Source organism: Algoriphagus sp. AK58, from assembly GCF_014324365.1.
GTDB lineage: Bacteria > Bacteroidota > Bacteroidia > Cytophagales > Cyclobacteriaceae > Algoriphagus.
In genome coordinates this window covers 1-45,228 of sequence record NZ_QEIG01000009.1, presented here as the reverse complement: position 1 = coordinate 45,228, position 45,228 = coordinate 1, and the positions used below count along the sequence as shown (strand labels likewise).

The window sequence follows — 45,228 nt, the reverse complement described above, 5'->3', positions numbered from 1 at the left end:
CTTTTATTTTTAATTAGGAAAAGCTCTTTTGCTTTTGCTACTGAACTCGAACTCTGAACCCTCCCGATAAAATCGGGATGCTCTACCAGCTGAGCTACGGAATCGGCCTTATAAATAAAAAGCGGAACGAATTCCGCTCATTTTTTTGTGATCCGCTTAGGATTCGAACCTAAGACCTACTGCTTAGAAGGCAGTTGCTCTATCCAGCTGAGCTAGCGGACCTGGATAACTACTTCTAGTTATAATTAAGTCGGGGTGGCAGGATTCGAACCTACGACCTCCACATCCCAAATGTGGCGCGATACCGGGCTACGCTACACCCCGAAACTTTAATTTTTAACTCCTTACAAGTTAAACTTGTGATCCCGCTGGGATTCGAACCCAGGACCCATACATTAAAAGTGTATTGCTCTACCAGCTGAGCTACGGAATCTTAAATCTTCCAAATTGACTCCCTGAGCTTGCTTTTTGCCAGATCATTGCCGTAATTGGACTGCAAATTTATGACTCTGAATTCTAAATGCAAAGCCTCAAATCAATCTTTCTTGCAAAACTTTCTATATTTTTTATCCTCTTTTTACAAAGTATTCATTGTCAGGCAAATGTACCCCAGCTTTTGGTAGCAGATTCTTTATTTAATCAAAGAAGCTATAAAGAAGCTATGGAAATCTATCAAGTCAACTTCCAATTAGGCGTTTATTCCCCATCCATGCTGCTGAAAATGGCCTTCATCTCTGAAGGAATTGGAGATAGTGAAAAAGCCACCTTATACCTGAGTAAGTATTACGACCTGAGTCCAAACCCTCAGACTATTTCCAAAATCAAAACCCTTACTGGACAATCTGAACTGGTAGGTTATGAAGTCAGCGACGGAATGAGATTTGTCCTTTTCTTGGTAGAATACCGAGAAATCATTGTGGGTTCACTCACTTTGTTTTTGATCATGTCATTGATCTTTTTATGGTCCAAAGGGAACAAGCTTACCGAAGCAAGATTTTATTGGCCTTCTGTAATTCTAATTTCGGTGATTTTCATGACCAATAATTTTTTGAAAGGCCCCAATACAGCGTTGGTTACTTCCAGCCCTACCTTGATTATGACTAAGCCTACAGCCGGGGGAGTGCCGGTTGATTTGGTCGAACCTGGTCATCGTGTAAAAATCCGATCTTCAAAGGATGTCTGGTATGAAATAGAATGGAAAGACCAAATAGCCTATATCAAAAAAGAGAATGTGACCAGGTTATAAAAAAAGAGGCTTCGGATATTCGAAGCCTCTTTCATGTTATAGTTTTTTAATCATCAGGTTTCGGTAATGTACCACATCTCCGTGATCCTGAAGGGCTATTTTACCTTTCTTATACTTACCAAAGCCCGGCATATCTTTAAACTTGCTTTTTGCAATCAGCGCTTCCCATTCAGGGGTGAAAAGCTGGGTGGAAACGATATTTACCCCATTGAGGTAAAAATCAAGTTTACCTTGGTTGACGATAATTTCAGCTTGGTTCCACTCTCCAGCAGGCTTCACCGTCTCTTCACTGCTGACGATTAGATCATATAAATCTCCTGCCCGGTGACTTACGATTTTGGCATCAGGATGTCCTGCATTGTCCAATACCTGCATCTCTGGACCGGTCTGCCAAGGGTATTGAAATTCAGGAGACTCGTGCACCAAAAAAATCACACCGCTGTTACCATTTGGCGCAATTTTCCACTCGTATTTAAAATGGAAATTTTCAAATTCCTCATTGGTCACAATATCTCCACCGTCACCGGTTTGCCAACCTGCTTTGTTTGCCGCATCAAGATAAAGTTCGCCATTTTCAATTTTCCAAGCTTTGCCAACTTCTCCACCACCATATTTTGACCATCCATTAAAAGTCTGGCCGTCAAAAAGTGAAATCCACTCTTCAACAGGGGCGACTACGGCTGTCGAATCTGCACTTGCGGTTTCTTCAGTTTTGGGCGCGGAGCAGGCTACTAATAAGCCTGCCACTGCCCAAATCGTAATTTTTTGTCTATTCATCGATTTTTACTTTTTCAAAAGCAATACATAGCGAACCATGTCTTTTGCATCTTCTTCACTCAGACCTGGATGGGCAGGCATAGGCACTTCACCCCAAACTCCAACGCCACCGGCAATCACTTTTTGCGCAAGCATGGTGATATTTTCCTCTGTGCTTTCGTACTTAGCCGCCACCTCTGCATAAGACGGTCCTACAATCTTGCGATCTACCATGTGGCAAGAAGTACAATCTGACCCTTTTACTTTCTCAAGACCTTTAATGTAAATAGGATCGTCTTTGTACTTGTCCTCAAGACTGACTTCCTGGGCCGGTGCTGCTGCAGGAGCTGAAGTTTCAGCTGTCGTTTCTGCTGCTTTTTCTCCACCTCCACAGGCGAAAGTAAGTCCTGCCACTGCCAGCAGGGCTAGGTTTAATGGTTTTGTAATTTTCATTGTTTATTTAGTTTGGGTATTCAAATTCCTAATACTTTTCTGTTGAACGCTTCATCTGCACCAGTACCTGCAAAATCATCAAAAGCCTTCTCTGTCACTCGTATAATGTGTGAGGCGATGAAAGGAGCACCTTCGGCTGCACCCTGCTCAGGATGTTTAATGGCGCATTCCCATTCCAACACAGCCCAACCACTGTAATTGTACTGCGAAAGTTTGCTAAATATTCCTGCAAAATCAACCTGACCATCACCCAAAGATCTGAATCTTCCGGCTCTTTCTACCCAGCCCTGGAATCCACCATAGACACCTTGCTTCCCTGTCGGATTGAATTCTGCATCCTTCACATGGAACATTTTGATGCGCTCATGGTAGAAATCGATAAACTGGAGATAATCCAGACACTGAAGTACGAAATGGCTTGGATCATAAAGAATGTTTGCTCTCTTATGCCCACCCACTTTGTCCAAAAACATTTCGAAGGTAATGCCATCATGCAGATCTTCTCCCGGATGAAGCTCATAGCACACATCCACACCTACTTCGTCGAACGCATCGAGGATAGGCTTCCATCTTTTCCCCAACTCGGTAAAACCTGTCTCCACCAAACCTGCAGGACGCTGAGGCCAAGGATACACGGTATGCCACATCAGGGCTCCTGAAAACGTAGCATGCGCGTTAAGACCTAAGTTGGCAGAAGCTTTGGCAGCATACTTCAATTGCTTGGTAGCCCATTCGGATTTCCCTTTGAGATCCCCCTTCAAATTGGCAGGGGCAAAGCCATCGAATAGTTCATTGTATGCAGGATGCACGGCCACCAATTGTCCCTGTAGGTGAGTGGAAAGCTCAGAAATCTCCATTCCTGCGTCCGCCACGATTCCTTTGATTTCGTCTGCGTAGGTTTTGCTTTCGGCAGCCTTTTGCAAATCAATCATCCGAGAATCCCAAGAAGGAATCTGAACAGCCTTGTATCCCAAATCAGCCATATAATGACTGATATTTTTAAGATTGTTGAAAGGCGCTTTATCATCCGCAAACTGCGCAAGGAAAATAGCAGGTCCTTTAATGGTTTTCATATGGTTTATGGGTTTAAATAGTTTGAGTAAAAGTTATTTTTCTACAATAAAAGGAGTCCATTTCAGATCCGACTTGGTACTGCGAAGCACATGGTCAATAAAAGCCATGCCCCGGATTCCGTCCTCTATGCCAGGATAATCCTCCCATTCCCACTTCGGCTTTTGGCCTGCACGGTCTGCATAAATGCATCGGGCAAAATTTCGGTACAAATTAGCAAATGCTTCGATGTAGCCTTCAGGATGTCCTGCTGGCGTTCGTGTATTTTCTTGCGCCAAAGAACCCAGATAACCGGTACCTGCCCTATAAACTTGCGCCGGGCCAGTTGGTTCTCTGAAAATGAGTGTATTGTTTAATTCCTGCTCCCACTCCAAGCCTCCTTTTTCTCCATAAACCCGAATCTTTAGGTTGTTTTCACATCCTGTGTCGGTTTGTGAAGCCATCAAGACCCCTGAGGCACCATTCTCAAATCGAAGCAACACCACTCCATCGTCATCGATTGGGCGTCCTTCGATTTTGATATAAAGGTCAGCACAGATATGGGAAACCTTTAACCCAGTCACGTACTCCACCATATTAAAGGCGTGAGTTCCGATATCTCCCATACAGCCAGCCAATCCATTTCTGTTGGGATCGGTTCTCCATTCTGCCTGCTTATTGTTTTCTGTTTCGAGAAGTTTGTAAAGCCAACCTTGAGGATATTCCACATATACTTTGCGGACATTTCCCAATTTACCGTCCATGACCATTTGCTTAGCCTGCTTGATCATGGGATAACCGGTGTAGGTGTGAGTCAGTAAAAATCTTCGGTCGGAATTCTTGACGATATGATAAAGCTCTTTTGCTTCTTGGTAATTCAAAGTCAAGGGTTTGTCCAAGGCCACATGAAACCCATGCTTTAGCGCTTTTACAGTGGGATCGAAATGGACGTTGTTTGGTGTAACGATCGCCACCACATCCATACGTTCCGATTCCGGCAGTTGGGACTCTTTCTCATACATTTCATCGTAACTGCCATAGACTCTGGCAGGATCGAGCATGAGTTCTTCCCCCTTTTGCATGGATTTAGCCGGATTGGAGCTAAAAGCTCCACACACCAATTCAAACATTCCGTCCATCAGAGCACCATTGAGGTGGATGGCTCCGATGAAGGACCCCGGTCCGCCGCCCACGAGGCCGAGTTTCAGTTTTTTAGCTGCTGACATAGGTCAAATGATTAGTTTATAGGTTAATTGAGTTTTCAAATTTTCAGTTTTGGTCGAAATTTCGGGGATTCATCCGCAAAGGAAGAGGGTTTATGATCAGTTGCATCATTGGGTTATGAGTGGCTTTGCCAAAACTTTTTCGCCCCTTTCTTAGGATTCTCAAATGAGATGCTTAAAATAGAGTAAAAACCCCAAATTCTAAATCTCAAGTGCTAAAATCACATTTTTCTAACCCAAAATCACCTATGCCATTCCCGATCAAGTTTCGCCTTTCTCTCATGATGTTTTTGGAATTTTTTGTTTGGGGCTCTTGGTACGTCACCATGGGGACTTTTCTTGGAACTAATCTCAAGGCTCAGGATCAGGATATTTCTTTGGCATTTTCAACTCAATCTTTTGGGGCGATTATCGCTCCTTTTATAGTGGGATTGATTGCCGATCGATATTTCCATGCACAAAAGATACTCGGAGTCATTCACCTAGTGGGAGCAGGATTGATGTATCTTCTTTACAACTCAGTGGATTTTGCGGGATTCTTTCCATTGATTTTGGCCTATATGATCCTTTTTATGCCCACGCTTGCACTGGTCAATTCCATCTCCTTTAATCAAATGACTAATCCTGAAAAGGAATTTTCCGTGATTCGGGTTTGGGGCACGATCGGATGGGTGGCAGCAGGAATGTTGATTTCCTATTTGGCATGGGATAGTCAGGCAGGAATGGCCGAAGGATTACTTAGAAACACCTGGCTTATGGCTGCTTTTGTTTCCATAGCATTGGGCATTTATAGCTTCACATTGCCTTCTACTCCTCCACGTGCCACAAGATCAGACACTTTCAAGCTTTCCGAAGTGCTTGGGCTGGATGCGTTGGCCATGCTGAAACATAAAAACTATGCGATTTTTTTCCTGTCATCCATCCTCATTTGCATCCCTTTGGCATTTTATTACCAGAATGCCAGTCCTTTTTTGACCGAAATCGGAGTAGAAAACTCCACGGGAAAAATGGCTTTAGGGCAGGTTTCCGAGGTATTATTTATGCTGGCTTTACCCGTTTTCTTTTCCCGATTTGGGTTGAAGAAAACCCTGATAGTAGCCATGTTGGCCTGGGCAGTGCGATATGGTCTATTTGCCATGGGTGATGCAGGCTCTGGAGTATGGATGCTCCTCTTGGGAATTGTCCTTCACGGAATCTGCTATGACTTCTTTTTTGTAAGCGGTCAGATCTACACCGATTACCACGCAGGGGAAAAATTCAAGTCTTCAGCACAGGGACTCATCACTCTCGCTACCTATGGAGTAGGTATGTTGATAGGCTTTTGGGCGGCTGGACTCATCTCTAACCATTACCTTGATCTGGCAGGAAATCACGACTGGAAGTCAATTTGGTTAATTCCTGCTGGGATTTCCATTTTGGTTTTGCTATTTTTCATCTCATTTTTCAAAACCGAGAAAATCAACCCTCAAACCTAAACCCAACCTAACCATGACATTCGATTCGGGCAGACGTGCTTCCTTCAAAAAAGTGATCCTCGGCAGTGCTGCTGTGGGATCCCTTACCTCCTTAGACTTCAAAGAAATGCAGCCTCTAAAGCTCAAAGGCAACATCAATCACGGCGTTTGTGCTTGGACCATGCCTTCTCTGAATTTGGATGAACTGTGTGTTGCCGTCAAGAAAATCGGATTCAATGCCATCGACCTAGTCGGACCTCAAGGTTGGGACACCTTAAAAAAACACGGTGTGGAATGTTCCATGTGTAATGGGGCCGAGCTGGGAATTCCAAAAGGATGGAACGATCCTCAATACCATGAACAACTGATCAAAAACTACACGGAACTGATTCCGCAGGTAGCTAAATACGGGTACAAAAACCTGATCTGTTTCTCAGGAAACCGTAATGGGATGGACGATGAAACCGGCATGAAAAACTGTGCAGAGGGATTGAAAAAAATCATGAGCGTGGCTGAAAAGCATGGAGTCATCATCCAGATGGAACTGTTGAATAGCAAAGTGAATCACAAAGACTATATGTGTGACCTCTCACCTTGGGGAGTAGAGCTTTGCAAAATGGTCGGAAGTGAAAATTTCAAGCTGCTTTTTGACATTTACCACATGCAAATCGATGAGGGAGATATCATTCGTAGTATCCAAACCAATCATCAGTATTTCGGCCACTACCACACCGCGGGTAATCCTGGCAGAAATGAACTGGACGAAAATCAGGAAATCAACTACCCCGCAGTCATGAGAGCCATCGTGGCAACTGGCTATAAAGGTTATGTTTCCCATGAATTCATTCCAAAATCTGAGGACAAACTGGCTGCATTGGCTCAGGCTGTTCAAGTATGTGATGTGTAACTAATTAAACCAAATACCATAACCTATGGCAAATGAAGCGTTTGACGCAATCGTAGTTGGGTCAGGGATTAGCGGCGGATGGGCCGCTAAAGAGCTGACGGAGAAGGGGCTGAAAGTATTGCTCCTGGAGAGAGGCCCAATGGTCGAGCACGTGAAAGACTACAAATCGGCTACTCTGGCACCTTGGGAAGTTCCTCACAGAGGAAGAAGAACCCAAGAACACCTTAACAACCACCCCAATCTGAAAAGAGACTATGTTCTCAATGAGCTCAACTTGGACTGGTGGGCACATGAAAGTGACTCTCCTTATGTAGAAGAGAAACCTTTCACTTGGTTTAGAGGATATCAAGTGGGTGGTCGCTCCTTACTTTGGGGCCGTCAGTCCTACAGATGGTCTGAGATTGATTTTGAAGCTAATGCCAAAGAAGGTATTGCAGTGGACTGGCCTATTCGTTACAAAGACTTAGCACCTTGGTATTCCTATGTGGAGAAATTTATCGGGGTTTCCGGTTCCAAGGATGGATTAGAGATCCTGCCTGACGGAGAATTCCAACCGCCTATGCCAATGAATTGTGTGGAAGAAGCAGGTGCTGCCAAGATCAAAGAACATTACAAAGGCGCAAGAACCTGGACGATCGGACGTCCTGCCAATATCACACAGCCTCTTCCCGGTCGCCCAGGCTGTCAGTACAGAAATAAGTGCTCCTTGGGTTGTCCTTTCGGTGGGTACTTCAGCACACAGGCTTCTACTTTACCGGCAGCACAAGCCACCGGCAATTTAACCTTGAGACCTTGGTCCATTGTTCGTAGATTGATCTATGACAAAGACACCCAAAAGGCGACTGGCGTAGAAGTACTTGATGCAGAAACCAATCAGACCATAGAGTACGATGCCAAGATCATCTTCCTATGTGCCTCTGCTTTCAATTCTACTGCGATCCTGATGAGAACTGCCACCGACATTTGGCCAGGAGGATTGGGATCAAGTTCAGGTGAATTGGGTCATAATGTGATGGATCACCATTTCCGATTGGGAGCTAATGGTACCTATGAGGGTTTTGAAGACAAATATTACTTCGGAAGAAGACCAACAGGACTATATATCCCAAGATTCAGAAATATCAATGGTGACAAGCGGGATTATCTCAGAGGGTTTGGCTATCAGGGGGGTGCAAGCCGAAGCGGCTGGAGCCGTGATGTAGCCGAGTTAGGCTTTGGTGCTCCTATGAAGGATGCGTTGACCGAGCCAGGACCATGGTCTATGGGCATCACCGCATTTGGCGAGATCCTTCCTTACCACGAAAACACCATCAAACTTTCGGATACAGTCAAAGACAAGTGGGGTATGGAAGCATTGGTGATGAACGCTGAAATCAAGCAAAATGAAATTAACATGCGTAAGGACATGATGGCTGATGCGGCAGAAATGCTGGAAGTGGCTGGATTCAAAAATGTGAAAACATTTGACGCAGGTTACACTTTCGGTCAAGGTATCCACGAAATGGGAACTGCCCGTATGGGACGCGACCCAAAAACCTCAGTCCTGAATGGTAACAATCAGGTTTGGGATGCGAAAAACGTATTTGTAACCGATGGCGCTTGCATGACTTCGGCAGCAGCTCAAAACCCATCGTTGACTTACATGGCGCTGACCGCAAGAGCAGCAGCTTTTGCAGTGGAAGAATTGAAAAAGAAAAACCTCTAATCTGACTAGGACATGACAGTAATGAACAGAAGAGATGCTTTGAAAAGCGTCGTACTCATGATGGGAGGTACTATGATCGGTGCCACCGCTATTTTGACCGGCTGCGCACCGGACACTCAGATCAAAGACCTGAATTTCACTCCGGATGATTTGGCGTTTTTGGATGAAATCGGAGAAACCATCATCCCGACTACTGATACTCCCGGAGCCAAGGCTACCAAAATCGGAGAATTTATGCAGATGATGGTGAAAGATTGCTACGATGCAGATCAGCAAAAAGCCTTTATCGACGGACTGAATACCCTTCGAAAAGATTTCAAGACCGAAAAAGGAACTGACTTCATGGAGGCTGCTGCAGAAGACCGACTGGCTTTCCTCAACGCTATGCAGGAAAAATTCAAAGCTAGTGGAGAAGAAAGACAGCCAATCGTAATCAATATGCTGAGAGATCTGACAGTACTTGGCTATTTCACTTCTGAAATCGGCGCTACCCAAGCACTTCGCTATGTGGAGACTCCGGGCAGATTTGACCCTTGTGTCGACTACAAAAAAGGAGATCGAGCGTATACTGGCTGATCAACAAGCAAAATAAACTCTTGCCTGCCCCTCACTTGGGCAGGCATTTTCATTCAATCCACCTATGAAAAACCAACGAAGAAAATTTATTCAGATGAGCACTATGCTTGGTATGGGCGCAGCGTTTATGCCACTTCAATTTTGCGCAGCACCCAAAAAGGAAGAGTCACTGGTAGAAACACCAAAATCCAAACTGGACAGATTTGGAATTCAGCTCTATTCTGTAAAAGAAGATATGGCCATAGATCCTGTTGCCACCATGCGTTCTCTGGCGGGATATGGATATAAGCAATTTGAGGGATTTGACGGAGGGAAAGGTATCCTTTGGGGAATGCAACCTGCAGAATTCAAAGCCTTGATGAGCGAAATCGGAGTAGAAATGGTCGCTTCTCATTGCAATGTATTTGAAAACCTGGAAGCACAGGCCCAGCAGGCTGCCGAAGTAGGCATCAAATACCTCATTTGCCCTTGGATAGGTCCTCAAAAATCACTGGAAGATTACCGTAAAATGGCCACTCAGTTCAACCAAATCGGTGAAAAACTGAAGCCATTCGGGATAAAGTTTGCCTACCACAATCACGACTACACGTTCGTAGAGCAGGAAGGCCAAATCCCACAAGATGTCTTGATGAATGAAACGGATCCCGCTTTGGTGGATTTTGAGCTGGATATCTATTGGTCCCATGTCGCCAATGTAAATACCAGCGAATATTTGGCTAAATACCCCGGCAGATTCAGACTTTGCCATGTAAAAGATGCCGAGGCTGGTACGGGAGATCCTCATCAGCGTGGGGTTTTGCTTGGCAAAGGTGAAATCCCTTATGCAGACCTAATCAAACAATCCAAAGAATTAGGTATGGAATATTTCATCATTGAACAGGAAAGATTCCCAACAGGTACACCCATGGAGGCCGCCCAAGCCAATGCTCAATACTTGGCTGCTTTGGAATTTTAGATCATTTCCTGATCACTGGCTTCCGACTTTCTAAAAAGAAGGAGAAACATCACTACCACCATAATGATCAGCAGAGCCACTTCAAATTGAGCCCAAATCTGGGAGCGATTGATTAGAACCTTGGCTTTGCTGATCAATTTTTCACCCTCTTCCAATTGGATTTTGCTAAGATTGTCCAAATCTTGCTGTGCCCGAGTAATTTTTTGATCATAGACCTTAACCTGATCGGTATTGACACCCGAAGAGTCTGTGTAGAGGAGATTATAGTTTTTGATATTAAGATCATTTTGGATGATCCTTTTGAAATCAGACAGGTAAGTCGCTTCCTGATCTGTCAGGTTGGTAGCTTCAAATTCGGCCACAATAGCCAAGATCTCTTTTTCGTGATTTGAGATCTCCTCAATCACTCTAGAGTAATCATAAGTTAAATCACAATGATCGACGAGCTTCTGAATCTTAAAAAGCTTTTCTGAAATCTTGAAAATATGCCCTTCTACCACCAGCCTGTCATTGTAGACCTCGGTAAAAGTACTGCTGATGCTTCTGAAAGATTGCCTTTCCAAGAGATTTTTCCCGTACAGCATGAGCAACAGGATTCCGATAATAATAAAAGCTCTTACTTTTCTTCTTTTCAGCACGGGATTTCTCATTAAGGTGAGTATTTCTAACTAAGGCGTTTTTTCTAAGTAAAAGACTATCTGACTAATTCCCAAAAAACCCATAGCATTTCAGGAAAATAAGCCTCACTTTTTATCAATCCGCTATATTGTCATAGACTCTGACGTAGTCTATTTCCATCCTTTGAGGCCAAATTTTCTCGTCCACCCCTTTTTGGCCACCCCAATTACCCCCGACAGCGATATTCAGAATTAAATGAAAGGACTGATCAAAAGGCCACTCTTGGTACTCTCCCCCCGTATTTTCAAAGGTGAAATATTTTTCTCCATCTATAAAAAAATCGATTTTATCGGCCTTCCAATCAATTGCATAGACATGAAATTCATCATGAAATGTCTCCACTTTTTTCTGAGCTCCTTTCTGGGTTCCTTTCACATGATTGAAAGCCTCGGTATGCACGGTACCATGGACTACTCCCGGATCAAAGCCCACATGCTCCATGATGTCAATCTCTCCATTTTTAGGCCAACCCCCAAAGCGATTTTCCTCAGGCAGCATCCAGATAGCCGGCCATGTGCCCACTCCCTCTGGTAATTTTGCCCTCACTTCAATATACCCATACTGCCAAGCTGCTTTTCCTTTGGATACTAGCCGGGCTGAGCTATAGCCTTTTGGCAAAGAGGAATCTGCATGAGCTTCAATAATCAAAACTCCATCTTCGATTCTGGCATTCTTTAAGGTTTCTTTGGAATAATACTGAAGCTCTTCATTTCCCCATCCATGGTCTCCGACATCATAGCTCCACCATTTTGGATTGGGAAGTCCATCTTGATCAAATTCATCTGCCCAAATTAGATTGGCCTTACCAAGACGCTGTGAATACGCGGGAATAGACAAATACAGGCATAGAAGGATAATAGAAAGCGTTTTCATAATTTTTGGGTTGAAGAAAAATACAAAACTTTCCTTGAAGGAGAAGGGTTGAATTCACAAAAGGTGACCGTATCGACTTTTCCTCCATGGATAAATTGTAATTTAGCAGCCAATATAAACCCAAAAGCATGGCCTATTACGTAAGAATGGGGCAAATTCCCCCCAAACGCCACATCCAATTCCGACAGCCTGATGGCAGCCTATACAAAGAAGAACTGGTAAGCTCGAAAGGATTTTCCGGGATTTACTCCAACCTCTACCATATTTATAATCCCAACGAAGTCAAATCCATCGGCACTCCCAAACCTTACCAATGGGAACCTGCCAAAGAACACGGCCTCAATCAAACTCATCTCAAAACTTCCGGAGTAGAAACGACCGGGGAAGATTACCTCAGCGCAAGGCGCATGCTCATGATGAACAATGATGTGATGATGGGTATTTGCGCTCCAAAGCAGCGTAAAATGGATTATTTCTTTAAAAACGCGGATGGAGACGAGCTGATTTACATCCACGATGGGGAAGGAGTGCTTTATTCTCAATTTGGCAAACTTGAAGTAAGAAAGGGAGACTATATCGTAATCCCGCGAACAACCATTTACCGGTTTGAATTTGCAGAACAGGGTCCGTTGAGGCTGTTGGTCATTGAGTCACACGGCCCCATCGAAACGGTGAAAAGATACCGCAATGAAGTGGGACAGCTGTTGGAACATTCGCCTTACTGTGAGCGGGACATCCGCCCTCCACATGAATTGCACATCGAAAGAGAAAAAGGAGATTACCTGGTTCAGATCAAAAAACAGGGGTTCTTGCATCAATATCGCTACGCACACAGTCCATTGGACATTGTAGGCTGGGATGGCTACCTCTATCCGTATGCGCTATCTATCCATGATTTTGAGCCAATCACTGGACGAATTCATCAGCCACCACCGGTTCATCAGACTTTCCAAGCTTGGGGATTTGTGATCTGTTCATTTGTTCCGCGCCTGTTTGATTACCATCCTTTAGCTATTCCTGCTCCATATAATCACAGCAATATCGACTCAGATGAAGTGCTTTACTATGCTGAGGGCGAATTCATGAGCAGAAGAGGGATCGACCGGGGATCCTTCACTATCCATATGGGAGGATTGCCACATGGTCCACATCCAGGAACAGTCGAAAAATCCATCGGAGCGAAAGAAACCCACGAATATGCCGTCATGCTGGATACACACCGCCCACTGTTCATTACCACAGATGCCTTGGAGTTTGTAGACAAAAACTACCCAATGAGCTGGACAGATTAAATCAAAAAAAGCCTGAATTAGAAAAAATTCAGGCTTTTTTATAATCCGAGAAATTTCAATTCATCTACCAGGGAAATTTCCTTATGCTTGAATTCCTGCCGGTCGATTAAGCTTTTTTCTGCCGAAAGCCTGTTGATGCTGACTGAGTGCACATGATAGTCCGGATCCCATGTTAAAAAATCTCCCAAATCCAATTCACGAAGTCTCTTGCCTATGTTTTGCTGAACTTGAAAAGTAAGCTGGTCTACTGAAATATTACTGGGAACCTTGGTCAAAAGATGAATGTGATCCGGAAGAATGCTGTGATACACCTGATGGGGAGTAAACTTTAGAGACAATTCATCCAAAACCGCATGAATAACCGGGATTAGTTGACCGGTAATAGCCCTTTCATGACCTGCGGTCCAAAATACCAAGTGAGTCCAGACATTTGAGGATGAATGAGGCATAATGAGAAATGAAAGGATCTAATTTAGGTATAAAAAAATCAAAGATCCTTTTGTTAGCCAAATAAAAAATTGACCTCAAAGTACTTATTGACATAATCCAGCAAATGCCTGAGATTGAAGTCAGTTAAGTACCCTGAGGTCTTCTAATTCAATTGGTTAAATCAATTGCCAATAACTTCCCGAATCGGCTGCCCGGTGGTTCCATTTGGCATTCGGATCTGAAGCAAGACAGCCAAAGTAGGAGCAATGTCCGTCACTGTGGTGTAGGCCGCACTCTTTCCGGGTTTGATTCCCCAGCCATAAAAGGCAATAGGGACGTGGGTGTCGTAGTTATAGCCTGAACCGTGTGTGGTGCCCCGCTGTCCTCCAACCAACCAGCCTGGCTCCAAAATGAGTAACACATCACCGGAAGCTTTATGGTTATACCCCATTTGAAGAAGTTTGGGCCGATTTTGAGAGAATTCTTGCCTTTTTAAATCGCTGGCGGTATATGCTTCTTTTACACCTTTGAACCTCAGGACAAACTCAGCAAAGTCTCTCTGCATTTGCTCAAGATTCATTTTCTTGGATCGAATCAGTTCATGGTTTAAGAAAATCTGCTCATTCGAAAGATTTGCTACCCATTCACCCTCTCCATACATGGCCATTGCAAAACCTTTTAATTGTCCCAAAACCATTCCTGTATTGAAATTACCTGCCGGAACTTTTTCACTGACCAAGTAGCTAGGCACTTCCGCTACGGCATGGTCTGCTGAAATGAATACCAGATAGTTGCCCTTTCCAAGGGTTTTATCCAAGTAGGAGAAGAATTTTTCCAGTTCTCTATCCAATCTAAGATAGGTATCCTCGACCTCTATCGAAGAAGGCCCAAACCGATGTCCGATGTAATCCGGGCTTGAGAAACTGACAGCAAGAAAATCGGTAACATCTCTTTGCCCCAATTTTTCACCCTCTATGGCCGCATACGCCATGTCCAATGTCAATGTATTCCCAAAAGGTGTAGAGGCTAAAAGTTCGTACCCTCCGTTATTTGCTTTCAGCGAATCAAGAATGTAGGGAAAGGTTGGAGTCTCCTTACCAATAAAAGGACCTTCAAAATTGTTGTTATCAGCCAGGCTGTTTACATAGCTTTCAATAGGGAATAATGGATTCCATGTTTCCTTGAGGTATTGATCGGGTAGTTTTTTAGCATTGAATGCTGCCACCCATTGAGGCAAAGAATCATAGTAAAAAGTGGACGTCATCCAGTCACCGTTATTCCCATCGTACCAATAAGCATCACCTGTATGACCGGCAGGCAAACTGGCTCCTCTGTCTTTTATTGCTATTCCGACTGCTTTGGCCCGCTTGCCTGTGGCAAATCTTAATTCATCTGTTATACTGGTTGTTAACATATTTCTTGGGCTGATGGCACCATTTTCAGGTGTTCCCCCGACATTGGTAACTGTTGAGTCCTCCGCACAGTAAATCATACGGTTTAGGGATCTTACATACCAATTGTTAGCAATGATACCATGAGTAGCCGGCGTAGTGCCCGTGTAAACGGAGGCATGTCCTGGTCCAGTGAAAGTGGGGATGTAGTTGTAATGACCGTTAGTCATCATAAATCCCTGATCCGTAAACCGTTTGAATCCACCCTCCACAAACCGATCAGAAAACCTATAGAGGTATTCCTGTCGCATCTGATCCACAATGATTCCCACCACCAGCTTTGGCTTTTGGGATTTCTCCTGGGCATTTACTCCTATGTGAAAACAAAGCACACCAAGGAGAACAATGAGAAAGTGTCTCATGAGTTAAATATTTTTTTCAAAGATAGGGATAATGCTTTTTTTGACAGTTAATTAGATGGTAAATAGGCTTCAAAGAGGACAATAAATGCCTTTTTGATTGCGAAATGAGAAGATTGTCCTAGCGATTTAAGTATTTTTACAACTATCTCGTGGTAGCCCACAACTTTCCATTCACAGGAAAAGGGAATTCCTCTCAATTATTGCACGCAGGATTTTCTTTTTTAGATTTAGGTAATGCAAAAAAAACTGTCCTTCCGACTTTTCTGCCCATTGGGCATATTGATTCTCTTGTCTGTGCATTCTCTGACTTTTGCCCAAGGTGCTTATATCCCTTACGACAGGGATTACTACCACAAGATCGAACGCTATGAAATTCTCCAAGGGAAAACCAATCCCTTTTTCAATACAGGCTACAAACCCTTTCGAAGAGACATAGTAGCCCAATACCTAGACAGTTTGGCTGAAAATCCGGAAGTGATACAGTCCAAAGCCGATCAGTTTAACCTTAACTACCTGAGTCAGGACTCTTGGGAGTTTTCCAAAAGGGAAATTCCCGGTTCAAAAAAGCCCTTCCTGAAATCGCTTTATCGAAGACAAGGTGATTTTGCCCATTATGAAGGTGAAGAATTCGGAATCCATCTCGCCCCTGTGATCTACCTGAGCGGAGGGACAGAGACCGACAATGAGCGTAATCCGGCCCGGTTGGCAAGAGGGCTTGCGCTTCGGGGTTCGGTAGATAAAAAAGTGGGGTTCTACACCTATCTGACCACTTCAGAGGTTTTTTTCCCTTCCTGGGTAAAAGACTATGCCGAGTATAATGGTGCAGTGCCGGGAGAGGGATTCTGGAAAGAATATGAATCTGACGGATACAGCTATTTTTCTGCACTGGGTCATGTGTCTTTTCAGATCACCAAACATATCGAAATACAAGTCGGACATGACCGAAACTTTGCTGGGGAGGGGTATCGGTCCTTTCAGATTTCAGATTTTTCCAATCCCTACATGTTTGTCAAGTTCAACACCAAAGTGTGGAAATTTCAGCTGACCAACCTGTGGACCCAAATGACAGCAGATGTTTTCTATAATAGAGGAAGGCCGACTGATGGACGCTATCCGCAAAAATATTTTGCTTATAACCGACTGGGCTTTAATGTGGGGAAGAATATGAATCTTGGATTTTTCTCCTCCATCATGACCGACAAGATCAATTTCAATTACTTTAATCCGTTCATTTTTCTTCGATGGGTAGAACAGCAGCAAGGCACACCGGACAAGGTCATGTTGGGAATAGACGGAAAGTGGATTTTTACTCCCGGTATGGAACTTTACGGACAGTTTGCACTGGATGAATTTGTTTTTAATGAGTTTTTTGAAATTGACGGAGAAGGCTCCAAGCGAAACAAATACGGGGCCCAATTGGGCTACAAGTATATCAATGTCTTAGGCCTGAAAAATCTGGATTTCCAATTGGAATGGAACCAAGCCCGGCCCTATACCTTTCAGGAAAAAGTGGACTACCAGTCTTATTCCAACTGGAGAACTCCCCTCACCCATCCACGAGGTGCAAATTTCAGAGAATTTGTGGGAATCCTTCGGTACCAGCCTTTGCCAAGATTGGATCTGAATCTCACCGGAATGTATCAATATTTTGGGGCAGACGAGAATGCTAATGTCAACTGGGGAGGAGATGTGTTGAAAAACCGCCTGGAAAACAGCCCCACAGGATTATTCGGAAATTATATCGGCCAAGGGATCGAAAACCGGGTGATTCAGTCCAATTTCACCGCATCTTATATGCTCAAGCACAACTTGTTCATCGATGGTTCTCACTATTACCGACGAAGAACAGCCCAAGATCTCAACAGCCCGGTAAGCAGCCATTACTTGCAGCTGGCAATCCGTTGGAATTTTGTCAGGCCTGATTTCAATTTCTAGCACCCCCCCACCAAGGTAATTTTACGTAACTTGCGGGCTGATTTATCCTTGTTGAATTAATGAAAACCTACCTTCGGATCCTTTCCTATGCCCGCCCTTTTGGAAAGTTTGTTCCGATCTATATTCTTTATGCCTTTTTGGCAATTGTATTTGGCTTGCTCAATTTCACTTTGCTCAAGCCGCTTTTTGATGTGATTTTTGAACAGGTAGAGCCTGAGAAAATGGAAAGGTTTCGGGCAATGCCCTCCTTTAGCTTCTCGGTGGACTACTTTACTTCTCTTTTCAATCACCGGTTTTTACTGGTCAGCGAAGCGTACGGGAAGTTTGGCACCTTGATTTTCGTATGCCTCATTATTGTAGGGTCTGTTTTCCTTTCCAACCTTTTCACCTATCTGTCGGGAGTGGTGTTGGCCAAGGTTCGCGCGGTGGTGATCAAAGGAATGCGCATGGATATTTTCGAAAAAGTCAGTGCATTGCACATCGGCTACTTTTCCAATGAGCGCAAGGGCGATCTGATGTCCAAGATGACAAACGATGTGCAGGAGGTAGAAAACACCATTGTTCAGTCACTCAGAGTGGTTTTCAGAGAACCGGCCACGATTCTGCTCTATTTTGCTGTACTATTTTTCATGTCTGTGAAGCTCACGCTTTTCACTATTTTGATCATACCTATCTCTGGAGCGATCATTGGAGGAATCACCAAAAGACTGAAAAAGAAAGCCATACAAAGCCAACAGTCTCTAGGCAGGATTGTCAATATTCTGGACGAAACACTAGGAGGCATGCGAGTTATCAAGGCTTTTAATGCTGAGCGGTTTGTCAGTACAAAGTTTGATCAGGAGACCGAGTACTATTCTCAGGTAAATGTCAGTATGGCCAAGAAAAATGAGTTGGCCTCTCCCATTTCCCAGTTTTTGGGTGTAACGGTTGTCGCAGGGATCTTAGTCTATGGGGGCAGTCTGGTGTTGAGTGGAGAGTCTGATTTGAGCGCTTCTGATTTCATTACCTACATCATCATTTTCACTCAGGTACTCAATCCAGCCAAAGAAATATCTCGGGCTGTCTCCAGCATTCAGCGTGGAATAGCTTCCGCTGAACGGATTTTCGAAGTCATAGACACCCCTAGCCAAATCCAATCTCCGCCTAAACCAAAGCCACTTTCAGGATTCCATGAATCCATCAATTTCAAAAAAGTAAGCTTTGCATACGAAGATCATTTGGTACTTAAAAATATTGACTTTTCCCTTAAAAAAGGCAAAACCATTGCTTTGGTTGGACCTTCAGGGGGAGGAAAATCTACCTTGGCGGATTTGGTTCCGAGATTTTATGACCCGACAGATGGACAGATTCTTCTGGATGGAACAGACCTCAGGGAGTTTTCCACCCATGAGTTAAGAAGTCTGATGGGAATTGTGACTCAGGAATCAATTCTTTTCAACGATTCCGTTTTCAACAACATTGCCTTTGGGATACACGGAGCCACAGAAGCCCAAGTCATCGAAGCTGCCAAAATTGCCAATGCCCATGGCTTCATTTCCCAACTGGAAAATGGCTACCAAACCAATATCGGTGACCGGGGATCAAAGCTTTCCGGAGGACAACGTCAACGTCTGAGTATAGCACGGGCGGTATTAAAAAATCCTCCGATATTGATTTTGGACGAGGCTACCTCTGCACTCGATTCCGAATCAGAGTTGCTTGTACAAGAGGCCTTGACCAAGCTGATGAGCAACCGAACCACCTTGGTCATTGCGCACCGGCTGAGTACCATCCAGCATGCGGATGAGATTCTGGTGATAGAGCGTGGAAAAATAGTCCAGCGCGGGACTCATACCGAACTGATGGCTACAGAAGGACTCTACCAAAAGCTTTCCAGTATCCAGTCTGTTTAATATCTTAGTGATCACCAAAGTTGATCTAGCAGTCATGAAAACAGTAGCCCATTATCTCCAACTCGCACTCCTGGCCTTTTTTCTGGTTTTTCTGATCTTTTTCATCTTCTTCGATACCCTGGGATCGGCATTTGGAATGGATCCGATTACTTCGGCTTCGATGGTCAAAGTGTTTCTCACGGGTTCCATTTTATTTTTGGCAGCCTGGGGGACAAAAGCGATTTATACCAAAGGACTGTTAGACCAAATCAAAAAAATGGAAATCGAGATGAACTCGGTCAAAGCCAAATTGTATGACTTGGAGCACCCCAAATCCACTCAAACTTCCAAGCCTATTCCTCAAAAAAATCAGGAAGAACCGATTGGCACGATTCGTCCCCGTCAAAATTTCACGGATCAATAAAGATTTAATTTTCACAATCGAGTATATTGAGGAGACCAAACCGTCTCCTTTTTTAATTCAATATGGTCGCAAAAACTTTTGGAAGTGCCGTATCCGGCGTGGATGCCAATCTCATCACCATCGAGGTGAATGTAGGCCAAGGCACCAGTTTCTTTATGGTAGGGCTGCCTGACTCCGCCGTCAAGGAATCCCAGCAGCGGGTAGAATCCGCCCTGAAATACTTCAACTACCGGATGCCCCGGCAAAAAGTAGTGATCAATCTGGCTCCGGCAGACATAAGGAAAGAAGGCTCAGCCTATGACTTGCCGATTGCTATGGGGATTCTCCAAGCATCCGAGCAGGTCAATTTTCCCGAACTCGAACGCTATGTGATCATGGGCGAACTATCCTTGGATGGAAATCTCCGCCCAATCAAAGGCGTTTTACCAATCGCCATCGAAGCCCGAAAACGGGGTTTCAAAGGGTTTATTCTACCCCTTGAAAATGCCAAAGAGGCTTCCATCGTCAACAACCTGGACATCATCGGAGTGGAGACACTCGATCAGGCAGTAGATTTTCTTCAGGGCAATCTTCAAATTGAGCCGCTTGTGACCGATACCCGGGAGATTTTTTACCACTCTTTGGATGACAATGAGTTCGACTTTGCCGATGTACAGGGACAAGAAAACATCAAGCGGGCCATGGAAATTGCCGCAGCAGGAGGCCACAATGTGATCATGATTGGTCCTCCCGGTGCGGGTAAAACCATGCTCGCCAAGCGTCTGCCTTCGATCCTTCCCCCGCTTTCCCTTCAGGAAGCCTTGGAGACGACCAAGATCCATTCCGTAGCAGGAAAACTAGGTAAAAATGCTTCTCTGCTTGCACAGCGGCCTTTTCGAAGTCCTCATCATACGATCTCTGACGTGGCCTTGGTCGGCGGAGGAGGCAATCCGCAGCCGGGGGAGATTTCCCTGGCGCATAATGGCGTGTTGTTTTTGGATGAACTTCCGGAGTTCAAGCGGACCGTACTAGAGGTCATGCGTCAACCCCTGGAAGAGCGAAAAGTCACCATCTCCCGAGCAAAAGTGTCCGTAGATTACCCGGCCAACTTTATGCTCATCGCCAGTATGAACCCCTGCCCTTGTGGCTACTACAACCACCCCGAAAAAGAATGCGTCTGCGGTCCCGGTATCGTGCAGCGCTACCTCAACAAAGTCAGTGGCCCCTTGCTTGACCGGATCGATCTGCATGTGGAAGTGACTCCGGTGAAGTTTGACGAGATGACCTCCACCCGCAAAAGTGAATCCAGCAAAGCGATCCGGGAGCGGGTGATCAAAGGAAGGGAAAGACAAAAGCTGCGCTTCGAAAACAATCCCGAGGTATTCTGCAATGCCATGATGCCTTCACACATGGTCAAGGAAGTCTGCCAGATCAATGAAGCCGGCAAAGCCCTTCTGAAAACAGCCATGGAGCGTCTCGGGCTCTCTGCACGAGCCTATGACCGAATCCTGAAAGTAGCCCGTACCATTGCCGACATTGCCGAAAGCGACAGCATCAAAGTCGAGCACTTGGCCGAGGCGATCCAGTACCGAAGCTTGGATCGAGAAGGCTGGGCGGGGTGAAAGGGGAGATTGGGAGATTTAGAAAATTAGAGATTGAGAATTCTCTAATCCCTACTACAATTTCCCCACACACCATTCACCAAAAAGCCATAGGATACCACCTGAGAGAGGGAAGCCATGACCTGATCGGGTATGATTGGGACAAAATCATGGATTTTGCATTATTGCAGTTCAAATGATCCATTTGGAACCCTAATTTCCTTACCCCGGTGAGGCTATTTTTTAGACTGGAAATTCTTTAATTTCAGTGACTTGTATCCCAACTCCCGCTATGAAGACCCGCATCATGCCATCCGGAATTCCCTTATTCCTTCTCCTAATTATTCTTGCGTCTTCCTGTCAATCCCCTTCTACCCCAGCATACCTAACCTTTGAAGATACCTCAGTAGCGGTCTATGGCCCTTATCGGGTCATCAAGCTCCCTATTGACAAAGGGGTGACCATCGTCAATCCGGTTCAAATTTCCCTTGGACCGGGCGGGTTGCTTTTTGCCGCCAACCAAAGCGGTGAGATCTACACCCTAAGAGATACGAATCATGACGGAATAGAAGACGAGGCCTTGCTTTTCGCGGATTTGAAAGAAATAGGGCTGCACTCTCCTGTTGGATTTACCCACAAAGGAGATACTGTATTTATAGGTACACGAAGTGAAATCAGGGCATTTAAAGATTTCGATCAGGACGGTAAAGCAGACACTTCTTGGACCTTTTTTGACAAAATGCCCGTCAGTGACCATCCCTACGAGTGGACCTCGGCACTTAGCGTGGGACCTGATGGCTGGATTTACTTTGTACTTACCACTGACTCCTTTAATCCTGGAGCTTCCCCTGACCCTCAAGGTTTGAGGGGATCGATTCTGAAAATATCACCGGATGGCAGTCAGTGGGAACAGGTAGCCACAGGCATCCGGTCGATCCATGGCATGGCTTTCAATCCTTCGGGAGACTTATTCTTCGCCGATAACAAGGGCGGAGGAAATGCCACCGAAGAACTTAACCTCCTACAAGTCGGAAAATTCTACGGGCATAATCCCAAGAAATACGAAGGCAAGTTTGATACGATCATTCCTCCGGTTTTTTCTTTGGAAAATGAAATTGCACCTTGAGGAATTGAGTTCAATGCACCAACCAATGACTTTGGAGGCACAGGAGGCAATCTTTTTGTCGCTTTCTATGGACCCGGAGAGCGATGGACAAGAGGCGGAGTGGGAAGAGTCGTGGTCGAACCATCTTCCAGTGGTTATTCTTTTCAGGAATTTCCCGTGGTGGATATTCCCAAGCTTTCTGATTTAGCTTTTGGGACTGACGGCTCCTTGTATGTGGCCCACCATGGGATCTCCGATTATTGGTACAATGCCGTAGAGAAAAAGACGGGGGGATTTTACAAAATTGTGTATGATCCTTCTTTGGAAGAAAAGAACCCTTCCCATAGAGAAATCCGAGAGCAAACCCTTTCCGAAGCCTCTCTTGAAAACGGAAAACAGCTTTTTGCCATACGGGCTTGCTCCGCTTGCCATGCAGTAGACGGGACCACCGAACTCTTGGGGCCCAACCTAAAAGGAATCGGGAAAGAATTTTCTCAGGAAGAGCTTTTAGAGGAAATCAACAAGCCCTCTGAGCGGATCAAGCCCAGCATGATCGCAGCAAGAATCACCAAAAAAGACGGGAAAGTATTACTGGGGAGGGTTGTCTACACGGACGAAAATACGGTCTCCATAATGCTGGTTGGAAATCACGTGGTCCAGGTTCCTAAATCAGAAATCAAGTCCAGCGAAGAGGATCTCAAATCCCTGATGTACGAAAATCTGCTTGCGGGTCTTTCGGAGGAAGAAATCAAAAATCTACTAAATTACCTTTCGAGTCTATAAAATAAGAGACGTAACCCCTAGAGTTCATACACATTGCCTTCGGCACACATCTCTATTTCAAATCCAAAATTTCCCTCTCTTACGGCGTCCCTGTACATGGATTCGATTTGTTCATCTGTTCGGGTAGGTTCATGGTGAAAAATGGACAGTTTTTTCACCTTACACATATTCGCAAAAAGTAGGGCATCCCTAATGGACGAATGCCCCCAGCCCATTTTACCAACATATTCTTTGGAGGAATAAGCCCCATCGTGAAAAAGCAAATCTGCCCCATTAGCAATTTCAAATCCACTGGTCCATTCCGGATCATGGGGAAAATCGGAAGAACCCAACATGACCTCATGATCGGGAATATAGGCCAATGTCTTTTGATTGGCAGTCAACCGATACCCTAGGGTAGGTCCTGGATGGCATAAAAACTGGGAAAGGATCTTGATTCCTCCTATTGAAAATTCCTCATCCCCCAATTCATGAACTTCGGGATGCATAGGCAGCTCACTAAGCTTCACAGGAAATAAAGGAGGAGAAAAATATCTCCTCAACCGGTGAAGCAGAGGTTCTTGGCCAGTAGATGGGCCCCAAAGGTGGACTTTGACATTGGGATTGTAGAGTGGCTGAAAAAAACCCAATCCCATGGTGTGGTCTATATGCAAATGGGTGAGCAAAATATGAACCTCTTTGACCGTGGGCCCTAAAAACCGGCCTAACCTCATAATTCCGGAGCCCGCATCAAGTATGATACATGTATCTCCTTCGGTGACTTGTATACAGGAAGTATTGCCTCCATACCTATAATTTTCCGGACCAGGTGCGGGCAATGATCCCCTACAACCCCAAATTCTGACTTTCATACTTCGTGAGATTTCAAAAAAATCGCCATGGCTCCCAAAAATCTCTTAGTCCTACCCACAATAGGAAAAGTACTGACAGAGATATAGCTGCGTATTCCGGTCAGACTATCCACATAAAATTCTCCATTTGCAGGAATTTTCGTGGAGAGGGTTTTCACTAAGGGCAAAGACTCGGGAGTAAGTGGATTACCGTCTTGGTCTGTAGGTTTGAAAATGGTAGCCCATTCTTCCAATCTCATTCCACCTGTTTCATTAAACTTCAACCCAAAAATCTCTTCGGCAGGTTCATTGTAGAATAGGAGATTCCCTTCAGGATCTACCAGAAACATGGGGAGATTCAAACTATCTCCAAACTGTCTGGCCAAAATCAACTCTAGTGGCTGTGCAGGCATTGAACAAAAAGTTTTGGGTTTAAAGTACGTATTAAGTTACAGAAACTAATTTCAAAATTTTTCTTATCGACAGAAAAAAATCTCCCGATTGGACAACATACCTCTTTATTATTCTACGCCTTTGGAAAAGATGTTTTTTTGGAAGATTTCATACAAATGGAAAAGGGCAAAAAAGCAATAGTAAATTCTACCAAAATAGATTTTCATCTTAGTTTTTTTTGATTCCGGTGTCTTAAAAAAGAGAATCATCTTGGTACAACAAATCCAAACCGCTATGAAAACTTTACTCCTCTTACTTCTATTTGCCTGGATCGGACCTATACAGTCCTTAGTAGCCCAGCAGGACTCCAACAAATTCCTGATTGAAGAATATCTACAACAAAGTGAAAAACAGAAAAAGGCGGGATGGACATTTATCGGAGTCGGTGCCGCAGCAACAGGGTTAGGGTCTCTTCTGGCGTTAACTTCAGATGATTGGGATAGTGCGGGGTTTGGGACAGGGTTGGTTCTCTTTGTCGGAGGTGGAGCAATGATGGTGATAGGAATACCCATATTGATAAGCTCCTCTGCAAAAGCAAGGAAAGCTGGAAAATTAAGTTTGGGAGTCGAAACAGTAAGGACAATACAGCCCAACATGAATTTTTCTGGAAAAACAGTTCCTACAGTCACCCTTTCTTTTCCATTAAACCAGTAGAAAAATGAAAAAACTATTGATAACAGTCCTGATCATTGGAGTTCCATTTTTGGTAACCGCCCAAACTCCCAATCCACTTATCACTTCTGCCGATCTAATGAAGAAAAGTGATTCTCAATTCACCGGTGGAATAATCTTTGTAAGCACAGGAAGCGCACTTATCCTTGCGGATGCTTTTCACCAAAGCACGGGGCCGGGTGATGGCACAATGTCTCTCATAGGGGCGGCATTGGTCATAATTGGAGTTCCTTTGGTGGTAGCATCGGGGAATAATGCCCGATTGGCAGCCAAACTTTCCCTAAAAAACCAATCCATACACCAACCTTCGATCATCCCGGGACAGCCCAGAAATATCCCTTCCCTTAGCCTGAAAATCCCCCTTTGAGGATTCTCAGGCCATTTTTTCTGATTATTTTTTCAACTTTTCAAATAGCCAGTTATCTGACTTGGCTCCTTGCTCCGGATAGGTCCAATGCCCGGTCTCAGGCACTACAAACACTTCCTTAGGAGCCTTGATTTGATTGTAGGCCGAATAATAGGAAGTAGGCGGGCAGGTATCGTCATTATATCCCCAGGAATAAAACCCTGGAGTCTTTAAAATTCTGGCAAAATTTACCACATCATAATATCCGATCGTCTCTACGGCTTTTGGAAAATTGTAATACTTCCGGTTGCTTTCGGCAAACATATGAGGCCATCCTCCTGCCCTTCCATGCAAATAGCCAGTCATATCGCTCATTGCTGGATAAAAGGCAGACAAATACTTTACCCTGGAATCTAAAGCTGCCGTTACGATGGATAAAGCTCCTCCCTGACTTCCTCCCTGAACGGCCAAATTTTGACCGTCAAACTGAGACATTGAAACCAAGAAATCCACCGCCCTGATGCAACCCAAATAGACTCTCTTGTAATAGTAAATATCCTTGTCCTGAATATTAATATTCCAGTATCCATTGAGCGCTCCACTGGATAGATTGGAATATACTTCGGGAGCCAAGTCTATGGGAATCCCGTGAATTCCGATTTGTAGGACAATGGCTCCTTTTGCCGCTTTTGCCAAATCCCCGGCATAAGGCCGTATACCTGCCCCCGGCACCTGAAGGATCGCAGGATATTTTCCTGATTGCTTGGGCATCGTCAATACTCCATACACGCGACTATTGCCAATATTTCGAAAATTGACATGATACACATCCACAGCATCAGTACTTCGCTCCGGGATATGAACCATTTTGGGTTCCAAAGGAATTTTCTCCAACTCAGCTTTGGCCTCGCTCCAAAATGCTTCAAAATCTTCCGGCATCTTTACGGTAGGTTGGATTTTTTCAGGTTCAAAAGCGGCTGTTCCTAAGCCTCGATATTCTTTTCCATCGATAGTTGCAAATACCTCACAGCGCAAAAATCCGGGATTTTTCATCCCCTGAGCGGAAATGATAGCCTTGCCCTCTTTCAGTTCAAGACTTCCTTCCTGAATGGGATTCATCTTCTCTTCCTTCACGAAAAACCGGACATTTTCAACAGGTACCGGCCGGCCTGACTGGGTCACCGAAACGATGAATTCGACCTTTTCGCCCAACGAATAAACCCAACTTGGCCTATCAGGTGAAACGGTAATATCCAGAAACTGCCTTGGGATTTGGGCGAATGAAAGCTGGATGAATCCTAAGAAGAATAGACTTAAGAGAAAAACCCTCTTTTCAGTGATTTTGGCAATTGAACAATTCATGATTAAAACTGGGAAGGTAAAACGATATTAATCTCCGAAGGTAATTCCAAGGCCGCGTGCGGCTTTGACTAGAGTTCCCTGGGGATCTACAAAGTTGTAAGCACTGATGGCTTCTTTGATCGGCACAGAGGTATAATCGTTATTTTTCAAGATCACTAAACGGCCAAATCTTCCCTCCAACACTAATTCCATCGCTTTTACTCCAAAGACGGATGCGATCACCCTGTCAAATGCAATCGGTGTACCGCCACGCTGAGTATGTCCCAAGACCGTTTCACGAATATCTGCCTCTATCCCCGCATCTTTCAGCTGTTGACTCAATGTAAAACAGACGCCTCCCAATCGGACGGCATGTCTTCCAAGCTCCCCCTTGGTAGCTGTGACAGTTCCCTCTTTGACAAAGGCTCCTTCCGCAATCACGATATTGACAAACCCTCTTCCTTCATTGTATCTTTTTTTGATTCGATCTACCAAAACATTCAAGTCATATGGAATCTCGGGTATAAGGCATATTTCAGCACCTCCGGATATAGCAGTATACAAGGCAATCCACCCGGCATTTCTTCCCATCACTTCCATGATCATGACCCTGTGATGGCTGGCAGCAGTAGTCACCAAGCGATCAAATGAATCGGTTGCTGTCTGAACAGCGGTTTGAAAACCAAACGTAAAATCAGTAGAAGACAGGTCATTATCGATGGTTTTAGGGACTCCAATTACCGGCATCCCTGCCTCAAACATGGCCTGAGAAATGGCCTGAGAACCATCCCCACCAATGTTGATCACCGCATCAAACCCTTTAGACTTTAACCGGTCAACAAGCCATGGAATCCGATTGACCGTTTTCACGGTTCCATCGGATTGAACCTCGGGAAAATTCATGGGGTTTCCTTTATTGGTGGTACCAAGGATAGTCCCTCCTTGAACATGAATCCCGGCAACTGTTTTTTCATCCAGCTTAATCAGGCGGGTAGGTTCTTCCATCAATCCATTTAAGGCTTCAAAACTCCCCCAAACTTCCCAATCCTTCTCTTGGGCGGCTCTTTTCACAATTCCTCGGATCACTGCATTCAAGCCCGGGCAATCTCCGCCTCCGGTAGCAACAAGTAGTTTTTTCATAGTCAGTAACTTGATGAATAAAAGTAGATAAAGCTAAGCTTTTATTCATTTTGATCCAGCCGTATAAAAATTCAACCGTGATTTTACTTAACTTATTTATCCAAAAGAGGCGAAATCAAAAGTCTCCTCCCACTACAGCCCAGTCCAAACCTCCACCAGCAAATAAACTACGTCATGTTGAAAAATGAAGAAGAAACCCTGTCCGAGCTCAAAACTTTAAGTAAAAAAGAGCTGATCAAGAGAGCAAAAAAGTTTGCCAAACGCTACTGTGTGGGGGATGGAAAAAAATTCAAATTGAAGGATTATCCCACCGAGCCAAAAATGAATCTGGGACCGGAAGACAAGCCCTTGGTCAAGGAAGCCCTCGAAATCGGTGTGGAAGCTTTGGCCGCCTTGCAAGACATTCTCTATGCTCAGGACAGGTGGTCTTTATTGGTCATATTCCAAGCGATGGACGCTGCAGGAAAAGACGGGGCCATCAAGCACGTGATGTCCGGAGTCAATCCTCAAGGTTGTCAGGTTTCCTCCTTTAAAGGACCAAGCGCCGAAGAACTGGATCATGATTACCTCTGGAGGTGTAAGAAGAATCTACCGGAACGCGGAAGAATCGGGATTTTCAACCGCTCTTATTACGAGGAGGTCCTTGTGGTAAGAGTTCATGAGCAAATCCTTAAAAGCCAAAAACTCCCTGAAAAACTGATCACGAAAGATATTTGGGAAGAGAGATTTAAAGACATTAAGAATTTTGAAAAGTATCTCAACCGAAATGGTACTGTAGTGATCAAAATATTCCTTAACGTCTCTAAGGATGAACAAAAGAAACGATTTATCGAGCGAGTGGATGATCCCTCAAAAAACTGGAAGTTCAGCGCTGCCGATGCCCGGGAACGCAACTATTGGGACCAATACATGGAAGCTTATGAAGATATGATTAAAAATACCTCCACAGAGGAATCTCCATGGTATGTCATTCCAGCAGACAATAAGTCCTACGCAAGAATAGCCGTAGCCTCAGCGATCATCAGCGCACTTGATCAAATGGATCTGGAATACCCCAAAGTCAGCAAAGAAAAACTGGCAGAGCTCCAGGAGGTAAAAAGAGCACTTTTGGAAGAAAAATAACACGTATTGCCAGAATATGAGCAATCTCTCGGGACAGTCCTCTAGTCGCTTTTCCTTCCTAAATTAATTTAATGAAAATCAGCTAGCTACATAATTTCATTAAGCAAAAACATTTCTCAAGTAAGATTTATCTATGCTGAAAACAACTCCAAGGTTCATGAAAACACGAATCCTATTCATAATCATGAGTTTTATTCTGGTTAGTCCCGTTATGAGCCAAGAAAAAGCCCTAAGCAACCAAAATGAGAACTTGCTGGAGCTCAGCAAAAAACAAAAGAGAACCGGCTTTATTTTATTAGGCGCTGGAATCGGAGGTGCAGTCGTGGGTGGCGCCTTGTTTGCAAGTAATTTCTGCCTGTTTGGCGGTTGCAGTTCCCAACAAAACGCATTGGCTGGAACCGGTGGAATTTTACTAATTCTCGGCGTAGGCTCTGCCATTGCCAGTGTTCCCGTTCTTATCAATGCGGGTAAAACCTCCAAACGGGCTATGGTAGTGAGTGCGAATTCCACCCCCATCTATCTCCTTCCTGACTCTCATAATGGTCCAAAGGCCTATCCAGGTATTCAGCTTTCTATTCCGATAACTGTAAGAAAATAATACAGAGCTACAACTGGAGAAGCTTGCCCAATAGGATAAAAATCGTCTAGGTATTGACTTTTAAAAAATCTGTGAAAACTTTTAAATTTTCAAAAAAAGCCCTTCTGATTTTGATCAGAAGGGCTTTTGCTTAGATGTCAAACTTGATTCCTTGTGCCAAAGGTAAGGCAGTAGAGTAATTGATCGTATTGGTCTGTCTTCGCATATAGGCTTTCCAGGCATCGGAACCTGATTCACGACCTCCTCCTGTCTCTTTTTCCCCTCCAAAAGCCCCTCCGATTTCTGCACCGGAGGTTCCGATATTCACATTGGCGATGCCACAATCCGAGCCGGCGGCCGACAGGAACGCTTCAGCTTCACGCATGTTGGTGGTCATAATAGCTGAAGAAAGGCCCTGAGGCACGCCATTCTGTAAGGCAATAGCCTCTGCCAAAGTCTTATACCTGATCAAGTAAAGTATAGGTGCAAAAGTCTCGTGCTGAACGATTTCAAAGTGATTTTCCGCCTCATAAATCGCCGGCTTCACATAGCATCCCGATTCAAAATCCTGTCCAGAAAGAACGCCTCCTTCGACTACCGGTTTTCCGCCCTCAGCTTTTACCCTTTCGATTGCGGAGAGGTAATTTTTAACAGCATCTTGATCAATGAGCGGACCTACGTGATTCTTTTCATCCAATGGATTTCCTATGACGAGCTTAGAATAGGCGGCAGCCAGTCTGCTTTTCACTTCCTCGTAGACTTTGTCCTGAATAATCAGTCGTCGGGTAGTGGTACAACGTTGACCAGCTGTGCCCACCGCACCAAAAAGGGCACCACGAATAGCCATATCCAAGTCGGCATTTTCGGTAATGATAATGGCATTGTTACCTCCAAGCTCCAAAAGAGACCTTCCCAACCTCTCCCCAACTGCCTTTCCTACCAATTTTCCCATGCGGGTAGAACCTGTAGCCGAAACCAACGGCACACGGGAATCATGCGAAATCAATTCACCGATTTTGTAATCACCTATGATCAGATTGGAAATTCCCTCAGGCAATCCGTGCTTGGCAAAAATTTTTCCGACAATCTGCTGACAAGCAATGGCCGAAAGAGGTGCCTTTTCGGAAGGTTTCCAAATACACACATCGCCACAAACCCAAGCCAAGGCTGCATTCCAAGACCAAACAGCCACCGGAAAATTGAATGCGGAAATAATTCCGACGATCCCAAGCGGATGCCATTGCTCGTACATCCGATGACCTGGACGCTCGGAATGCATCGTCAACCCATACAATTGACGGGATAGCCCAACTGCAAAATCACAGATATCAATCATTTCCTGGACTTCCCCAAGTCCTTCCTGATAGGATTTACCCATTTCATAAGAAACTAGCTTGCCCAGATCTGCCTTCACTTCACGGAGTGCATTTCCGATTTCCCGCACAATTTCCCCTCGCTGAGGCGCAGGGACTAGCCTCCATTTTTCGAATGCCACATACGCTTGGGAAATGATGGCCTCATAAGTTTCAGAACTTGCCAATTGGACTTTTGCAATGAGTTTCCCATCAACGGGAGAAAAAGAGGAAAGATAGGATTCACCGGAATCCAACCAATTAAGCCCGGTTGAGGAGCCAAGATTTTCGGATTTCACACCAATTTTTTGCAAGGATTCAAGGATGCCAAATGCGTCTGTCATGAGATTAGATGGGTTTCTGATGATCAAAGCTAAAAATAAAAAACAGACAGAGCCTATCCCTTTATCTTTTCCAATAGTCTGACCACATTGAATCTGGAGTAGGTATCTGCAAATTTCTTGGAAGGCGTAATTTTATAGACCACGTTGATTCTGTAATTTCCCGTATTGGCAGAAGGGGAAACATCCTGTTGATTGGCCAGGTTGAGTTGCTTGTATACGTAGCTGCCATTGATAGAAAACCTTTTTCCATTGTATCCGGCAAACCCTCTCAGAAAATACCCTGTCATTAAATTCACATTTAGGGTTTCTTTGTCCCGATCGGCTTTAGAAAAACCAAGTCCTAGATTTCCGGATGCTGCCCCGGTAAGAAAAAATCCCTTACCTATCACCAAAGTTCCTGCAATTCCAGCATTGGGTCCTACCTGATAGTAATCTGCCCGGGTATAATTTCCCGGGATGGGACCATTTTCCTGAGGTAAAATCAACTCATTCCCGCTGATCCTGACACGGTACGCCTCAAATCCCAACATGGGCGAAAACGCTGATTTCTTCTGAATGGCAGTTTGGTGAAAGGCAGCCTCAAAAGACATTTTCTCCCCGTTAAACAAATAGCTGGCACTTACTCCCAATTTGACAGTACGGATATCTCTGCGAAAGTAGTCTTCACCTGTTGCATAATAATCTTTGATGATATATCCGGTATAGAACTGCCCAAACAAATCAATAATCCAATTATTGGGATAGATGTGTGATTGAAGATCCAAAAACCTCGGCCAATCTTTCTGTCGTTCAGGATTCAAAAAAGAAAAAGGAACGGCAATGTTAAGAGTGAATTTTTGAAAGGTGAAACCTACCCCCATATTCAATCCACTGTTTGGTTCATATACCCCCAGTTGGTCACTGAAATTGAGCTCAGTGTACTTCCTGGAGAAATAATACCTTAAAATCATTTTATCAGGTACGTCCTCGATATAAGTGGAATCAATCCCCCGACTTTGAGCAAGCAGCAAAAAAGAAAATGAAATGAAAATTAAAAATGTAAGCAGTAAAGTCTTGAAGGCCATAGAGCAAATTTATCACTGAATATAAACAAAAAGGGCCTTGGCTCTCACCAAGACCCTTTCAAACTATCAAGTTCGAAAATTGGATTCACGAGAATCACATTTTTTGAAAAAGGCTACAGTAGAAAAGTTGTTAATCACCTTCATAAAATTACGACATGAGTTTAATTAATCAAATTTTTAATTGAATTTTTCCATCCCACTTTTTTAATATTTGTTTTTTGAAAGGAATCGCTGCGAGAAGAAGTAAAATTGCGCTTTTTCTTTTCCAGACAGTAAACTACCTCGACCACATTTTTTTTGGAAGAACCTAAAAACATCCTTTTGTTGACTTGGAATGATTTACTTTTGAAGATTAAAAAGTTGTGATAACCTCTCTAAGCCATCGCTTTTTCTACTATGAGCCACCGGTCCAATTCCCTGATATCACTGAAAAGAGTCCTTCAAAGCCGTTGGAAATCGGTTCGTTTTAACCTCAGCGCCAACAACAACCCCCTTTTCATCGGATTTTACCGACACTTTTACAAGCCAAAGGCAGGGTCTCTGAGTGAATTTTTGAGTGAGTATTCCCTGTCCAAAAAAGGAAATTTCACCGTCATCCAAATTGGTGCAAATGACGGAATCACCCATGATCCCATCCACAAATTCATCAAGAGAGACGACTGGAATGGGGTGCTTTTGGAACCTCAACCGGATGTTTTCCATCAGTATTTGAAAAAAATCTACGCGAAAAACAAGGGAATTCACCCCGTTTGCGCAGCTATTGGAGAAAAAGACGGAACACTTCCGATTTACAAAATCGGCTTTTCGACCATGAGATGGGCAACAGGTCTTGCTTCTTTTTCCAAGGAAAAAATCGAGAAAGCTTTTGAAGATGGTATTGTAGCCTCAAACTGCAAGCGGTTTGGAATAGAAATCCCAAAGGATAGAAACCAGTGGATCTCCGAAGAACAGGTCAAAGTCATATCTCCTGCTACTTTGATGTCTTCCTACCACATCCAAAAAATAGATCTGCTTCAAATCGATGCCGAAGGATATGACTTGGAGGTAATTCGGATTTTCGACATTGCCAAAACCCAACCCCAAGCCATTGTTTTTGAGAATGTGGGCTTGAATGCTGCCGACTACCAATCCTGCCTTTCCCTATTGGAAACCCAAGGATACAAGACCAGAAAATTCGGTCCCAATACCTTAGCGCTAAAGACTCCACTCGGGAAGTTTGATTCCTTTTTCCAAGCATGATCCGTCCACTCATCTCTGTCGTCATCCCTTGCTACAATCAGGGAAAATACCTCGAAGAGACGGTCAACTCTGTTTTATCCTCCACCTACCGACCCTTGGAGATCGTCTTGGTCAATGACGGCTCTACGGACAACTCACTGGAGATCGCAAAAAAGCTGGAAGCCCATCACCGGGAAATCCAAGTCATCGACCAAGCCAATGGAGGCGTAGCCAATGCCAGAAATAATGGGATCGCACATGCAAAAGGAAAATACATCTTGCCCCTCGACGGAGATGACCTCATCTCGGACAACTACATCCAGGAGGCAATTAAAATACTGGAAATCCAACCTGAAGTCAAGGTAGTCTATTGCCAAGCAGTCAAATTCAACGAGCAAACCCAAAAACAGTGGAAACTGAAGCCCTTCAGTCGGCATCAGTTGGCCAAAGACAACATGATCTTTGTGGCAGCGCTTTTCCGAAAATCCGATTGGGAAAAAGTGGAAGGATTCTCAGAGGACATGAAAATGGGGAGAGAAGATTGGGAGTTTTGGATCAAAATGCTCAAAAATGGGGGTGAGGTGATTCAGCTGCCCTTTGTCGGTTTCTTCTATCGACTCACTCCCACAAGCAAGCGAAAAAATACAGGCACCAACCAGAAAAAACGGGAGCGGATTGCCTATCTCAATGCCAAGCACCTAGATTTTTTCGAAAGAGAGTTGAATGGGCCACTTCGGTTTCAACGGACCTGGTCGAAGCCTTACAATACCTTGTTAAAAATGCTTGGGAAACTCTGATTAGATTTTATCCCAACCCTTCCAAAATTTCAGGAAGTAATATTTCAGGGGATTGGTGTATTTGAGCTGCTTCCATGGCCGACTCGCATGCGGACGATGCCAAACGGGGGCATTCATCAACACGGTGTTTTGGAATCCCAATTCAATGGCTTTTTTGGAGATAAAGGTATCGTACCAGTCCTTGGCCTCATCCAGTCCGGTAAAATCATAGCTTTTCAAAAAATCAGGCGAAAACAGCGTACAGCAAAAGCTTAGGCTTCGGTTGGTGTCGATCATCGGCTCTTTTACTCCCTTAAACTTGAGGTAGGGAAAATTGACTACCCCCTTTTCATCTACCGTCACAGAGCCGATCAAACCTGGTTTGGATTGCTTTTTAAGCGTTTCTAGCAGCTTTTCGATGGTATCCGGCTTCACTACCACATCAGACTCGATAACCAATAGAGGCAGATTTTCCTGAATCGCCCGCTTTTGTGAAAGCTGAAGCACCAATTTGTAATTAGGAGAAGGATGATCCGTAAGATCCTCAATATGAATCAATTCGTAGCCGATTTCTGCTTTTTTCTCCTCCAAAATCGCTTTGGTCTCCTCCGAACTGAAGTCATTGAATATGACATGATGAGCCTTGACCGTAGAAGATGCAATTGCCTTGGCCGTGTCGAGGGTAGTTTCGATGGAGTTTTTTACAGGAGTGATGACGAGTACTTCGGCCATGAGAAAAGATTTGATCAAAATTAGGGCTTTCTTCCAAGGCAAAAAAATTGCCCCGATTTTCACCGGGGCAATTTGAATAGGATTTTCAACCGTATTAAGCCAGATCGCCTAGCGCTTTTTTGATTCGCTTCATAGCTTCAATCAATTCAGCTTCGGAAGCCGCATAAGAAATACGCACGCAATTTGGTGCTCCAAATGCAGAACCAGTCACCAAAGACACGTTTGCCACGGCCAAGAGGTAAAGACAAAGATCATCGGCATTGGCCACGCTGTGTCCATGGGCAGATTTTCCGAAGAATGCCGTCACATCAGGGAAGAAATAGAAGGCACCCTCAGGCACGTGAGTTTTGATGCCAGGAATATCTCTCAAAAGTCCCAAAACCAAGTCTCTACGCTTCAAATATTCTGTAGCCATATCTTTGGAAGGGGTCTGATCGCCCGCTATACCAGCCAGCGCTGCACGCTGTGCAATGCCGGTCAATCCGGAAGTAAACTGCCCCTGCATTTTTTCTACGGCTTTGGCGATTTCCAAAGGAGCACAGATATAGCCCACTCTCCAGCCGGTCATGGCATAACCTTTTGAGAAACCATTGACGGTTACGGTGCGCTCAAACATTCCGGGAAGAGAAGCAATGCTGAAGTTTTTCCCGGTAAAATTGATTAACTCATAGATTTCATCGGCAATCACCACCATGTTGGGATGCTTCATCACCACGCCAGCGATCGCTTCTAGTTCCTGCTGAGAGAAGACAGAACCGGTAGGATTACAAGGGGAAGAATAAATCACCGCCTTAGTTTTTGGGGTAATTGCCGCTTCCAACTGAGCTGCAGTCGCTTTGAAGTTGTTTTCCAGGGTACCCTCGATCAAGACAGGCACACCTCCGCACAACTTGATAATCTCGGCATAGCTCACCCAATATGGAGAAAAAATCACCACTTCATCCCCTTCGTTGATGATACACATAAAGGTATTGGCGATGGAATGCTTGGCACCAACGGACACCACGATGTGCTCAGCCTTAGCCTGAGCGATATTATTCTCTTCTCTCAGTTTTTTGGCAATCGCCTCGCGAAGGTCCTGATAGCCCGCCACCGGTGGGTAAGCAAAATATTTTCCTTCATCGATCGCATCTTTAGCAGCCTGCTGGATGTGCTTCGGAGTCTTGAAATCCGGCTCTCCCAAACTAAGACTGATGATGTCAATACCCTGAGCCTTGAGCTCTCTCGCTTTTTTTGCCATTGCGAGGGTAGCCGACTCTTCCATATTCAGGATGCGATCTGATAGAATAGAATTCATTTTTTGATTGATTTTTTTACAAATTCCTCAAAAATAGCCAGAAGATTATAAATTCTAAACAATCCCGTGGAATTGATGGCGAAATGTTATTTTTGAATAAAATAGTTGGCGATTTTAGCCGTTCCTTCATCGATCATGAAGCACCTTTCTGTTTTTCTCCTTCTTTTGTTTTCGTGGGGTAAAGTCGCTGTTGCCCAAAAAACTTCCCCTGAGAAAAAAACTGACGCAGATTCATCAGGCGTGGTCAATTCTGTTCTCCTCCCTACCGTGGCCCCACTTTTACTTTTTGATGAGGAGAAAGAAAAAGAGGCCAAAAAAGAAAAAAAGAAAAAGGCACGAAAAAACATTTGGTTTGGAATCAAAACCCAAAAAGGATATACCAGGAGAGAAATACGGGGCCAATCCTACTATGAATACTTTAACTATACCGATGCAGAAAGGAATCCGGACCCCTATATTCGAGATGTATATTGGTTTGATCCCAAAGAACGAAGCATTAAAACAGAAGGGTTTGCCAAAGAAAATGGATATCTCTTACACGGCCCATATGAGAGAGTGATCAACGAAACTGTGGTAGAAAGCGGGATGTTCTACTACGGCACAAAGCATAAAACATGGATGCTTTTTGATGACAAAAGCGTACTCCAAGACAAAAATCACTTTAACCAAGGCTGGCCTAAAGAATCCAAAATCAGCTATTTCAACGAAACCTCGAAGTCAATAGAAAAGATCATACCTATCCAATACGGGCTGGAAGAAGGGAATTACTTTCATTTTTATGAAAACCAGCAGATCGCTGTCACAGGGGAATACAAATATGGGGAAAAGGTAGGCCTATGGACCGAATATTGGGACACCAAAAACACCAAGGCTATCCGAAAAAGGGAAATTCAATACCAAGAAGATCCCTATACAAAAAATTTCCGCCCGTATATTCGGGCGGAATGGGATAAGGACGGAAATCTTATCTACAGAAAAGATAATTGATTATTTAGCTCTGTATTTGAATTGCTGACCACCAACAGAGGCTTCATACATTAATCCTCCTTTGGTTCTGGTAAACACCGCCACACCATCCACGTATTTTGCATTGGCAGAAGCCCCTGCCGCTGCTGCAACAGCAGATACTTGTGCGGACATTTCCACCTTATTGGCAATTAGGCGAGCAAACGCATCTTGGTTTTCAAAGAAAACAACCTCACTGTAAGCTTGTCCTCCTGCCTGAAAACCAATAGTGACTTGGGTCATTTTGGCAAAGCCTACCAGCTGGCCATTCTGGTAAACGGCTCCATTACCAGAGGCTCCGCCCACACCAAGACCACCCTTGCCTACATTAGGCAAAATCACATAACCATGGGAAGATTCGAAAAACTTACTCATGCTGGGATCATCTTTTAAAAATGCAGCCTTAGCTGATTCCGAATCTTTGATGATTTTTTCATCTTTCTCTTCCTTCTGAGCAAAAACTACCAACGCCAGCAAGGAAAACGCTAAACTCAACAATAGTTTCTTCATAATATTTGAGGGTTAATAAAACGCATCTTCAAATTGTCGGAATCTGATCGTCCCAGCCCGATCTTTATATACTCCCACGATGTCAAAACGAATATCCTTTTTCCAGTCGCTTTCATAAATATACTGATCTGCAGCCTTTACTAATAATTTTTTCTTGACCGAATCGACAAATTCTTCTGCATAACCAAACCCAGTTCCTGACCGGAATTTGACCTCCACAAAAATCAGAAGTCCTCTATACTTCATAATCAAATCAATCTCGGCATAGCCATGCCGGTAGTTGGTTTCCACCAATTCATAGCCTTTGCTCACCAGCCAATCGGCAGCAAGCTGCTCGGCGAGTCTTCCGGTGTCGTTATGTTCTGCCATGGGATTTATTGGTTAATTTTGAAAAATCGAAGAACGATACAGCAAGAAGGGCTGTTGAAAAAGAATTCCAGAAGGAAGCCCCATGAACGAAAATATCAATAAAACGGTAGAATTCCGAGACTTAGGCCGCATGGACTATCAGGAGGCTTGGGATTATCAGGAGAAAATTTTCGCCGAGATCGTTGCCCAAAAGATCAAGAACCGAAATCTACCTCCCGAGCAGCAAGAGATTACGCCCAACTACCTGCTGTTTGTGGAACATCCCCATGTGTACACCTTGGGAAAAAGCGGAAAGCCCGAAAATTTACTACTGGATGAACAAGGCTTGGAAAACCACAACGCATCCTACTATAAAATCAATCGGGGCGGAGATATCACCTACCACGGGCCGGGCCAATTGGTCGGCTATCCGATCTTGGACTTGGATAATTTCTTCACTGACATACACAAGTACCTCCGACTATTGGAGGAGGCTATCATTTTGACATTGGCAGATTATGGAATTGAGGCAGGAAGAATCGACGGACTTACCGGAGTATGGCTGGATCATGTAGCGCAAAAAAATCCACGGAAAATCTGTGCCATGGGCGTCAAGTCCAGCCGCTGGGTGACTATGCATGGCTTTGCGTTTAATCTCAATGCAGATCTCTCCTACTTTGGACATATCATCCCCTGCGGCATTGATGACAAGGCCGTGACCTCTCTTCATCTGGAACTGGGAAGACCGGTAGATGAAGCCGAAGCCAAAAACAAGGTCAAAAAGCACTTGGTTGACCTCTTTGAAATGAATCTGATTGAAGCGAAATAGTCTAGATAATAAATCCCTTCAAATTCTGGTCTTTAGGGCTGAGATCCATGTCAAGGCGACTCCCCCTTTTCAAGGAGGCTGGGGGATTTAAGAAGTTTAATTCAAGAAATAATTAGCTCCTAAATATTCAAATAGGAAAATGAAAAAAGACATCGACTTCTCTCCCGTAACCGGAGTAAAACTAGCCATCGCCAAAGAAGAAAAACCCACCGGCACCGAATGGGCCGTCTATATCATCAACCTCAATCTCATCGAATTGAGTACCGTGATGATCACCTCCAAAGGCTATGGGATTTTGGACGGGGAAAAAAGACAAACCTCCACCCTACGGCATATGATCGAGGAGCTTGGATCCGAGTCCGTTGCCAAAGTGGAACCCATCGATCCGGCGGTCTTTGCCTTAACGAATGAATTCTGGGTCAGCTATTACATTCTGGATCAGATTTTTGACAAAAAGTTTATCTTTACTCCTGGCAGTTTTGATCCTGTCAACCTCCGGATGATCCCGGAATTGGGATTGGAGGGTATCCTTCATAGCTAACCATTTCTCAACATGGCAGATTTTTTAGACCACCTGAGCGACATTCTTTTTTTGGACATTGAGACTGCTTCGCAAACCGAACACTTCGAGGACCTCGATCCACGACTTAAGCCAGAATGGCTCAAGAAAGAAAAATTGATCCGAACCGAAAATCCCAATCCGGAGCCCGGTTCCCTGTATTTTGACCGAGCAGGAATCCATGCCGAATTTGGGCAGGTCATCTGTGTGGGTGTGGGCTTTTTTCAGACCAAAAAGAAAGAGAAAAAGCTCTATTTCCGATCCAAGGTTTTTGCTCATGAGGAAGAAAGGGAACTTTTACTGGAGTTTAAAGCCTTGTTAGATAAGAAAAAATGGATCCTCTGCGCGCACAACGGCAAGGAATTTGACTTTCCCTACCTCTGCCGACGCATGCTGATCAACGGAATTGCCCTTCCCGAACCGCTTCACATCGCCGGCAAAAAGCCTTGGGAAGTGAGGCATTTGGACACGATGGAGCTTTGGCGATTTGGTGACTACAAATATTACACGCGATTGGAACTCTTGGCGGGTGTTTTTGGAATTCCCACCTCCAAGGAATCCATCGACGGCAGCGAGGTCAATAGTACTTTTTACAAAGAAAAAGACCTCGAAAAAATCAAAAAATACTGCCAACGCGATGTGGAAGTGACCGCAAGAATCTATATGGCCATGCACCCTCAACTCGACGAATTGGAAATCGAGATTGTGCCTGCAGAAGATTCAAAAAAAGATCACAAGGATTGATGCCCTCGGGCATGCAATTCTTTTTACCTTAAGAAAAAATACACCCCTCATGGGAAGAAAATCAGACAGAAAACATTCAAAAAGAAATAAAGGGGGCTATTCCGGTGGAAATGATTCCGCTTCACTGGCCCGAAGAATCCTTCAATTTTTAGATTCCAATTATGGTCAGGAATACAACGCCAAGCAAATCATCAAGCAACTCGATATCCGGGATGCACTCAACAAAGGCGGGGTCGAACCGGTGCTTTACCAACTGGTAGATGCCGGAAAAGTCTCCCGAAATGCAAGAAATTACTTCTCCTCTACCAAAGATCCGGACTTCATCACCGGCACAGTGGATTTTGTAAATCCACGCTTTGCCTTCATTGTCCCAGATGACAAGGAAGCCGTAGATGGAGATATTTTGATCAAAGAGGCCGACCTCAAGCAGGCCCTCGATGGAGACAAAGTCCGTGTGATGGTATTTCCTGTAAAAGGAAAAACCGGTCGTACCGAAGGCCGCGTGCTCGAGATCTTGGAGCGCAGCCGTGATGAATTTGTGGGCAGAGTGGAAATCTCCCCTCGCTTCGCGTTCGTGGTGCCCGATTTCAAAAAGATGCACAAAGACATCTTTGTCCACCGCGGCGACTTGATGGGGGCCGAACACAACGAAAAAGTCATCGTCAAACTGACCGAATGGAGAGAGGATGACAAAAACCCTACGGGAAAAGTCATTCGTGTACTCGGCAAGGCCGGTTTGCACGAAGTCGAAATCCACTCCATCATGGCAGAGTTTGGATTGCCTTTTGAATATCCCAAAGAAGCCGACGAAGAAGCGAATGCGATTCCCGAAAAGATCACAGCCAAGGAAATCAAAGCCCGAAAAGACTTTCGCGACGTACTCACTTTCACGATTGACCCGGTCGATGCCAAGGACTTTGACGATGCTATTTCCTATCGGGAACTGGAAAATGGCAACCTGGAAATCGGCGTGCACATCGCCGATGTGACGCACTACGTGAAGCCAAAAACGGCTTTGGAAAAAGAAGCCTTTAACCGTGCAACTTCTGTTTATCTCGTGGACCGCACTATCCCTATGCTTCCCGAACGACTCAGCAACGGACTCTGCTCACTTCGTCCCAACGAGGACAAGTTGACTTTTGCCTGCGTGTTTGAGATGGACCGAAATGCCAAAGTGATCAATCACTGGATCGGCCGGACTATCATTCACTCCAACCGACGCTACGCATACGAAGAAGCACAGGAATGCATCGATACCCAATCGGGAGATTATTTCCAGGAGTTGACTTTGCTCAATGAGCTGGCTAAAAAGATCCGAAAGCAACGATTTGACAAAGGGGCGGTCAACTTTGAGACCGTCGAGGTGAAGTTTAAGTTGGATGAAAAAGGAACACCACTTGGACTTTTTGTCAAAGAGCGGAAAGACATCCACAAGCTCATCGAGGAGTTTATGCTTTTGGCTAATAAGTATGTAGCTGAATTCATTTTCCGAAAAAATCAAGGTGCAGACACTTTTGTCTACCGAACCCACGACAGCCCGGATTTGGACCGTTTGGAGACCTTTTCAGGTTTTGCGAAGCGGTTTGGCCATCAGATGGACGTGACCAACGTGCAGAAAATCTCTGCCGCACTCAATAAGCTGATGGATGAGATTCAGGGCAAACCCGAGCAAAATGTTCTCGAGCAACTCGCCATCCGAAGCATGGCCAAAGCCAAGTACACTACCGAGCCCAAAGGTCACTTTGGTTTGGCTTTTCCACACTATACCCACTTCACCTCTCCCATCCGCCGATACCCGGATATGATGGTGCATCGACTCCTGGAGCATTACCTGGAGGGAGGCAAATCTCCTGAGGCGGAATCCTGGGAGCAGAAATGTGTGCATTCCTCCGAGCGGGAAAAGCGTGCCGCAGATGCAGAGCGAGCCTCCATCAAATACAAGCAGGTCGAGTACATGTCCCTTGCCGAGCAGAAGGATTACGAGGGCATCGTCAGCGGCGTGACCGAGTGGGGAGTTTTTGTCGAGATCACTGAAACCAAGTGCGAAGGCATGATTCGAGTTCAGGATATGGATGACGATTACTATGAATTTGACGAAAGAAACATGCGTCTGATTGGGACGAGAAGTAAAAAAATGATCACTTTGGGTGACAAAGTAATGGTCAGAGTAGTTAACACCGATATCGACCGTCGAACCATCGATTTGGAATTTGCAGAAAATGACAGAAAAAAGTCTCGCCCACGCGCTTTTAACTAAGCTGGAACAACACATCACCAACCACTCTTTCGGAGAATCACCCACCGAACTTTACGAACCGATCACCTATATCATGAGCCTGGGAGGCAAGCGGATCCGTCCGCTGCTTTCGCTTTTGGCGTATGGGATTTATGGAAAAAATCCGGAGGAAATCCTCTCTCAGGCAGCGGCAGTGGAGGTCTTTCACAACTTCACCCTGATGCATGACGACATCATGGACAATGCTCCGCTGCGAAGAGGAAAAGCCACAGTTCATGAAAAGTGGAATGCCAACATCGCCATTCTCTCTGGAGATGTGATGCTCGTGAGGGCCTATGATTTGCTGTTGGGTACAGATCCAAAACTGCTTCCGGAAGTCATTCGCCTGTTCAATAAAACGGCAGCCGAAGTCTGCGAAGGACAACAGTTTGACATGAACTTTGAAGCCTACGAAACCGTCCACGAGGCCGATTATATCAACATGATCCGACTAAAGACTGCCGTGCTGTTGGGTTTTGCACTTCAACTTGGAGCTATTTTGGCGGGAGCGGAAAAAGAAGATGCGCAAAAGCTCTATGAGTTTGGGGTGAATATCGGCGTAGGGTTTCAGCTGAAAGACGACCTCCTCGATGTCTATGCCGATCAGGCCAAATTTGGCAAGCAGGTAGGAGGAGATATCATTTCAAATAAGAAGACCTTCCTTTTGATCAAAGCTTTGGAACTCGCCCAAGGGGAAGATTTGGAGGCTTTGAATCATTGGTTATCCTTGAAGGAATTTGACAAAGTCGAAAAGGTAAATGCCGTAAAGGCAATCTATGAAAAACTAGGCATCCGTAGCCTGACCGAAGCCAAGATGCAATCCTACTTTGATGCGGGCTTCAGCCAATTTGAAGGCCTGCACTTCCAAAATGAGGAATACTATCAGGCCCTGTACGCCATCACCCAAGACCTGATTCACCGGGAGAAATAAGCCATGGAATTGACTTTGACCACCGCGATCATTGGGATCACGGCGATTACCAGCATACTCGGATTCAACCGGCCTGATCTACTTGAGCGGTGGATGTTTATACCCTACCGGATCAAACACCGCAACCAATGGGATCGGTTTGTCCTTTCGGGATTTATTCACAAGGACTACATCCACCTGCTCTTCAACATGTTTACCTTCTACTTCTTCGGAGGTGTGGTGGAGCTATTTTTGCGCTATCAGTTTGGGAAAGGCATGGGTGGATTCCTGTTTGTGGCCTTTTACCTCTTAGGAATTATCATCTCCGACATTCCAACTTACGTGAAAAATCAAGGGAATGGGTACTACCGTGCATTAGGGGCATCAGGAGGGACAGCCGCAACGGTATTTGCCAGTATCGTGATCATGCCTTTATCGGACATTTGTTTGTTTGGAATTATCTGCTTGCCAGGGTTTATCCTCGGGGGCATATTTTTAATCTATTCCTATGTCAAGGGCAAGCAGGACAGTGACGGCATCAACCACGACGCCCACCTGTACGGAGCGATTTTTGGAATTGCATTTATTCTGATTCTATCACCCTCGAGTGCGGGGATGTTTTTGGAGCAGATTAAGGGGTTTAGGTTGTTTTAAAAACAAAGACCTGGCAGGTGGGGTGTAAAATATTTGATTTAAAATTCAATATTTTACACCCCATTTTATTATATTCCATTGTCTAAATTTATTGACCTATGGAAGATGACAGTACAAGTTGGAAAGAAAGAGCTATTTCAAGAAGACTGGAGAACAAAGAATTAAATAAGCGACGCAAGGAACTCATTAAGAGCAGAGATGGATGGAAAGAAAAGTACATGGTTCAAAAGGAAAAAGCGGACAAACTCGAGCATGATCTGGAGTTAATCAAAAAAAAACTGAACGAGATTCTGTCGTATTAAAGGTTAATCTGACACTATCCCGAAAAGTGTGTAAATAGATTTTAGGATTGGTTAGAGTTTTAGACGGTTTTCAAACATAATCATAAATTGGTTTAAGATCATGCCCCAGTCTCGGATGGGCATGGTCCATTTTTTTGTAGCCTCCATCACGGCCAAGAAGACCGATTTGAGCACAGCTTCATCGGTAGGGTAAGAAAGCTTGTTTTTGGTGTATTTTCTGATTTTTCCATTCAGGTTTTCGATGATGTTGGTCGTGTAGATGATCTTTCTGATCTCCAGAGGGAAGTCCAGAAAGGCGGTGAGTTCTTCCCAGTTTTCTCTCCAGCTTTTGATGGCATAGCCGTATTTCTGCCCCCACTTGCCTTCCAGCTGATCCAGAGCAAGCTGTGCTGCATCCCGGTTGGGGGCAGTGTAAATCCCCTTCATATCGGCAGTGAACGGCTTTCTGTCCTTCCAGACCACAAAGCGGCAGGCATTCCGGATCTGATGGACGATGCAGATCTGTTTGGTAGACAGCGGGAACACGCTTCGGATGGCCTCGGTGAAGCCTTTGAGATTGTCTGTAGCCGTGACCAGAATGTCCTCAACTCCTCTGGCTTTCAGGTCGGTCAGGACGCTTAGCCAAAAAGAGGCGGATTCGTTTTTGCCCAACCGGCGTCTCAGAACCTCTCTTTTGCCGTCTTTCTTCAGGCCGCCGCCCACGAAGATGGTCTTGTCGAT

General features: G+C 44.7%; 46 protein-coding genes and 3 tRNA genes. 27 read left to right on the top strand and 22 right to left on the bottom strand.

The window, feature by feature from the left end; genetic code table 11:
• Positions 1-148: 148 nt before the first annotated feature.
• The 3 genes from DDT91_RS10795 to DDT91_RS10785 form a co-directional block, all read right to left on the bottom strand.
• Positions 149-222 (bottom strand) — tRNA-Arg (locus tag DDT91_RS10795).
• 28 nt (positions 223-250) lie between these two features.
• A tRNA-Pro gene (locus DDT91_RS10790) sits at positions 251-324 on the bottom strand.
• A gap of 36 nt (positions 325-360) precedes the next feature.
• A tRNA-Lys gene (locus DDT91_RS10785) sits at positions 361-433 on the bottom strand.
• Positions 434-661: 228 nt separating this feature from the next.
• Here DDT91_RS10785 and DDT91_RS10780 point away from each other — a divergent pair.
• Positions 662-1,246, top strand: a complete 585-nt coding sequence (locus DDT91_RS10780; RefSeq protein ID WP_370539313.1) for a hypothetical protein — start codon at positions 662-664, stop codon at positions 1,244-1,246.
• Positions 1,247-1,282: 36 nt separating this feature from the next.
• On the opposite strand, the gene DDT91_RS10775 is transcribed toward DDT91_RS10780, so the two are convergent.
• From DDT91_RS10775 to DDT91_RS10760, 4 genes are read right to left on the bottom strand one after another with little or no spacing between them, the layout of a single operon-like run.
• Positions 1,283-2,023 (bottom strand): DUF1080 domain-containing protein, encoded by a 741-nt coding sequence (locus tag DDT91_RS10775; protein ID WP_187176193.1) that lies wholly within the window; start codon positions 2,021-2,023, stop codon positions 1,283-1,285.
• A gap of 6 nt (positions 2,024-2,029) precedes the next feature.
• Complete coding sequence (locus tag DDT91_RS10770; RefSeq protein ID WP_187176192.1) at positions 2,030-2,455, bottom strand: c-type cytochrome; 426 nt, start codon at positions 2,453-2,455, stop codon at positions 2,030-2,032.
• Between the two features lie 20 nt (positions 2,456-2,475).
• Positions 2,476-3,528 carry a sugar phosphate isomerase/epimerase gene (locus DDT91_RS10765; RefSeq protein WP_187176191.1) on the bottom strand — a complete coding sequence of 351 codons (1,053 nt, stop codon included), beginning with the start codon at positions 3,526-3,528 and terminating at the stop codon, positions 2,476-2,478.
• A gap of 33 nt (positions 3,529-3,561) precedes the next feature.
• Entirely contained in the window at positions 3,562-4,731 is a 1,170-nt protein-coding gene (locus tag DDT91_RS10760) for a Gfo/Idh/MocA family protein (protein WP_187176190.1), read from the bottom strand.
• A 245-nt stretch (positions 4,732-4,976) separates the two neighbouring features.
• On the opposite strand from DDT91_RS10760, the gene DDT91_RS10755 reads away from it, so the two are divergent.
• The 5 genes from DDT91_RS10755 to DDT91_RS10735 all read left to right on the top strand — a co-directional run bounded on the left by DDT91_RS10755 (position 4,977) and on the right by DDT91_RS10735 (position 10,325).
• Positions 4,977-6,203 carry a nucleoside permease gene (locus DDT91_RS10755; RefSeq protein ID WP_187176189.1) on the top strand — a complete coding sequence of 409 codons (1,227 nt, stop codon included), beginning with the start codon at positions 4,977-4,979 and terminating at the stop codon, positions 6,201-6,203.
• Between the two features lie 13 nt (positions 6,204-6,216).
• A complete protein-coding gene (locus DDT91_RS10750) occupies positions 6,217-7,089 on the top strand; it encodes a hydroxypyruvate isomerase family protein (protein ID WP_187176188.1) in 873 nt (290 codons plus the stop codon).
• 25 nt (positions 7,090-7,114) lie between these two features.
• A complete protein-coding gene (locus DDT91_RS10745) occupies positions 7,115-8,794 on the top strand; it encodes a GMC oxidoreductase (protein ID WP_187176187.1) in 1,680 nt (559 codons plus the stop codon).
• A 21-nt stretch (positions 8,795-8,815) separates the two neighbouring features.
• Positions 8,816-9,370 carry a gluconate 2-dehydrogenase subunit 3 family protein gene (locus DDT91_RS10740; RefSeq protein ID WP_187176197.1) on the top strand — a complete coding sequence of 185 codons (555 nt, stop codon included), beginning with the start codon at positions 8,816-8,818 and terminating at the stop codon, positions 9,368-9,370.
• Positions 9,371-9,434: 64 nt separating this feature from the next.
• Positions 9,435-10,325, top strand: a complete 891-nt coding sequence (locus tag DDT91_RS10735) for a sugar phosphate isomerase/epimerase (RefSeq protein WP_187176186.1) — start codon at positions 9,435-9,437, stop codon at positions 10,323-10,325.
• On the opposite strand, the gene DDT91_RS10730 is transcribed toward DDT91_RS10735, so the two are convergent.
• The gene (locus tag DDT91_RS10730) at positions 10,322-10,975 is read right to left on the bottom strand and encodes an MCP four helix bundle domain-containing protein (protein ID WP_255502080.1); all 654 of its coding nucleotides are present in this window, start codon (positions 10,973-10,975) and stop codon (positions 10,322-10,324) included. The genes DDT91_RS10735 and DDT91_RS10730 overlap by 4 nt on opposite strands.
• A gap of 103 nt (positions 10,976-11,078) precedes the next feature.
• Positions 11,079-11,876, bottom strand: a complete 798-nt coding sequence (locus DDT91_RS10725; RefSeq protein ID WP_187176185.1) for a family 16 glycosylhydrolase — start codon at positions 11,874-11,876, stop codon at positions 11,079-11,081.
• Between the two features lie 128 nt (positions 11,877-12,004).
• Between DDT91_RS10725 and DDT91_RS10720 the strand changes: the two genes are divergently transcribed.
• Positions 12,005-13,168: a homogentisate 1,2-dioxygenase gene (locus DDT91_RS10720; protein ID WP_187176184.1), complete on the top strand. Its 1,164-nt coding sequence runs from the start codon at positions 12,005-12,007 to the stop codon at positions 13,166-13,168.
• Between the two features lie 38 nt (positions 13,169-13,206).
• On the opposite strand, the gene DDT91_RS10715 is transcribed toward DDT91_RS10720, so the two are convergent.
• Both DDT91_RS10715 and pafA read right to left on the bottom strand, forming a co-directional pair.
• Positions 13,207-13,617 carry a transposase gene (locus tag DDT91_RS10715; RefSeq protein ID WP_187176183.1) on the bottom strand — a complete coding sequence of 137 codons (411 nt, stop codon included), beginning with the start codon at positions 13,615-13,617 and terminating at the stop codon, positions 13,207-13,209.
• A gap of 161 nt (positions 13,618-13,778) precedes the next feature.
• A complete protein-coding gene (gene pafA / locus DDT91_RS10710) occupies positions 13,779-15,410 on the bottom strand; it encodes an alkaline phosphatase PafA (protein WP_187176182.1) in 1,632 nt (543 codons plus the stop codon).
• A 234-nt stretch (positions 15,411-15,644) separates the two neighbouring features.
• Between pafA and DDT91_RS10705 the strand changes: the two genes are divergently transcribed.
• The 6 genes from DDT91_RS10705 (at position 15,645) to DDT91_RS20640 (ending at position 23,108) form a co-directional block, all read left to right on the top strand.
• Entirely contained in the window at positions 15,645-17,345 is a 1,701-nt protein-coding gene (locus DDT91_RS10705; protein ID WP_255502079.1) for a hypothetical protein, read from the top strand.
• Positions 17,346-17,404: 59 nt separating this feature from the next.
• Positions 17,405-19,237 (top strand): ABC transporter ATP-binding protein, encoded by a 1,833-nt coding sequence (locus tag DDT91_RS10700; protein ID WP_187176181.1) that lies wholly within the window; start codon positions 17,405-17,407, stop codon positions 19,235-19,237.
• Positions 19,238-19,271: 34 nt separating this feature from the next.
• Positions 19,272-19,640 carry a hypothetical protein gene (locus DDT91_RS10695; protein ID WP_187176180.1) on the top strand — a complete coding sequence of 123 codons (369 nt, stop codon included), beginning with the start codon at positions 19,272-19,274 and terminating at the stop codon, positions 19,638-19,640.
• A gap of 62 nt (positions 19,641-19,702) precedes the next feature.
• Positions 19,703-21,241 (top strand): YifB family Mg chelatase-like AAA ATPase, encoded by a 1,539-nt coding sequence (locus tag DDT91_RS10690; protein ID WP_187176179.1) that lies wholly within the window; start codon positions 19,703-19,705, stop codon positions 21,239-21,241.
• Positions 21,242-21,512: 271 nt separating this feature from the next.
• On the top strand, positions 21,513-22,346 hold the full coding sequence (locus DDT91_RS20645; RefSeq protein ID WP_255502078.1) for a sorbosone dehydrogenase family protein: 834 nt from the start codon (positions 21,513-21,515) through the stop codon (positions 22,344-22,346).
• A gap of 99 nt (positions 22,347-22,445) precedes the next feature.
• Complete coding sequence (locus tag DDT91_RS20640; protein ID WP_370539311.1) at positions 22,446-23,108, top strand: c-type cytochrome; 663 nt, start codon at positions 22,446-22,448, stop codon at positions 23,106-23,108.
• 17 nt (positions 23,109-23,125) lie between these two features.
• Here DDT91_RS20640 and DDT91_RS10680 read toward each other — a convergent pair whose 3' ends face one another.
• Both DDT91_RS10680 and DDT91_RS10675 read right to left on the bottom strand, forming a co-directional pair.
• Entirely contained in the window at positions 23,126-23,959 is an 834-nt protein-coding gene (locus DDT91_RS10680) for an MBL fold metallo-hydrolase (RefSeq protein WP_187176178.1), read from the bottom strand.
• Positions 23,956-24,351 (bottom strand): PAS domain-containing protein, encoded by a 396-nt coding sequence (locus tag DDT91_RS10675; protein WP_187176177.1) that lies wholly within the window; start codon positions 24,349-24,351, stop codon positions 23,956-23,958. The genes DDT91_RS10680 and DDT91_RS10675 overlap by 4 nt, the downstream gene beginning before the upstream one ends.
• 274 nt (positions 24,352-24,625) lie before the next feature.
• Here DDT91_RS10675 and DDT91_RS10670 point away from each other — a divergent pair, with 274 nt between their 5' ends.
• Together DDT91_RS10670 and DDT91_RS10665 are read left to right on the top strand one after the other, a co-directional pair.
• Positions 24,626-25,045 (top strand): hypothetical protein, encoded by a 420-nt coding sequence (locus tag DDT91_RS10670; RefSeq protein ID WP_187176176.1) that lies wholly within the window; start codon positions 24,626-24,628, stop codon positions 25,043-25,045.
• Between the two features lie 4 nt (positions 25,046-25,049).
• Positions 25,050-25,430, top strand: a complete 381-nt coding sequence (locus DDT91_RS10665; RefSeq protein WP_187176175.1) for a hypothetical protein — start codon at positions 25,050-25,052, stop codon at positions 25,428-25,430.
• A gap of 24 nt (positions 25,431-25,454) precedes the next feature.
• Here the strand turns inward: DDT91_RS10665 and DDT91_RS10660 are convergent, their stop codons facing one another.
• Positions 25,455-26,771 carry an acetylxylan esterase gene (locus DDT91_RS10660; protein WP_187176174.1) on the bottom strand — a complete coding sequence of 439 codons (1,317 nt, stop codon included), beginning with the start codon at positions 26,769-26,771 and terminating at the stop codon, positions 25,455-25,457.
• Positions 26,772-26,798: 27 nt separating this feature from the next.
• Positions 26,799-27,890: a 6-phosphofructokinase gene (locus DDT91_RS10655; protein WP_187176173.1), complete on the bottom strand. Its 1,092-nt coding sequence runs from the start codon at positions 27,888-27,890 to the stop codon at positions 26,799-26,801.
• 174 nt (positions 27,891-28,064) lie between these two features.
• On the opposite strand from DDT91_RS10655, the gene DDT91_RS10650 reads away from it, so the two are divergent.
• Together DDT91_RS10650 and DDT91_RS10645 are read left to right on the top strand one after the other, a co-directional pair.
• Positions 28,065-29,012, top strand: coding sequence for a polyphosphate kinase 2 family protein (locus DDT91_RS10650; RefSeq protein ID WP_187176172.1), 948 nt, complete (start codon positions 28,065-28,067; stop codon positions 29,010-29,012).
• 157 nt (positions 29,013-29,169) lie between these two features.
• Positions 29,170-29,610 carry a hypothetical protein gene (locus DDT91_RS10645; protein WP_187176171.1) on the top strand — a complete coding sequence of 147 codons (441 nt, stop codon included), beginning with the start codon at positions 29,170-29,172 and terminating at the stop codon, positions 29,608-29,610.
• A 130-nt stretch (positions 29,611-29,740) separates the two neighbouring features.
• Here DDT91_RS10645 and DDT91_RS10640 read toward each other — a convergent pair whose 3' ends face one another.
• Positions 29,741-31,285: an aldehyde dehydrogenase family protein gene (locus tag DDT91_RS10640; RefSeq protein WP_187176170.1), complete on the bottom strand. Its 1,545-nt coding sequence runs from the start codon at positions 31,283-31,285 to the stop codon at positions 29,741-29,743.
• Positions 31,286-31,338: 53 nt separating this feature from the next.
• Complete coding sequence (locus DDT91_RS10635) at positions 31,339-32,349, bottom strand: DUF4421 domain-containing protein (RefSeq protein WP_187176169.1); 1,011 nt, start codon at positions 32,347-32,349, stop codon at positions 31,339-31,341.
• A gap of 396 nt (positions 32,350-32,745) precedes the next feature.
• On the opposite strand from DDT91_RS10635, the gene DDT91_RS10630 reads away from it, so the two are divergent.
• Positions 32,746-33,588 carry an FkbM family methyltransferase gene (locus DDT91_RS10630; protein ID WP_187176168.1) on the top strand — a complete coding sequence of 281 codons (843 nt, stop codon included), beginning with the start codon at positions 32,746-32,748 and terminating at the stop codon, positions 33,586-33,588.
• Positions 33,585-34,364 (top strand): glycosyltransferase, encoded by a 780-nt coding sequence (locus DDT91_RS10625; RefSeq protein ID WP_187176167.1) that lies wholly within the window; start codon positions 33,585-33,587, stop codon positions 34,362-34,364. Before DDT91_RS10630 ends, DDT91_RS10625 begins: the two co-directional genes overlap by 4 nt.
• Here DDT91_RS10625 and DDT91_RS10620 read toward each other — a convergent pair whose 3' ends face one another.
• Both DDT91_RS10620 and DDT91_RS10615 read right to left on the bottom strand, forming a co-directional pair.
• Positions 34,365-35,075 carry a glycosyltransferase family A protein gene (locus DDT91_RS10620; protein ID WP_187176166.1) on the bottom strand — a complete coding sequence of 237 codons (711 nt, stop codon included), beginning with the start codon at positions 35,073-35,075 and terminating at the stop codon, positions 34,365-34,367.
• 94 nt (positions 35,076-35,169) lie between these two features.
• Positions 35,170-36,372 carry a pyridoxal phosphate-dependent aminotransferase gene (locus DDT91_RS10615; protein WP_187176165.1) on the bottom strand — a complete coding sequence of 401 codons (1,203 nt, stop codon included), beginning with the start codon at positions 36,370-36,372 and terminating at the stop codon, positions 35,170-35,172.
• 135 nt (positions 36,373-36,507) lie between these two features.
• Between DDT91_RS10615 and DDT91_RS10610 the strand changes: the two genes are divergently transcribed.
• Positions 36,508-37,359, top strand: a complete 852-nt coding sequence (locus tag DDT91_RS10610; protein WP_187176164.1) for a hypothetical protein — start codon at positions 36,508-36,510, stop codon at positions 37,357-37,359.
• Here DDT91_RS10610 and DDT91_RS10605 read toward each other — a convergent pair whose 3' ends face one another.
• Together DDT91_RS10605 and DDT91_RS10600 are read right to left on the bottom strand one after the other, a co-directional pair.
• Complete coding sequence (locus DDT91_RS10605; RefSeq protein ID WP_187176163.1) at positions 37,360-37,887, bottom strand: YSC84-related protein; 528 nt, start codon at positions 37,885-37,887, stop codon at positions 37,360-37,362.
• A 12-nt stretch (positions 37,888-37,899) separates the two neighbouring features.
• The gene (locus tag DDT91_RS10600) at positions 37,900-38,256 is read right to left on the bottom strand and encodes a YraN family protein (protein WP_187176162.1); all 357 of its coding nucleotides are present in this window, start codon (positions 38,254-38,256) and stop codon (positions 37,900-37,902) included.
• Positions 38,257-38,338: 82 nt separating this feature from the next.
• Between DDT91_RS10600 and lipB the strand changes: the two genes are divergently transcribed.
• The 7 genes from lipB to DDT91_RS10565 all read left to right on the top strand — a co-directional run bounded on the left by lipB (position 38,339) and on the right by DDT91_RS10565 (position 44,508).
• Positions 38,339-39,064 (top strand): lipoyl(octanoyl) transferase LipB, encoded by a 726-nt coding sequence (gene lipB / locus DDT91_RS10595; protein WP_187176161.1) that lies wholly within the window; start codon positions 38,339-38,341, stop codon positions 39,062-39,064.
• A gap of 139 nt (positions 39,065-39,203) precedes the next feature.
• The gene (locus DDT91_RS10590) at positions 39,204-39,605 is read left to right on the top strand and encodes a hypothetical protein (RefSeq protein ID WP_187176160.1); all 402 of its coding nucleotides are present in this window, start codon (positions 39,204-39,206) and stop codon (positions 39,603-39,605) included.
• Between the two features lie 12 nt (positions 39,606-39,617).
• Positions 39,618-40,367 carry a 3'-5' exonuclease gene (locus DDT91_RS10585; RefSeq protein WP_187176159.1) on the top strand — a complete coding sequence of 250 codons (750 nt, stop codon included), beginning with the start codon at positions 39,618-39,620 and terminating at the stop codon, positions 40,365-40,367.
• A gap of 49 nt (positions 40,368-40,416) precedes the next feature.
• Positions 40,417-42,624: a ribonuclease R gene (gene rnr / locus DDT91_RS10580; RefSeq protein WP_187176158.1), complete on the top strand. Its 2,208-nt coding sequence runs from the start codon at positions 40,417-40,419 to the stop codon at positions 42,622-42,624.
• A complete protein-coding gene (locus DDT91_RS10575) occupies positions 42,587-43,573 on the top strand; it encodes a polyprenyl synthetase family protein (RefSeq protein ID WP_187176157.1) in 987 nt (328 codons plus the stop codon). Before rnr ends, DDT91_RS10575 begins: the two co-directional genes overlap by 38 nt.
• A 3-nt stretch (positions 43,574-43,576) precedes the next feature.
• Positions 43,577-44,206, top strand: coding sequence for a rhomboid family intramembrane serine protease (locus tag DDT91_RS10570; protein WP_187176156.1), 630 nt, complete (start codon positions 43,577-43,579; stop codon positions 44,204-44,206).
• A gap of 98 nt (positions 44,207-44,304) precedes the next feature.
• A complete protein-coding gene (locus DDT91_RS10565) occupies positions 44,305-44,508 on the top strand; it encodes a hypothetical protein (protein WP_111395181.1) in 204 nt (67 codons plus the stop codon).
• A gap of 51 nt (positions 44,509-44,559) precedes the next feature.
• Here DDT91_RS10565 and DDT91_RS10560 read toward each other — a convergent pair.
• A partial coding sequence (locus DDT91_RS10560) for an IS256 family transposase (protein ID WP_187176155.1) occupies positions 44,560-45,228 on the bottom strand: 669 nt, incomplete at its 5' end.

Bases quoted from the DNA above. Each gene is read 5' to 3' on its own strand.
- DDT91_RS10690 (WP_187176179.1), top strand. From the start codon at position 19,703: ATGGTCGCAAAAACTTTTGGAAGTGCCGTATCCGGCGTGGATGCCAAT.
- DDT91_RS20645 (WP_255502078.1), top strand. From the start codon at position 21,513: ATGAAGACCCGCATCATGCCATCCGGAATTCCCTTATTCCTTCTCCTA.
- DDT91_RS10725 (WP_187176185.1), bottom strand. From the start codon at position 11,876: ATGAAAACGCTTTCTATTATCCTTCTATGCCTGTATTTGTCTATTCCC.
- DDT91_RS10720 (WP_187176184.1), top strand. From the start codon at position 12,005: ATGGCCTATTACGTAAGAATGGGGCAAATTCCCCCCAAACGCCACATC.
- DDT91_RS10605 (WP_187176163.1), bottom strand. From the start codon at position 37,887: ATGAAGAAACTATTGTTGAGTTTAGCGTTTTCCTTGCTGGCGTTGGTA.
- DDT91_RS10750 (WP_187176188.1), top strand. From the start codon at position 6,217: ATGACATTCGATTCGGGCAGACGTGCTTCCTTCAAAAAAGTGATCCTC.
- DDT91_RS10620 (WP_187176166.1), bottom strand. From the start codon at position 35,075: ATGGCCGAAGTACTCGTCATCACTCCTGTAAAAAACTCCATCGAAACT.
- DDT91_RS10610 (WP_187176164.1), top strand. From the start codon at position 36,508: ATGAAGCACCTTTCTGTTTTTCTCCTTCTTTTGTTTTCGTGGGGTAAA.
- DDT91_RS10565 (WP_111395181.1), top strand. From the start codon at position 44,305: ATGGAAGATGACAGTACAAGTTGGAAAGAAAGAGCTATTTCAAGAAGA.
- DDT91_RS10780 (WP_370539313.1), top strand. From the start codon at position 662: ATGGAAATCTATCAAGTCAACTTCCAATTAGGCGTTTATTCCCCATCC.
- DDT91_RS10760 (WP_187176190.1), bottom strand. From the start codon at position 4,731: ATGTCAGCAGCTAAAAAACTGAAACTCGGCCTCGTGGGCGGCGGACCG.
- DDT91_RS10625 (WP_187176167.1), top strand. From the start codon at position 33,585: ATGATCCGTCCACTCATCTCTGTCGTCATCCCTTGCTACAATCAGGGA.
- DDT91_RS10740 (WP_187176197.1), top strand. From the start codon at position 8,816: ATGAACAGAAGAGATGCTTTGAAAAGCGTCGTACTCATGATGGGAGGT.
- DDT91_RS10615 (WP_187176165.1), bottom strand. From the start codon at position 36,372: ATGAATTCTATTCTATCAGATCGCATCCTGAATATGGAAGAGTCGGCT.
- DDT91_RS10765 (WP_187176191.1), bottom strand. From the start codon at position 3,528: ATGAAAACCATTAAAGGACCTGCTATTTTCCTTGCGCAGTTTGCGGAT.
- DDT91_RS10670 (WP_187176176.1), top strand. From the start codon at position 24,626: ATGAAAACTTTACTCCTCTTACTTCTATTTGCCTGGATCGGACCTATA.
- DDT91_RS10715 (WP_187176183.1), bottom strand. From the start codon at position 13,617: ATGCCTCATTCATCCTCAAATGTCTGGACTCACTTGGTATTTTGGACC.
- DDT91_RS10735 (WP_187176186.1), top strand. From the start codon at position 9,435: ATGAAAAACCAACGAAGAAAATTTATTCAGATGAGCACTATGCTTGGT.
- DDT91_RS10660 (WP_187176174.1), bottom strand. From the start codon at position 26,771: ATGAATTGTTCAATTGCCAAAATCACTGAAAAGAGGGTTTTTCTCTTA.
- DDT91_RS10730 (WP_255502080.1), bottom strand. From the start codon at position 10,975: ATGAGAAATCCCGTGCTGAAAAGAAGAAAAGTAAGAGCTTTTATTATT.
- DDT91_RS10775 (WP_187176193.1), bottom strand. From the start codon at position 2,023: ATGAATAGACAAAAAATTACGATTTGGGCAGTGGCAGGCTTATTAGTA.
- DDT91_RS10665 (WP_187176175.1), top strand. From the start codon at position 25,050: ATGAAAAAACTATTGATAACAGTCCTGATCATTGGAGTTCCATTTTTG.
- DDT91_RS10650 (WP_187176172.1), top strand. From the start codon at position 28,065: ATGTTGAAAAATGAAGAAGAAACCCTGTCCGAGCTCAAAACTTTAAGT.
- DDT91_RS10575 (WP_187176157.1), top strand. From the start codon at position 42,587: ATGACAGAAAAAAGTCTCGCCCACGCGCTTTTAACTAAGCTGGAACAA.
- rnr (WP_187176158.1), top strand. From the start codon at position 40,417: ATGGGAAGAAAATCAGACAGAAAACATTCAAAAAGAAATAAAGGGGGC.
- DDT91_RS10570 (WP_187176156.1), top strand. From the start codon at position 43,577: ATGGAATTGACTTTGACCACCGCGATCATTGGGATCACGGCGATTACC.
- DDT91_RS10630 (WP_187176168.1), top strand. From the start codon at position 32,746: ATGAGCCACCGGTCCAATTCCCTGATATCACTGAAAAGAGTCCTTCAA.
- DDT91_RS10635 (WP_187176169.1), bottom strand. From the start codon at position 32,349: ATGGCCTTCAAGACTTTACTGCTTACATTTTTAATTTTCATTTCATTT.
- DDT91_RS10640 (WP_187176170.1), bottom strand. From the start codon at position 31,285: ATGACAGACGCATTTGGCATCCTTGAATCCTTGCAAAAAATTGGTGTG.
- DDT91_RS10645 (WP_187176171.1), top strand. From the start codon at position 29,170: ATGAAAACACGAATCCTATTCATAATCATGAGTTTTATTCTGGTTAGT.
- pafA (WP_187176182.1), bottom strand. From the start codon at position 15,410: ATGAGACACTTTCTCATTGTTCTCCTTGGTGTGCTTTGTTTTCACATA.
- DDT91_RS10680 (WP_187176178.1), bottom strand. From the start codon at position 23,959: ATGAAAGTCAGAATTTGGGGTTGTAGGGGATCATTGCCCGCACCTGGT.
- DDT91_RS10590 (WP_187176160.1), top strand. From the start codon at position 39,204: ATGAAAAAAGACATCGACTTCTCTCCCGTAACCGGAGTAAAACTAGCC.
- DDT91_RS10755 (WP_187176189.1), top strand. From the start codon at position 4,977: ATGCCATTCCCGATCAAGTTTCGCCTTTCTCTCATGATGTTTTTGGAA.
- DDT91_RS10675 (WP_187176177.1), bottom strand. From the start codon at position 24,351: ATGCCTGCACAGCCACTAGAGTTGATTTTGGCCAGACAGTTTGGAGAT.
- DDT91_RS10695 (WP_187176180.1), top strand. From the start codon at position 19,272: ATGAAAACAGTAGCCCATTATCTCCAACTCGCACTCCTGGCCTTTTTT.
- DDT91_RS10770 (WP_187176192.1), bottom strand. From the start codon at position 2,455: ATGAAAATTACAAAACCATTAAACCTAGCCCTGCTGGCAGTGGCAGGA.
- DDT91_RS10705 (WP_255502079.1), top strand. From the start codon at position 15,645: ATGCAAAAAAAACTGTCCTTCCGACTTTTCTGCCCATTGGGCATATTG.
- DDT91_RS10585 (WP_187176159.1), top strand. From the start codon at position 39,618: ATGGCAGATTTTTTAGACCACCTGAGCGACATTCTTTTTTTGGACATT.
- DDT91_RS10655 (WP_187176173.1), bottom strand. From the start codon at position 27,890: ATGAAAAAACTACTTGTTGCTACCGGAGGCGGAGATTGCCCGGGCTTG.
- DDT91_RS10600 (WP_187176162.1), bottom strand. From the start codon at position 38,256: ATGGCAGAACATAACGACACCGGAAGACTCGCCGAGCAGCTTGCTGCC.
- DDT91_RS10745 (WP_187176187.1), top strand. From the start codon at position 7,115: ATGGCAAATGAAGCGTTTGACGCAATCGTAGTTGGGTCAGGGATTAGC.
- DDT91_RS10700 (WP_187176181.1), top strand. From the start codon at position 17,405: ATGAAAACCTACCTTCGGATCCTTTCCTATGCCCGCCCTTTTGGAAAG.
- lipB (WP_187176161.1), top strand. From the start codon at position 38,339: ATGAACGAAAATATCAATAAAACGGTAGAATTCCGAGACTTAGGCCGC.